This is a genomic window from Halomonas icarae (assembly GCF_009901955.1).
Taxonomy (GTDB): domain Bacteria; phylum Pseudomonadota; class Gammaproteobacteria; order Pseudomonadales; family Halomonadaceae; genus Halomonas; species Halomonas icarae.
The window spans coordinates 3,050,026-3,105,081 of the sequence record NZ_WUTS01000001.1; the positions used below are offsets into that span (position 1 = coordinate 3,050,026).

Genomic DNA, 55,056 nt, shown 5'->3' on the forward strand with positions numbered 1-55,056 from the left:
CAGCAGTCCCTTGTCACCCGAGAGATGGGCCATGATGCGCAGTTCGATCTGTGAGTAGTCGGCGGCGACGATGCGATAGCCGGGCCGGGCGATAAAGGCCTGGCGGATCTTGCGGCCCTCCTCGTTCCGGATCGGGATGTTCTGCAGGTTAGGATCGCTCGAAGAGAGTCGCCCGGTGGCGGTGACCGCCTGGTGATAGCTGGTATGCAGGCGTCCGGTGGTCTTGTTGACCAGGCGCGGCAGCTTGTCGGTGTAGGTGGACTTCAGCTTGGCCAGGCCGCGATGCTCCATGATCACCTTGGGCAGCGGATAGTCCAGGGCCAGCTCCTCGAGCACCGCCTCGGCGGTGGACGGCGCCCCCTTGGGGGTCTTCTTGAGCACCGGGATCTTCTGCTCCTCGAAGAGGATCTGGCCCAGCTGCTTGGGAGAGCCGAGGTTGAACTCACGGCCGGCCAGCTCATGGGCACGGGCCTCCAGCTCGTTGATTCTCGCCTCGAGCTCACGGCTCTGAGCGTGCAGGCGCTGCGGATCCAGGGCCACGCCGGTCAGCTCCATCCGCGACAGCACCGGGATCAGCGGCAGCTCGACCGTCTCGAGCACCTGGCGCAGACGCCCCTGCCGCTCGAGCCTTGGGCGCAGCTCGTGGTGCAGACGCAGGGTGATATCGACATCCTCACAGGCGTAGGGCGCCGCCTGCTCCAGGGCAACCTGGTTGAAGGTGAGCTGCTTGGTCCCCTTGCCGGCAATCTCCTCGAAGGGGATGGTCTTCTCGCCCAGGTACTTGAGTGCCAGGGAGTCCATATCATGACGGGTGGCGGTGGAGTCGAGTACATAGGACTCGAGCATGGTGTCCTCGAGTGGCCCGGCCACCCGAATGCCATAACCGGCCAGCACCGAGATATCGTACTTGAGGTTCTGCCCGATCTTGGTTCTGCCGTTGTCCTCCAGCAGCGGCTTGAGGGCGGCAAGCACGGCGTCACGATCGAGCTGCTCGGGGGCGTCGAGGTAGTCGTGGGCCAGGGGGATATAGGCGGCCTCCCCCGCCTCCAGCGCCAGCCCGATGCCGACGATCTGCGCCTCCATGTAGTTCAGGCTGGTGGTCTCCAGATCGAAGCAGAAGGCCTCGGCGCTCTGTAGCCGCTCGAGCCAGGCGTCCAGCTCGGCCTGCTCGAGAATGACATGATCCTCACGTGGTGCGCCGCCGGCGGCGTGCTCCTCGGCGACCTCCGGAGTGCTGGTGCCACCGGCGACGTCGTCAACGCCCTCGTCCCGGCCCTCCAACAGCTCGGACAGCCAGGCCTTGAACTCGAAACGGCGATAGAGCTCGAGCAGCGTCTCGCGGTCCGGATGGGCGAGTTCCAGATCATCGAGCCCCACCGGCAGTTCGCAGTCGGTCTTGATGGTCGCCAGCCGATAGGAGAGGAAGGCCTTGTCGCGGTGCTCCTCGAGCTTCTTTGGCAGGGTCTTGGCGCCACGGAAATCAAGCGCCTTGACCGCCTCTAGATCGGCATAGATGGTATCGAGCCCGCCCTGCATGCCTTGCAATAGACCCAGCGCCGTCTTCTCGCCCACCCCGGGGACACCGGGAATGTTGTCCACCTTGTCGCCCATCAGGGCCAGGAAGTCGATGATCAGCTCGGGGGGCAGGCCGAACTTCTCCTTGACACCTTCGACGTCCAGGGTCTCGTCCTTCATGGTGTTGACCAGGGTGATGTGGGCATTGACCAGCTGTGCCATGTCCTTGTCACCGGTGGAGATCACCGCATCGCGACCCGCCTCGGTGGCCTGGCGAGCCAGGGTGCCGATGACATCATCGGCCTCGACCCCCTCGATGCACAGCAGCGGCAGGCCCAGTGCCCTCACGCAGTCGTGCAGCGGCTGAACCTGATCGCGCAGCTCATCCGGCATCGGTGGCCGCTGGGCCTTGTATTCCTCGAACAACTCATCGCGAAAGGTCTTGCCCGGGGCATCGAAGACCACCGCCATGGGGCTGCTCGGGTAGTCCTTGATCAGCCGCTTGAGCATGTTGAGCACGCCCTTGATCGCCCCGGTGGGTAAGCCTTCCGAGGTGGTCAGCGGCGGCAGGGCGTGGAAGGCGCGGTACAGGTAGGAGGAACCGTCGACGAGAACGATGGGACTATCGGCCATGGAGGCATCCATTGAAGCTGAGCGGAGAGTGATTCTGATCAACCATGATACGCATAGCGCGGCCGTTTTGCCGCGCCCGGTGGGCGCGAAGGCAACGACCCCTTACACTGGGGACACACACCATCTCACCGCCCCGGCGGACCGGAGATCATCATGAACACATTTCCCTCACTTACCGCCGCGCTGCTGACCATGGGCCTGTCGCTCGCCGCTGCCCTGCCGGCCCTGGCCCAGCCCAATGATGAGCTGGCACCGGATATCACCATCCGCCAGGAGGAGGAGCGCATCATCCGCGAGTACCGGATCAATGGGGAGCTCTATGCCATCGAGATCCGCCCCTCCAGCGGCCCCTCCTACTACCTGGTCGATCGCGACGGTGATGGCAACTTTGAACGCCAGCAGGGCGATCGCATCGCCGTGCCCGAATGGGTTCTGCAGACCTTCTGAATGATGAAAGCCGCTATCGCCGGTAACGCGAGAGGCGCCGGGGACAAGCCTCGAACGGTTCAATCCCCTGGCGGTTCGGCGAAGCGTGCATCACACTCGCAAGTCGCTACAATAGGCGGCTTGGCATACCCGGGTAAGAGACACATGGCCGTATTCACACCGCTGACCGAGTCCCAGATCGAGGCCTTCCTGAGCCGCTTCGACGCCGGCTCACTGGTCTCCCTGGAGGGCGTTCCCGCCGGCACCGAGAACAGTACCTTCTTCGTCACTACCGACCAGCGGGAGCTGGTGCTGACCCTGTTCGAACAGGGTGAGCATGAGGAACTGCCGTTTTTTGTCGAGCTGCTCGATTACCTCGATGAGCATCGCCTGCCGGTGCCCGGCCCCCTGCATGACCGTGAGGGCGTGGCTTTGCATAGCCTGGCCGGCAAGCCGGCACTGCTGTTCCCGAGGCTGCCCGGCAAGCACCCGCTCGATCCGAATCTGGCCCAGTGCCATGAGCTGGGCAGCGTGCTGGGACGCCTGCACGCCATCTCACAGCACTTCACCGGCCATCGCCCCAACCCACGCGATCTCCACTGGCTGGTGGCCCTTCACCCCAAGGTACATGGCTATCTTTCTGCGGCGGATCAGACGCTGATGAAGGATGAAGTGGAGACCTATGAAGATGTCTTCAATGGCGTTATCGAGCTGCCACAGGGGGCACTGCACGGCGATCTGTTCCGCGACAATACCCTGTTCGATGGTGATCGTCTGGGTGGCATCATCGATTTCTACAATGGCTGCACCGGCGACCTGCTGTTCGACCTGGCCATCGTCATCAACGACTGGGCCTGCAACGCGGACGGCAGCCTGAATGCCGAACGCCATGACGCCATCCTCGCCGCCTATCAAGCACACCGTCCGCTGACGGCGGCCGAGCGCGATGTCTGGCCGATGATGCTGCGCATGACCGCGCTGCGCTACTGGCTCTCGCGCCTGCTGGTGGTCTATGTGGACCCGCCGGCCCACGACCTGACGCCTCACGACCCCGAACGCTTTCGCACCATTCTCAAGGCGCGTATCGAGCAGCCTGCCCTGCTCCTACCGGAGGCAAGCCGATGAGCCTCTCCATGGCCAGTGCCAGCGGTCCCGCCCGGCGCGCCCGGCGCGTCTGGAACATCGACCAGTGGGGCAGCGGCTACTTCGATGTGGATGATGCCGGCCATGCCCTGGTGCGCCCCCTGGGCAGCGAGGCCGAGGGCCCGACCCTGCCGCTGAACGACCTGGTGAGCGAGCTCAAGGCTGCCGGCCTGCGCCTGCCGGTGCTGGTACGCTTTATCGATATCCTCCACGACCGGGTCGAGCAACTCTGCCACGCCTTCGATACCGCCATGCAAGAAGAATCCTTTGGCGGCGGCTATACGGCGGTCTACCCGATCAAGGTCAACCAGCAGCGCCGAGTGGTGGAGGAGATACTCGCCACTCCCGAGCGCGGTCGCGATCGGGTGGGGCTGGAGGCCGGCAGCAAACCGGAGCTACTCGCCGTGTTGGCGCTCTCCGGCGACGGTCCCTCTCTGATCGTCTGTAACGGCTACAAGGATCGCGAGTATGTGCGCCTGGCGCTGATGGGCGAGAAACTCGGCCACCGTGTCTATCTGGTGGTGGAGAAGCTTTCGGAACTGCCGCTGATCCTCGAAGAGGCCTCGGCACTCGGCGTCACACCACGCATCGGACTACGCGCCAGGCTAGCCTCCGTAGGACGCGGCCGCTGGCAGAACACTGGCGGTGAAAAGTCCAAGTTCGGCCTCACCGCCAGCCAGATCCTCGAGGTGGTGGAGCGACTGCGCGAGGCCGATGCCCTGGCCAGCCTGCAGCTGGTGCACTTCCACCTGGGCTCGCAGATCGCCAATATTCGTGACATCCAGCGCGGCCTGCGCGAGTGTGCGCGCTTCTACCAGAGCCTGGTGGAGCTGGGCGCCCCGGTGGATACCGTGGATGTGGGCGGCGGCCTCGGCGTCGACTACGAAGGCACCCGCTCGCGCAGCTTCTGCTCGGCCAACTACTCGATGCTCGAGTACGCCCGTAATGTGGTCTACGCCTTCCGCCTGGCCTGCCAGGAGAACGATCTGCCCCAGCCCCACCTGATCAGTGAGTCGGGCCGCGCGTTGACCGCCCACCACGCCGTCCTCATCACCAACGTGATCGGCGAGGAGCGGGTCAGCGATGCCTCTCCCGAACGCCGGGTCGAAGGCGACTCCCAGGTCGACGAGCTGTGGCGAGTCCACGACCTGCTCGGCGCCTCCCCCGACCAGCGCGGCCTGGTCGAGGCCTGGCATGACCTCGCCCAGGCCATGGGTGATCTGCATGAACGCTTCGTCATGGGGCTGACCGATATCACCGCCCGGGCCGAGGGTGAGGCGGTCTACTTCGCGGCCTGTGCCCGACTGCGCGCACGCCTGGACACGCGCAATCGCGTGCATCGCGAGATCGGTGATGAGCTAGCCGAGAAGCTCGCCGACAAGCTGTTCGTCAACTTCTCGCTGTTTCAGTCGGTGCCCGATGTCTGGGGGATCCAGCAGATCTTCCCGGTGATGCCGCTCACCGGACTCGACCAGGAGCCGGTACGCCGCGGGGTCATCCAGGACATTACCTGCGACAGCGACGGCCGCATCGACGGGTATGTGGATGGCCAGGGTGTGGAGACCACCCTGCCGCTGCCGGAGTGGCAGGAGGATGACGAGCGCCTGCTGGGCTTCTTCATGGTGGGCGCCTACCAGGAGATCCTCGGCGACCTGCACAACCTGTTCGGCGACACCGATTCTGTGGATGCCACCCTCAACGAGGATGGCAGCTGGAGCCTGAGCCATATCCAGCAGGGCGACCGTGTGGCCGACGTGCTGAGCTACGTCAACTTCGACGCCGAGGTGCTGCGCCGCCATCTGGCCGAACAGCTCGCCACCAGCGGCCTGGAAGAGGCCGAGCAGCAGCGCTTCCTCGACGATCTGTCCGAGGGGCTCTCCGGCTATACCTACCTAGAGTAGCTCGCCCCCTTCCGGAGACAGAGCAAGAGACAGAGAGAGCGCCCCGTCGTTGGTATCCACGGCGGCGCGCTTATCTCTGCGCTCTCACAACTTCCAACTTCTAACGTGCCCCTACTCCACCCGCGTGGTGACCTCCAGGCCGCCGGTGAGGGTGAAGCGCAGCTCGGCACCGCTGACCAGCGGGCCTACCCCGGCCGGCGTGCCCGTCAGCACCACATCGCCCGGCTGCAGGGTGAAGTGACGGCTCATCTCGGCCAGCAGGGTCGGCACCGGGAAGAGCATATCGGCCCCTTCGCCCTGCTGACGAAGCTCACCATCGATCTCCAGGGTAAAGGAGAGCGCGCTCCAGTTGGGCACCTGAGAAAGCGGCAGAAAGGACGACAGCGGGCAGGCGCCGTCGAAGGCCTTGGCGATCTCCCAGGGGTGACCCTTCTCCTTGAGCCGTGACTGGACATCGCGCAGGGTCAGGTCGAGGGCCAGCCCGATACCCACCACGGCGCGCTCCGCCTCCCCGGCAGTCACGTGGCTGAGCTCCTCACCGATCAGCAGTGCCAGCTCCGTCTCGTAATGGACCTCACCGCGGGAGTGAGACGCCTCGATGGGCGACTCCAGTGGCACGGCGCTGGTGGCCGGCTTGATGAACAGCAGCGGCTCACTGGGCACCGGGTTGTCAAGCTCCCGGGCATGCTCGGCATAGTTGCGACCGACGCAGACGATCTTGCCAAGCCGCTCGGCATAGGCCTGTCCGTCGGTGAAGCGGGGCACAAAGCGCATGGCGCATCTTCTCCTTCTGTGAGTGTGCCGCGAACGCGACAGGCGCACAGTTTAGCGCAGACGGCGGCACACACTACACCGGAGCCGGCAGCGCGGCAGTACGATCGCAGATGGCAGCACCGCTCAAGACTGTTCCGGTGACCACGCCTCGTCGGGCTCATGGGCCAGAAAGCCCGGTCGCCGTCCGGGTGCCGCGAAGGGCGCCACACAACGGTTGTCGCGGCGGTTGTAGACGAAGAAGGCGTTGCTGCGCGGGTCTGGCGCCATATTGGCATTGGAGCCGTGCAGCACGTTGCAGTCGAACAGCAGCAGGCCGCCGGCGGCACCGGTGGGCGCCTCGATACCGTGACGCTCAACCAGCCGGGCGAGCGCCTCGCGGCTCGGCACCCCAAGCTCCTGCTGTTTCAGCGACTGCTGGTGGTTGGCGGCCGGCGTCTCCCCGAGACAGGGAATGAACACCCGGTGGGAGCCAGGAATCAGCATCAGCGGGCCATTGAAGTGGTGGTTGTCGGTCAACACGATGGAGGCGCTGACCGCATGCATGGCCGGCATGCCATCCTCGGCATGCCAGGTCTCGAAATCCGAATGCCAGTTGAAGCCCTTGCCCTCGAAGCCCGGCTTGTAGTTGATGCGCGACTGGTGCACAAAGGGCTCGCCGCCGATGATCTGGCGGGCACGACCCACCAGGCGCTCATCCTGGGCCAGTCGGGCGAAGCGTTCGGACAGGAAGTGCATCGCGAACAGCGAGCGAATCTCCTTGCCGGAGGGCTCGGTGATGCTGAAGTCGCGATGGCGGTAGTTGGGGTTCTCCAGCAGCACCGCCAGCTCTCGACGCAGCTCCTCGAGCTCCTCGCCGGCGATGAAATTGGGTTCGAACAGAAACCCCTTGCGGTCGAACTCGTCGAGCTGCTGCCGGCTCAGGGGACCATCCTCGGCACTGCCCTTCACCACCGCTTCACGGCGATTTAACCAGGGCATGTCCAAGGGCTCGGCGAGGCGCGTGGGATAGGGGTCATCCCCCGGGCGTGGCGCGCTCCTTACGCGGCTCTGCGGGTCCGGTGAATCGACGACCTGATGCGGATTGGCACTCTCCTGCAGAACATGCTCGGATGTCTTGACTGACATTCAATCACCTCCTGTGAATCCGTGATCAATTTCAGCAAAACGCGTTCAGCGGCAAGACAGCCGCGAATGACCTCGGGTAGAGGTCGTGCTTCACCATATCGGGATGGCATCGATAATTTTCAAGGCCTTGCGTCCGCCCCTCTGCGTTCAAAGGGGGGAGGTCGGCAAGCGATACTGTATATGTCGAGTAGCGTAGACACACATGGAGGCCCGGCGCCGAACGCTGCGTGACCTCCGCCGGGAGCGTCGCCATCACGAACGTGAGCGGACAGGATTATACCGAAGCTCAATCCTTGATCGATAGGCCGCGGCAGCCGTCATCCAAGATATCCACGTAATACCTGTGTTCGCCCAGACAGCCACCACGAACAGCAAGGCTATCACGGTAAGCGTGACAGGCACCCTCGCGCTCCCCGTAATGGCGCATCAGGAACGGAGCACCCGCGCCCCCTGCAGACTAACCGCCATTGCGGCTCCTTGCCGAGGTAACACTCGGTGCCTCGCCGAACCGTAGGCGATAGGCCCGCGTGAAGTGCGCCGGCTGGGTAAAGCCGCTCGCCAGCGCCGCCTCCGTGACCAGGCACTGACTATCGGTGAGCAACTGCCGGGCGCGATCCAGACGCATGCCCAGATAACACTGCTGGGGCGTTTCGCCGAAATGGTGCCGGAACAGGCGCCCCAGCTGACGCTGAGACTGCCCCACCAGCCGACAGAGTTCGGGAATCGACAGCGCCTTGCCGAGATTGGCCTCCATGACGGCCAGGGCACGGATCACCCCACGCTGCAGATCACCATAGCGTGGCTGTGGCTTCTCCTCCCCCCCACGAGGCCTCTGGTGGATCAGCTGAAGTCCGACAGCGTCCGCCAGCGCCGGTCCATAGGCCTGCTCGATCCAGGTCAGCATCATGTCGATACCGGCGGCTCCCCCCGAACCGGTGAGGCGCGCGTCATCCATTTCATAGCGGGCCGTGCTGACCTCGAGATCGGGAAACTCCTGACGAAACGCCGCGACACTCTCCCAGTGCAGCGCCACCCGATGCCCAGACAGAACCCCCGCCCGTGCCAGTATAAAGGGGGCCGTATCCAATCCCCCCAACCAGCCGCCATGGACCGCAATACGCCGCAATACGGCACGGTCCTGGAAGCTGACGGTGGCCTCAGCGTCGTATGACGATACCACCATCAGCCTCGTCGTATCGTCCAGGGAGGCGATGGCGCCATCCACGTCGATGCGCACGCCATTACTTGCCACAACCGCCTCTCCATCCGACGACAGCAGCCGCCAGGCAAAGAGGTCGCGACCAAAGCGATTGGCCACCCGAAGCGGTTCAAGCAGGCAGAACAGGGTCAGCATGGAGAAGCGCGGCACCAGCCACACATTGAGCGTATGCTCGGCCTGCTCCGGTGTCAGCAAGGGGGGAGAATCGGGGCGCGGGTAGGGCCACAGGCCTTCGTCAGTCTCGAACATGGCCAATATAGTTAACTTTATGTCCAAAAAAGTCAAGTCGCATGCCACGGAGGAGCTTAGGGTAAAGAACGCCCATTAGCACAGCCCGTGGAGATACCGCCATGACTCACGTCACGCCTCTTGCCAATCGCCGCCATCTGGCGATCGAGCATGACGGCCACCAGCGCCAGTTTGCCGCCCTCTGGCTGCGCGAGCGCTGCCCCGATGCCGACACGCTGGACCCGCGTACCGGCCAGCGCCTGATTGAAGCGGCGGAGCTGCCGCTATCGCTGGCGATCGAGTCCGCAGAGGTAACCGATAATCGGCTTCAGCTGAGCTTCAGCGACGGCCATCGCACCGCCTTCGATCTCGACGCGCTATTCGGGGAGGTGCCCAGCGACCCTCCCAGGAGGCTATGGGATGCCGCCGGCGCCCCACTTCCCCAGGCCGACTTCAGCGCGGCTTGCGAGGATGACTCGGCCCTTCTGGAGATGCTGGAAGCCCTGCACCGCGATGGCTTCGTGGTCGTCTCCGGGGTGCCGGCGCAGGTCGATGGGATGCAGCCCCTGATCGACCGCATCGGCCCGCTGCGCCGTACCAACTGGGGTGGCATCGCCGACGTCAAGTCCGTGGCCAATGCCTATGACCTGACCATGACTCAACGCGGCCTGGAGCCCCATACGGACAACCCCTACCGTGACCCCATTCCCGGCTACATCTGGCTGCACTGTCTGACCAATGCCGCCGACGGTGGCGACAGCACCCTGGCTGATGGCTTCATGGCGGCTCGCCTGCTGCGCGAGCGCGACCCCGAGGCGTACGCCACGCTGACTCGAGTCACGCCCGGCTTCCGTTATCACGATGCCGACACCCACCTTGAGAGCGAGGGGCCGTTGATCGAGCTTGACAGCTACGGCACTCCGGTGCGGGTACGCTACTCCAACCGCACCGAACAGGTGCCCGCCCTTCCCCCCGAGGAGCTCGAGGCCTACTACGCCGCACGCCAGGCCTTCTATCGGCTGATCACCGGCGAGGAGCTGACCCTGCACCTCAAGCTCAACCCCGGCCAGATGCTGATCATGGATAACTACCGCCTGCTCCACGGGCGTAGCGCCTTTCAGCTCGCCGGCGGCGTACGTCATATGCGCCAGGGATACGTGGACCGGGACAGCACAGCCAGCCGCCGCCGCACCCTTCGCCAGCGTTTCGCCACTTCACAGCTCAAGGGAGAGCCCGCATGAAACAAGCGCGTTTCCGAAACTTCGGTGAGGCCCAGCGCGACGACTGGGCCCTGATCGACGCCCGTTTTCGCGACTACATCGACGATGCCCCGCGCCGGGTGCTGGCCCATCTGCACAACCTGGCAGGCGACCACCACGGTTACCCGGTGGATCGCTACGAACACTGCCTGCAGACCGCAACGCGTGCGCTGCGTGACGGTGCCGATGAGGAGATGGTGGTCTGCGCCCTGCTCCACGACATCGGTGACGACCTGGCACCGGCCAACCATGCCGAGGTCGCGGCGGCCATCCTTGAACCCTTTATCGACCCGCTCAATGCATGGATGATCCGCCACCACGAGCTCTTTCAGGGCTACCACTACCGCCATTTCTTCGGGCAGGACCGCCACGCACGTGAGCAGTATCGCGACCACCCGGCCTATGAGCGTACCGTGCGCTTCTGTGACGAGTGGGACCAGGCCAGCTTCGACCCCGACTACGACAGCCTGCCCCTGGAGCACTTCGTCCCGATGGTGGAGAGGGTGCTCGGCCGAGCTCCCCGCGGCGGCCTTCCCGAGCCACTGCCCAAGGAGTCACTGCCCGAGGAGACGCCGTGATGAGCCAGACCTGTGCTCAGCAGCTCTTGAGCCTTCTCGAGGCGTACGGGGTCGATACCGCCTTCGGCATCCCCGGGGTACACACCGTCGAGCTCTACCGTGCGCTGGGCCAAGGCCGGCTCCAGCATGTCACTCCGCGCCATGAGCAGGGGGCCGGTTTCATGGCCGACGGCTATGCCCGGGCCAGCGGCAAGCCGGCGGCCTGCTTCATCATCACCGGCCCGGGCATGACCAATATCGCCACCGCCATGGGCCAGGCCCTGGCCGATTCGGTGCCGATGCTGGTGATCTCCAGCGTCAATCGACGCGACACCCTGGGTCGTGGCCAGGGGCGGCTACACGAGATGCCACACCAGAGCCAGACCCTGGCGGGCGTCAGTCTCTTCAGCCACACCCTCCTCGACCCGGCAGCGCTGCCCGAGGTGCTGAGTCGCGCCTTCGCGATCTTCGCCTCCGCACGGCCGGGCCCGGTGCATATCGAGATTCCGCTGGATGTGATGGCCGCCCCGGCGCCTCAGGCAGTTACTGTTCCTGCGCGTACCTTTCCTCCGGCACCGGCTCCCGCCGCGCTGGAGATGGCCGCCGAGTGGCTGGCTAGCGCGCAGCGTCCGCTGCTGCTGCTCGGGGGCGGCACCGCCGCCTCGCCGAAGGCCGCCCGCCGACTGGTCGAGCACCTCGATGCCCCGGCCCTTACCACCATCAATGCCAAGGGTGTGCTGGGCCTCGACCACCCCCTCGATCTGGGGGCTACCGCGAGCCTGCCCGCCGCGCGCCGACTGGCCTCCCAGGCCGACGTGGTGGTGGCGATCGGTACCGAGCTGGGCGAAACCGATTACGACATGTACACCGATGAGGGCTTCCGGCTCGATGGCCGGCTGATTCGCATCGATATCGACCCCCAGCAGCTGGGCCGCAACCAGGCCGCCGACCTGGCCATCCTGGCCGAGGCCGGTCAGGCGATGAATGGGCTGCTCGAGCACCTGCCGGCAGCCACCCGCCGCGACGGGGCAGCCCGGACCGCCGCCGTGCGCCACGAGCTGGCGCTGGCCGACGACCCTGAACTCGCCCCCTATGTGCCGCTCTACGCCACCCTGCGCGAGGTGCTGCCCGAAGCCATCGTGGTCGGCGACTCCACCGGTCCGGTCTACGCCGGCAACTTCCTGGCCTCGCTGCCGGCCCCGCGGCGCTGGTTCAACGCCGCCACCGGCTTCGGTACTCTCGGCTACGGTCTACCCGCTGCCCTGGGGGCCGCCCTGGCCCAGCCGCAACACCCCGTGGTGGCACTGGTCGGCGACGGCGGGCTGCAGTTCGTGCTCGGCGAGCTCGGCACCGCCCGCGACCTCGGCCGCGCCGTGGCCGTGGTGATCTGGAACAACGACGGCTATGACGAGATTCGGCGCTACATGTCGATGAGCGAGGTGCCCCACCTCGGCGTAGACCTGGCGGCCCCGGACTTCAAGGCGCTGGCCACCAGCTACGCGTGCCGTTATCGGAGCGTGGGTGACCCCAGTTCGCTGGGACAGGCCCTGGCCGAGCTCGGCGCGGATGCCTCCCCCCTGCTGATCGAGGTGGATGCCTCGGCCTGGGTCGCCGCCCTGTAACCCGAGACCACTACCCAATAACATTTCAAGGAGACCTGACATGCGTAAATCGATCCTAGCCACCAGCCTGGCTTTTGCCGGCCTGCTGCCTCTCTCGGCCCAGGCGGCGCAGGATGCCAACGAGGAGTTGCGCCTGGTCGTGCCACCCTGGCCCGGTGTCACGGTCAAGTCAGAAATCTTCGCACAGCTCGCCGAGCCCCTGGGGTACCGGGTCGATGCCCTGGAGGTCAGCTCCACGGTGGGTTACCAGGTCCTGCAGAGTGGCGAGGCCGACGCCTTCCTGGCCGGTTGGTTGCCCGCCCAGCAGGAGAGCTTTGATGCCGCCATGGAGAATGGCGCCATCGTCGACCTGGGCAACAACGTCAATGGCGCCCGCATGGGCTTCGCGGTTCCCGGCTACGTCGCCGATGCCGGTATCACCAATGCCGAGCAGCTGGCCGATCCGGAGGTCGCCGAGCGCTTCGACTACCGTATCTACAGCATCGAGAACGGCTCCACGGTCACCGACATGCTCAATGCTGCCATCGACGCCAACGTTCACGGCCTCGGTGACTGGGAGGGCAAGCCCTCCTCGACGCCCGGCATGCTCAGCGAGGTCAAGGGCGCCGTTCAGGAGGAGCGCTGGATCCTCTTCTACGGCTGGACGCCTCACTGGATGGTGCCGGAATACGACACTCGCATCCTCGACGATCCCGCCGGTGTCTACGGCGACGACAATGGCCGCAGCGACGTCAAGACCATCGTCTCCAAGGCCTACGCGGAGGCCAATCCCAACATGCTGAGGCTGCTCGATCAGTTCGTGCTCTCAGCCGACGAGCAGAGCGAGTTCATTCGCGCCTACAGCCTGGAAAACGGCGATCTCGAAGAGGTGGCTCATGACTGGCTGGTCAACCACCCCGAGCGTGTCGCCACCTTCCTGGAGGGCGTGACCACCCGCGACGGCGACAGCGCCCTGAGTGCCGTGGAGCAGAGCTTGTGAGCGGCCACCAAATGGACGAACTCGCCATCCGTCGCGACCTGGCCGCCGCCTACCGGCTGATCGCGCTGGACGGCATGGACGATGGCATCTCTACCCATATCTCGGCGCGCCTGAGCAACGACCGTTTCCTGCTCAACGCCTTCGGACTGCGCTTCGAGGAGGTGCGAGAGGACAACCTGGTCACGGTGAATGGCGACGGCGAGGTACTCGATGACCCCACCGGGCTAGGCATCAACCCCGCCGGCTTCACCATCCATAGCGCGCTCCACGCTGCCCGACCCGAGGTCGTCTGTGTGCTGCATACGCACACCGTCGCCGGCGTCGCCCTGTCGTGCCTGGAGGAGGGCCTGCTGCCGCTCAACCAGTGGGCGCTGCAGTTCCACGACCGGCTGGCCTATCACGACTACGAGGGCATCGCCCTGGACCTCGACGAGCGCGAGCGCCTGGCCGCCGACCTCGGCCCCCACCGGGCGATGATCCTGCGCCAGCACGGCCTGCTGACCTGCGGGCGCAGCGTCGGCGAAGCCTTCCTCGTGATGCGTGACCTGGAGCGCAGCTGCCAGGCCCAGCTGGCCGCCCAGGCCACCGGCCGACCGCTGCGGACGGCCTCCTCGGCAATGGCCGAACATGTCGCCCGCCAGTACGAGGCCTGGGCCGATAGCCCGGCAGGCATCGGCCGCGCCTGGCAGGCCGAGCGGCGACGCCTGGCCGACCGCACGCCAGATCTGCGGCCCCTCCAGCCCTAACGACCACAACGAGATCGATATGCGCTACTCACAATTGACGGATCGAATCGCCGGCGACGGCGCCGCAGCCTGGGATATCCACTATCGTGCCCTGGCTCGCCAGGCCAATGGCGACGATATCACCATACTCTCGGTGGGCGACCCGGATTTCGATACTCCGGGTGCGATCGTCGAGAGCGCGGTAACAAGCCTGCGCGGTGGCGCCACCCACTACTCGGATGTGCAAGGCAAGCTGGCACTGCGCCAGGCCATCGCCGATGACTACCGCCGTCAGGGGCTCGCGGTCGGCCCCGACAACCTCATCGTCACGGCCGGTGCCCAGTGCGGCCTCTACGCTGCCGCCCAGTGCCTGCTGGATCCCGGCGACGAGGTGCTGGTCCCCGAGCCCTGCTACGTCACCTACGAGGCGGTGCTGCGCGCCACCGGCGCCGAGATGGTACAGGTACCCATGGATGGCGAGGCGGGCTTTCGCCTCGATCCCGCCGCGCTGGAGGCGGCGATCACCCCGCGCACTCGGGCCCTGCTGCTCAACAGCCCCCACAATCCCAGCGGGCAGCTGATCGACGCCGATACCTGGGCCGCCATCGCCGAGCTGTGCCGTCGCCACGACCTGTGGCTGATCTCCGATGAGGTCTACGCCGAGCTGATCTTCGAGGGCGAGCACCTCTGCCCCGCCACTCTTCCCGGCATGGCGGAACGCAGTGTGGTGATCAGCAGCCTGTCCAAGTCCCACGCCATGACCGGCTGGCGCCTGGGCTGGGTGCTGGGGCCCGAAGCACTGATCCAGCATCTGAGTCATCTGGCCCTGTGCATGCTCTACGGCTGCCCCGACTTCATTCAGGACGCCGCCTGCGATGCCCTGAAGACGCCTCCCCATGAGCTGGCGGAGATGCGCGAGACCTACCGGGCTCGCCGCGATGTCGTCTGCGAGGCCCTGGCCGGGTGCCCGGCGGTCACCGCGGTCCGCCCCCCGGCGGGCATGTTCATGATGGTGGATATTCGTGCCACCGGCCTCTCCTCCCAGGCATTTGCCGACCGCCTGCTCGACGAAGAGGGCATCTCGGTGCTTTCCGGCGAGGCGTTCGGCCCCTCGGCGGCCGGCTTCGTGCGCCTCGGCCTGACCGTGGACGCCGAGCGTCTCGCCGCCGCCAGCCAACGGCTGGCCTCCTTCGCGGAGCGCGCCCTGTGCGAGCGCGACCCGCATGCCCTGCCACCGACCCCGGCCTCGGAGGCCGATTGCCTATGACATCATCGCTCAATGCCGCTTTCCCTGACCGCACCACCACCGCGCCGGCGGTGGTGGCTCATCAACTGATCAAGCATTTCGGCGACCTCGAGGTGCTCAAGGGCGTCTCCCTCGAGGTGGCCGAAGGCACCGTCACCTCCATCATCGGCGCCAGCGGCTCGGGCAAGAGCACCCTGCTGCGCTGCATGAACCTGCTCGAGCGCCCCGACCAGGGCGAGCTGACCATCGCCGACGAGGCGATTCGCTTCATCCGCGACCCAGAGGGCAATATCACCGGCCTCGATCGCCACCAGCTCCAGCGGCTGCGGGCCAAGGTCACCATGGTCTTCCAGCAGTTCAATCTCTGGCCACACCTGACCGTGCTGGGCAACGTCATCGAGGCCCCCATGCGGGTCAAGGGTCTCTCTCGCCGGCGAGCCACCGCACTGGGTGAGCACTATCTCGAGCGGGTCGGCATGGCCGATCGTCGCGACGCCTACCCCGCCTTCCTCTCCGGGGGCCAGCAGCAGCGGGTCGCCATCGCGCGGGCCCTGGCCATGGAGCCGCGCCTGTTGCTGTTCGACGAGCCCACCTCGGCACTGGATCCCGAACGGGTCAACGAGGTGCTCGGCGTGATCCGCGGCCTCGCCGACGAGGGCCGCACCATGCTGCTGGTCACCCACGAGATGCACTTCGCCCGCGAAGTCTCCGACCAGCTGGTCTACCTCGACCAGGGCCGTATCGCGGCCTCGGGTACGCCGGAAGCCGTGTTCGAGGATCCGCGTTGTAGTCAGTTCGTCGCCCCCGCCGCATGATGGCTTTCCCCACAATAACGACAGGAGACCCCCATGAAAGTCTCGATGATGATAGCAACCGCCGTGACCGCCTTCGGCCTCGCCCAGGCCACCCAGGCCGCCGATCCGCTCAAGGTCGGCATTTCCGGCGAACCCTACCCGCCCTTCAGCTTTAAGGCCGCCAGCGGCGACTGGACCGGCTTCGAGGTGGAGCTGGCCCGCGAGATTTGTGACGCCATGGAGCGGCAGTGCGAGATCACGCCGACGGGCTGGAGCGGCATCATCCCTTCGCTCAAGGCCGGGCGCATCGACATGATCATGAACTCCATGTCGATCACCGAGAAGCGCCAGCGGGTCATCGACTTCACCCGCCCCTACTACTTCACGCCGGGCGCCTATGTCGCCGCCAGCGACCTCTCGCTGACACCCCCCGATGATCTCGACGGCCTGGTAATGGGCGTGCAGGCTGCCACCACCAACGCCACCTATGCGCGTCGCGCACTGCGCGACAGCGGCGTCGATATCCGCCTCTATGACCAGGCGGAGCAGGTCAACAACGACCTGCTGTCCGGGCGCCTGGATGTGATCCTCGCCGACCAGATCGCCATGGCCCAGTTCCTGGCCCGCGACGAGGCCGAGGGGTTCGAAATAAAAGCCACCGCACCTCACCACGCAGCCTATGGCGAGGGAGTCGGCATCGGCCTGCGCCAGGAAGACGACGCCCTACGCGAGGCACTGAACACGGCCATTACCGCGGTGATAGCGGACGGCACCTGCGCCAGCCTCTCCGAGCAGTACCTGGGAACCGACGTCTGTGTCGACGGCTGAACCATCGTTTGTTGCTGTCTGCCCTCGGCGCCCATGGCATCGAGGGCATCCCGTTTCGTGACCAAGGAAAACATCGACCATGACTTCGATGACACCGGAGGGGCTGGTCGACTGGGCCGGCCCCATCCTGAGCGGTGCCCTGACCACGGTGCAGATCGCCGTACTGGCCTACGCCATCGGCCTGCTGCTGGGCCTGCTGGGTGCCGGCGCCAAACTTAGCCCCTGGCCGCCCCTGCGCGGCCTGGCCACCGCCTACTCCACCCTGATTCGGGCGATTCCCGAACTGCTGCTGATCATTCTGCTCTACTACGCCGGGGCTCAGGCACTGGATAGCCTGCTGGCCCGCCTGGGCATGGAGGGTGCCGTTCAGATCACCGGCTTCGCCACCGCCGTCGGCGTGCTGGCCTTCGTCCAGGGCGCCTACATGACTGAGGTGTTCCGCGGTGCCATTCAGGCCATTCCCCGTGGCCAGCTGGAAGCCGCGGATGCCTTCGGCTTCTCGCGCTGGGACCGCTTCCATCGCATCGTGCTGCCGAGCATGCTGCCCAATGCCCTGCCCGGCATGTCCAATCTGTGGCTCATCCTGATCAAGGACACTGCCCTGATCAGCGTGATCGGCTTCAATGAGCTGTTCTTCACGGTTCAGCAGGCCGCGGCCAGCAGCCGTGCCTACTTCCTCTTCTATGCCGCTGCCGGCGTCATCTATCTATTGATGACGGTAAGCTCCACGGCGCTGTTCGCCCGTCTCGAGCGCCATGTGCGCCGCGGCCAACCCACGGAGGCCTGAACATGGACTTTTCCTGGCTGAGTGATCCCTTCTATCAAGGTTATCTGTGGGAAGGCTTCGTCAATACACTCTGGCTACTGCTGGTGTCGGCGGTAGGTGGCCTGCTCCTCGCCGTGGGGGTCGCTCTGGCCCGCCTGCGTGGACCGCGCCCCCTGGCCTGGTTCACCTGGGCATTTACTACCGTGATCCGCGGCACGCCGCTGCTGGTGCAACTGTTCTTCTTCTATTATGGGGTGGGGCGCCTGCTGGAGGGTGTACCCGGCATCCGCGAGAGCGTTCTATGGCCGCTACTGCGTGATCCCTTCTTCTTCGGCGCGCTGACCTTCATTCTCAGCGTCGGCGCCTACTCCGGCGAGGTCATCCGCGGCGCCATGCAGAGCGTGCCACGGGGTGAGCTGGAGGCTGGCCGCGCCTTCGGGCTGTCATCCTTCCAGGTACTTATCCGGTTGTGGCTCCCGCGCGCTCTTCAGCTCTGTCTGCCCACACTCACCGGCGAGATGATCCTGCTGCTCAAGTCGATCCCGCTGGTCTCCACCATCGCGCTGATGGATCTGCTTCAGGCGGCCAATATCATTCGCGACGAGACCTTCCTGGTCTACGAGCCACTGATGCTGATCGCGGGTATCTATCTCGCCACCACCGTGGTGCTTACGCTGATGCTTCGCCTGGTCGAGCTTAACTTTCCCGGCATGCGGCCGACTCGTCGACGCTGGCTGCCCATCTCAGGATCAGGAGCATGATGATGGACTCACTGCACGAGCAGTTTATCGATAACCAATGGATAACCAGCCGCAGCGATATCCGGCTGGCGATCATCGATCCTTACCGCGAGACACCGCTGGGTGAGATAACTCGTGGCGACCCTTCCGACGTGGAGGCCGCGGTAAGCGCCGCCAGGCGGGCCCTGCCCGGCTGGCGTGCCACGCCGGCGGCCCAGCGCGGTGAGCGGCTCGTAGCCATCGCCGCGGGGCTCGAGCGGCGTCGCGAAACGCTGGCCAGTCTATCGAGCCGCAACAACGGCAAGCCGCTGAACGAGGCACGCCAGGACCTCGACGATGCCATCGACTGCTATCGCTACTACGCCGAAGCGGCGGCGGCCCTGGGCGAGCGCCAGGGCCGCCGCGAGGATGTCGGCCAGCCAGGACTGGCGGCCTATCGCTACTGGGAGCCGGTCGGTGTCGCCGGCCTTATCACGCCCTGGAACTTCCCCATGGTCAGTAGTGCCTGGAAGCTGGCACCGGCGCTCGCTGCCGGCTGCACGGTGGTGTTCAAGCCCTCCGAGGTCGTGCCGCTGCCGGAGCAGGCATTGTGCGAGATCGTGCTGGAGGCCGGCCTGCCCCCCGGCGTGTTCAACCTGCTGAATGGCGATGGCCAGGGGATCGGCGCTCCCCTGAGCCAGCACCCCGGCATCGACAAGCTCTCCTTTACCGGCAGCAACCCGGTGGGTGAAGCCGTGATGCGGGCCGCCGCCAGCGGCGTACGGCCGGTCTCGCTGGAGCTCGGCGGCAAGTCGCCGATCGTGGTCACCGAGGATGCCGACCTGACCCTCGCCCGTGACCTGGTGATCGCCGGCATCTGTTACAACGCCGGCCAGATGTGTTCGGCCACCAGTCGCCTGATCGTCCACGAGCGTCTGGCAGACCGACTCTACGCTGCCGTCGATGACGCCATGGCGGAACTGCTGCCGGGGGATCCCCTCATGGAAGGGATCACCCTGGGGCCCCTCGTCAATACCAGCCAACAGGAACGGGTCAATCGCTATCTGGCCCAGGCCGAAGCGGAGGGGCTGCACAGCGAGACACCCACCCCGCCCATGCCCGAGCGTGGATGCTTCGTATCGCCTCGGCTATATCGGGATGTTCCCACGACCAGTCAGCTGTGGCGGGAGGAGATCTTCGGTCCCGTGCTCTGCGCGCGCCGGGTTACCAGCGACGAGGAGGCGATCTCTCTGGCCAATGACTGTGATTACGGGCTTGCGGCCACCGTGGTATCAGGAGACCTGAACCGCGCCGACGCCATCGCCCGACGGCTGGAGGCGGGCAATGTCTGGTGCAACAGCGACCAGCTGGCGCCCCCTCAGGGCAACTGGGGAGGCATGAAGCGAAGCGGCATCGGCCGGGAGCTGGGCCAGGAGGGCCTGGAGGCATATCTCGAGACCAAGCGCATCACCCGCCCGGTTCCTCGCTGAACCTGGCTGCCCCCGCACTCTCGACGCAGGGGCTGCCCTGGCGAGCGATTCGAAACGCGGGATGCAATGCGACGACAAGTATTCGAGTATATTGAGTTGGACTACAACCGGCAGCGCCGGCACAGTGCAATCGGGATGATCAGCCCGGAGGCCTTCGAAGCCCGAATGATCGCTTAGATCAGTGTCCACAATTGCTGGGTAAGATCATGCGTCTATCTGACGGCGTTTGAGGACGGCGCTCACCTGAAGCGAGCGTTGAGAAACTACTTCGCGTGGTACAACCGGGAGCGCCCCCACCAAGGACTGGACTATGCGACTCCGGATGAGATGTACTTCCCCCAACCAGTGAAACAGGCGGCCTGACGCCGATGATGACCCGATCCGAGCTTAGCTAACCTGTCAGGTGGTCCGAAAGATGGGGACCACTTCAATAAGGTGCTGGTCACAGGGATTCATGAGCGCTTTGCCGACTGGCCCATCGACATTCCCGGGGCAGCTGTACTGTCTCTGCTGCTGATAATGCTGGCCATGGCGGCTTTTTACCTCCAGCACTGGTTGGTGACTCGGCGTTCCTTCGTCAGCCAGACCGGCAAGCCGGCAGCGGCCGAGCTGATCGAACTGGGCTCTTGGCGCTGGCCGGTGCTGGGTTTCTTCAGCCTAGCGGGGCTGGCTGCCGTGGCGTTACCGATTCTCGCCATTCTGGCCACCGCCTCTACCGGCACGCTCTCCGGCGGTATTGCCTGGGATAATCTCTCGCTACGCCACTTCGAGGCACTATTCGCCAATCGCGACGGAGCGCTGCAGGCGCTCTCCACCAGCCTGGGCCTGGCCATCGGCACGGCCCTGCTCACCGGCTTGCTTGGCGCCTTGGTGGGCTATCTGGTGGTACGCGCCCAACTGCGCGGCAAAGGACTGCTGGATCTGCTATCTCTGCTGCCCAATACCATGCCCGGCATCGTCGTCGCGGTGGGGCTAATCCTAGCCTGGAACCAGAGCTGGTGGCCGATTCAGGTCTACAATACCGGCGCTATGCTGTTGCTCGCCTACACCTGCCTGCTGCTGCCTTACCCAGTACGCTACGCCTCAGCTTCCTTCCGTCAGATGGGTGAGAACCTGGAGGCGGCGGCACGGGTCTGCGGCGCGGGCTTTTTCACTGCCTTCCGGCGTATTCTGCTGCCGGCTCTAGCGCCAAGCTTGCTTGTTTCCATGCTGCTGGTGTTCGCCATCGCCTCACGGGAGCTGGTGGCTTCGTTGATGGTCGCGCCCGCCGGCATGCGCACGGTCTCGACCTTCGTGTTCGGGCAGTTCGAGCAGGGCTCCCCCGGCGTCGGCATGGCCATGAGTGCCGTGGCGATCTTTACCACCACGGCACTTCTGGTGGCATTAACCGTGTTCAGCCGCAAGCGACTCCCCATCAACGGATGAAAGAACTCACATGACCGACAACACAGAATCTCTAGACGGCCCCTGTATCGCGCCGCCGAAGCCGTCGGCACGACTCTACGCAAGAGCTACCACGCCGCCAGAGCCATGAAGTTCCCAATACTCTCGAACGCCTGGATTACTCGGGCACCTCCGGCCTGCTACTGTTCGAGTCCTACCCACCCCTTCGGCCCCGGCTCTCGGACGCAGACGCATCGAGAGACCAAGACGAACTTCATAGTGGGTATGCGTTGCATTCGACAGTTTCCTAGTAGATCAACCCGTCGCCGCCGTTTCCGGCGAAGCGCTGCTTGTTGCGGTAGGGGTAGACGTCGATCACTCGACCGGCGGGGATCGCCCCCTTGAGCCCCTGCCAGTAGTCAGCGTCGAACAGCTCCGGGTGCAACTCGGTGAACAGCCGGCGCCGCGCCGGATCGGCGAACAGGAAGGGACCGAACTCCTCGGGGAAAATATCATTCGGCCCCACCGAGTACCGCGGCTCGTCGGCCAGCTCCTGCTCGAGGTAGCGAGCTTCGGGAATGTGGCGGAAGTTGCATTGGGTGAGGTAGCAGGTCTCGTCGTAGTCGTAGAACACCACCCGGCCATGCCGGGTCACGCCGAAATTCTTGAGCAGCATGTCACCGGGGAAAATGTTGGCCGCCGCCTGCTGCTTGATGGCATTGCCGTAGTCCTAGAGCACGGTGCGAAACGACGGCAACACGAATACCGCCATCACCATGCCGCGCACCCCCGGCGCGATGACGAAGCGACCCTCCCGCTTGGCCACCTGGCGGTTGAGGGCGCGAAAGAACTCGGTTTTGCCGTGCCTGAAGAAACCGATGACGGCGTAGAGTTCGCCGGCAGGCTTGTCCGGCATCAGCTCCCCCAGGTAGTAGACGAACTCGCCGGGCACCCGCACCTCGACCTGAAAGTAGGCCCGGGTGAAAGAGAAGATGATCGATACCTCGTCGGACTCGATCAGCACGGTATCGAGCTGCAGGCCACGCGGAGCCGCATGCAGGATCGGCAGTACCAGGGGCACCTGCTCACCGCCGCCGCGAATCCGTCCCACCAATCCGTCCCACCAGATAGGGGCCCTTTTTGCGGTAGAAGACGCTCTCGATCAGCTCCAGCTTGGCGTCGTCGGCGTCGCGAAAGCGCCGGCTGGCTCGGCGGTGATCGCCTTGAAGCGAGAACGGTACTCATAAGCCGTGCAGGATGGTGGCGGCCAGGCAGTAGGCGGGCGACAGCTTCATGGCGGACTCCAGGCAGCATGAGCCCTCATCGGGGCGCGTTTCGCGAGCCGACCATGGTGAAGCGCGACTGTCATCGCGCCATCACGCCGCTGTCGTCACACCGTCACAGCCGCCGGGCACCCTGATCGACACACCGCCCCGCCGACGACGAGGATCGCCATGCGTATCTGCCTGGTCAGCGAGACCTGGCCACCCGACATCAACGGCGTGGCCCATACCCTCAACCAGCTTACCGGCGTGCTGCTGGCCCGCGGCGAAACGCTGCAGCTGGTGCACCCGGCGCTCCGCCTGCCTCGCCATCGCGTCCCCGTGCCCGGCCTGCAACACGAGCTGCAGGTACGCAGTGTGGCGCTGCCCGGCTACCGCGAGGTCCGCCTCGGCCTGCCCGCCGGGCGCCGTCTGCAGCGACTCTGGCAGGCTCAACGGCCCGATGTGATCTACCTCGCCACCCAAGGGCCGCTGGGCTGGTCAGCGCGGCGCACGGCGCGTCGCCTGGGGGTTCCCATGGTGGCCGGCTGGCACACCAACTTCGATCACTACTGCCGCGCCTACGGCCTGCCCTGGCTGGAGTCCGGCGTGCGACGTGGCCTGCGCCGCTTCCATAACGGCTGCGCGGCGACCCTGGTACCCACCCACGCCCAGTGCGCCCAGCTGGAACGGCAGGGCTTCGCCCGGCTGGCGGTGATGGGGCGGGGCATCGACGGCGAGTGCTTCTCCCCCGCCCACCGGGACAGCGCCCTGCGCCGCCACTGGGGGGTCGACGACCACCAGCCGGTGGCGCTCTACGTGGGCCGCCCTGCAACGCGCGCTGCCCGAGGCGCACTTCACCGGCTTTCTGCCCCGCGAGGCACTTGCTCGGCACTACGCCAGCGCCGACCTGTTCCTGTTCCCCTCGCTGTCCGAAACCTGGGGCAACGTGGTGCTGGAGGCCATGGCCAGCGGGCTGGCGGTGGTGGCGTTCCGGCACGCCGCGGCGGCCGAGCTGATCGACCACGATCGTTCGGGCCTGGTGCTGCCGCCGGGTGACGAGGCGGCCTTCTGCGCCGCCGCGACGGAACTCAGCCAGCAACCGGTGCGCTACGCCCGCCTGGGCCGTGCCGCCCGCCAGCGCGCTCTGGAGTGGCGCTGGCCCGCCATCGCCGACACCTTTCTCGCCATTCTCGAGCATGCCCGGGAGAGCTTCGATGAAACCACGCGCTCCTGCCGCCTTTGAGCGCCTCGACCTGCTGGAGTGGCAGCTGTGTCAGCGCATCGCCCGCCTGAGCCTGTATCGTCCCTGGCTGGCCACGCTACGTCTGGCCAGCAAACTGGGCGACTGGCCCGCCTGGGTAGCGCTGATCGCCGCCCAACCGTGGCTGCATGAGGCCGGTCATGGCTACCTGCTGCAGTACAGCCTGACCGCACTGGCGGCCATCGTTGTCTACCGGCTGATCAAGACCCGCCTGTGTCGCGAACGGCCATTCATCACCTTCGGCACCATCCCCTGCCGCGAGCCGGCCCGCGACCGCTACAGCTTTCCCAGCGGGCACACCCTGCACGCGGTGCTGTTCTGCACGCTCAGCGCCGCCCACACCCCCGCCCTGCTGCCGCTGCTGCTGCCGCTGGCCACACTGATCGCCCTCTCCCGGATCGGACTGGGGCTGCACTACCTCAGCGACGTCATCGCCGGCGGCCTGATCGGCTACGCCTTCGCCCTGGCCAGCCTGGCGCTGCTGGGCTGAGCGACGCCGACATATTCCCGCATCGCCGCCTTGCGCCGATGGATCGACGCCCGGCCCAGTGCAAAACAGCCTAGTGAGCACAGCGCCAAACCCGTGCCAAACCCGCCAGACGCAACAGCAAAAAGGCCGGCAATCGCTGCCGGCCAAAGGATCGAAGTCAGGTCCAGTCATGCATTGCCACGGCGCCTAGAAGTGGTAGCGCGCCCCGGCGATGTAGTACAGGTCATCGCTCTCATTCGGTTGATTGTCGAAGTCGTTGTCGGCGTCGTTGAGCTCGACGAAGAAGTCCAGGCTGCTGGACAGCTTGTAGTGCGCCGCCGCGGCCCAGGTGGTGCGATCGCTGGAAACACCGTCGATATCCTGGTTGTACAGGTCGGCGTGGAACTTCCAGGCGCCGGTCTTGAAGGTCATACCCAGGCCCAGAGTGTCGAAGTTCTTGTCCTGGGTTTCATACCCCAGGCGGGCCGAGATGGCGTCGGTGATCGCATAGGCGACCGTGGCGCCGTAGATCATCTCGCCCCGGCCACCGGCACGCCCGTCCTCGTCGTCGACATAGCCCAGTGCCAGGAACAGCGGCCCGGATTCGAACCTCACCCCACCCTGGGTGACGATCTCGGACGAGGCGGCGTTCTGCGCCTCACCGCGCTTGTCGTAGTGCTTGGCCGACAGGAAGGCCGTGAAGCCCGCCAGGTTCGGGGTGATGTAGCCCAGCGAGTCGCCCCTCGCCTGCAGACCACCGCCGCCAAGCTCATAGCCATCCTGGACATAGACATCGAACGGCTCGGTCACGTAGCTGTTGTAAAAGCTGTCGTAGTTGCCGGCCATCAGGGTACCCAGCCCCTCGCTCTCCAGGCCGATATAGCTGTTGCGCACTTCCTGGAAGCCCGAGCTTCTGTCGCGCTCATCGCCGGTAAAACGCCACTGCACCCGGGCGAAGGCGCGCAGGTCATCGCTGATCTGGTGGCTGCCGGTCAGCTGCAGACGCGAGCCTACGTTGACGAATTCGGCGCCATTGTCGCTCATGGGAGTTTCCAGACCGCCGCCTTCGATCCCCATGGCAATCCGGGCGTACAGGTCGAGCTTGGTGCCGTCCTGATCGTACACGGTGGCCGCGCCGGCCAGGGTGGATGCGGCCATGGCCGACGCCACGCCGCTTGCGAGAATCGCCTTCTTCAACATGTGATAGTCCCTTGAATGATTGCGTATCTAGTGGGCAGGCTGCGTGCCCTTTATCGACCATCGCCGGCCGGTTCATCCGACGCACAATGGCTCTATCCATTGCCTTCATGTTGTTGTTTTGCCGCAGAGGCTAGCCAGGCCGCATGTCAAATGCGTGACGATTTCTTGACGCATTCCGGATTCGTTCACCGCGCATCAGATCCAAAAAACTGTCGCCAAACTTTCACATGACCTCGCCACACTGACCGGCATTCATTCCGATCAAGAGGCCATTGCCATGCTTCCATTTCCGCACCGTTCACTGATCACCGCCCTGGCCGGCGGCCTGCTGCTGGGTGGCGTGATGACGGCTCAGGCCGAAGACTTCACGCTCAGCGATCGCTATACCGATGCCGATGGTGATCTGGTCGCCGATATTCCCGCCGACCCCGACGCCTGGATCGACCCCGACACCCTGGTCTTCGCCTATACGCCGGTCGAAGATCCGGCGGTATATGCCGAGGTATGGTCCGACTTTTTGGCCCATCTGGAGGCGGTGACCGGCAAGCGGGTGATGTTCTTCCCGGTGCAGTCCAACGCGGCGCAGATCGAGGCCATGCGGGCCGGGCGCCTGCACGTGGCCGGCTTCAATACCGGCTCCAACCCCCTGGCCGTGGCCTGCGCCGGCTATCGCCCGTTCGCCATGATGGCCGCCGCCGATGGCAGCTTCGGCTATGAGATGGAGATCATCACCTATCCGGGTTCCGCGGTGCGCAGCGTGGACGACCTGCGCGGGCGCACCCTCACCCACACCTCGGAGACCTCCAACTCCGGCTTCAAGGCACCCACCGCGCTGCTGGCGGCGGAGTTCGGGCTGATCTCCGGCGAGGACTACCAGGTCGACTTCTCCGGCAAACACGACAACTCGATTCTCGGCGTCGCCAATCAGGACTACGAGGCGGCCACCATCGCCAATTCGGTCAAGGGACGGATGCTCGACCGCGGCGTGATCGCGGCCGATCAGCTCGAGGTGCTCTATCAGTCCGACACCTTCCCGACCACCAGCTACGGCACCGCCCACAACCTGGCGCCCGAGCTGCAGGCGGCCATTCAGGAGGCGTTCTTCAGCTACGACTGGGAGGGCTCGGCGCTGGCCGAGGAGTTTGGTCGCAACGGCGAGGCGCAGTTCATCCCCATCACCTTCCAGGAGCACTGGGCGGTGATTCGCCAGATCGACCGCGCCAACGACGTCACCTACGACTGCGGCTAAGCGCCACCGTCGCGTTGTTGCGTCCGCCGGTCGATCCTCGCCCTGCGCCCGGCTCACCGTGCGCAGGGCGCCTGCTGTAAAGAGCGTTGTGATAAACAGTGTGAAAAACGTTGTGAAGAAGGGTGCCCCGTGCTGGAAATCACACAACTGTGCAAGACCTACGCCACCGGCGACACCGCCCTGCGCGAGGTGACGTTTCGCGTTCCCCGCGGCCAGATGGTGGGACTGATCGGCCCCTCGGGGGCAGGCAAGTCGACGCTGATTCGCTGCATCAATCGCCTGGTCGAACCCAGCGCCGGGCGGGTGCGGCTGGGCGACACCGAGCTGACCCGCCTGCACGGCCGGGGGCTGCGCCAGGCCCGCCGGCGCATCGGCATGATCTTCCAGGAGTACGCCCTGGTGGAGCGACTCACGGTGATGGAGAACGTGCTCTCCGGGCGTCTGGGCTACGTGTCGTTCTGGCGCAGCTTCACCCGGCGCTTTCCCGGCCGGGACATCGAGAACGCTTACCGCCTGCTCGACCGGGTCGGCCTGCTCGACCACGCCGACAAGCGCGCCGATGCCCTCTCCGGCGGCCAGCGCCAGCGCGTGGGCATCGCTCGGGCGCTGGCCCAGGAGCCGGAGCTGCTGCTGGTGGACGAACCCACCGCCAGTCTCGACCCGCGCACCAGCCGCCAGATCATGCGCCTGCTGCGCGAGGTGTGCGCCGAGCGTGACCTGCCGGCCATCGTCAATATCCACGATGTGCCGCTGGCGCGGCGCTTCGTGGACCGCCTGGTGGGGTTGCGCGCCGGGCGCCAGGTGTTCGACAACGCCCCGGACGCCCTCGACGAGGCCGCGCTCACCGCCATCTACGGCACCGAGGAGTGGCACACCCTGCACGCGGACGCGGACGGCGTTGAGGACGCCCCCGCGCGCCCCGCCCGCGCCCGCCCGGTCGAGGTGGCGTCATGAGTGCTCCCACCGCCTATCCCAGCCGCTGGCGCCGGCCGCCGACGCTGATCCGCGACCCACGCTGGCGCTGGGCGCTGCGGGTCGGAGCGCTCGGCTATCTGGTGCTGGCGCTGGGCGCCCTCGAACTGGATGCGGCGCGCATCGCCGAGGGGCTGGAGCGCGGCGCCCACTTCCTGCGCGGCTTCCTGCAGCCCGATTTCACTAGCCGTTGGCGCGATATCCAGCAGGGGCTGATCGAAAGCCTGACCATGACCCTGACCGCCACCGTGGCCGGCATCCTGCTGTCGGTGCCGATCGGCATCGGCGCGGCGCGCAACTTGGTAGCGCGGCCGATCTACCTGGCGTGCCGGGCCATCGTCGCCCTCAGTCGCGCGCTGCAGGAGATCATCATCGCCATCTTTCTGGTGGCGATGTTCGGCTTTGGCCCCTTCGCTGGCTTCATGACCCTGACCTTCGCTTCCATCGGCTTTCTGGCCAAGCTGCTGGCCGACGCCATCGAAGAGATCGACGCCAGCCAGAGCGAGGCGATTCGCGCCACCGGCGCCAGCTGGTGGCAGCTGATCCACTACGCCGTGCAGCCCCAGGTGATGCCACGCCTGATCGGGCTCTCGCTGTATCGACTCGACATCAACTTCCGCGAAAGCGCGGTGATCGGCATCGTCGGCGCCGGCGGCATCGGCGCCACCCTCAACACCGCCATCGAGCGCTACGAGTACGACAGCGCCGGCGCCATTCTGCTGATCATCATCGTCATCGTTCTGCTGGTCGAGTACAGCTCCAGCCATGTAAGGAAGTACCTGCAATGACCACCCGCTCCACCGCGCCACCGCGCTACCCCCAGGTCTGGACCTTTCGCCCGCCCCGCACCCGCCTCGCGCTGTGGGTCGGCTGGCTGCTGCTGGCGGTGCTGTTTCTGATCTGCTGGCGGCTGATGAACGCCAACACCCTATGGTGGTTCGTCGCCGACGCGCCAAGCCAGGCCATCGACATCGGTCAGCGCATGCTGCCACCGCGACTGGCCTATCTGCCCGAGCTGCTCGTGCCGCTGTGGGACACCCTCAACATGGCCACCCTGGGCACCCTGGGCGGGGTCCTGCTGGCGGTGCCGGTGGCCTTTCTCGCCGCGCGCAACACCACACCCTCGATGCGGCTGGTACGGCCGGCGGCGCTGCTGGTGATCGTCGCCTCGCGCTCGATCAACTCGCTGATCTGGGCGCTGCTGCTGGTGGCGATCATCGGCCCGGGACTGCTGGCCGGCATTCTGGCCATCGCCCTGCGTTCGGTGGGCTTCGTGGGCAAGCTGCTCTACGAGGCCATCGAGGAGAGTGACCCGCGCCCGGTCGAGGCCATCGCCGCCACCGGTGCCGCTCGCGCCCAGGTGGTGCACTACGGCATCGTGCCCCAGGTACTGCCGGCGTTCTGGGGCATCAGCGCCTTTCGCTGGGATATCAACATCCGCGAGAGCACCATCCTTGGGTTGGTGGGCGCCGGCGGCATCGGCATGAAGCTGCAGGCCTCCATCGACACCCTAGCCTGGTCTCAGGTGGCCACTCTGCTGCTGGTGATCCTGGCCACCGTGGTGGTCAGCGAGTGGCTGGCGGCACGCATCCGCCGAGCGTTGATCTAGCCCCGCGCTCGGCTTGCCCCGGTGGCCCGCGGCGGGCATCCTGCCGATTCGTCCCCTGGTCCAGGAGCCCGCCGTGGTGTCGCTGCAGCAGGATATCCGGCGCTGTCCTCGCGTGGCCGTCTACGGCACTCTCAAGCGGGGGCAGCACAACCACCATTGGCTGGAAGCCGCCAGGCTGCTCGGCCACGACCGCCTGGGCGAGCTGACCCTGTACGACCTGGGTGCCTACCTGGGGGCCAAGCGCCGCGCCTCCAGCGGCGTGCTCGTCGAGGTCTACGTCATCGGCGTCCGGCAGCTGGCGAGCCTGGATCGTCTGGATCGCCTGGAGGATCATCGCGCCCACGTCCCGGTCACGCCCCAGCAGATCGCCGTCGACTGCGTCGAGGCCAGCGCCAGCGTCTCTCACATCCACGTGCGCGACCCCGAGACCGGCGGCATCAGCCACTCCCTGGATCACTTAGCGAGGTGATGGCGCGGGTGCGCGAGGCCGACGTCGATATCGTCATGAACATCACCGCCTGCGGCGGCGACTGGATCCCCGATGTCGAGGACCCGACCCGCGGCGGCCCAAGGAGGGCCAGCTCGACGGCGACCCATTGTTCCAGCTCTGCCTGGGCATTCCCTGGGGCGCCGAGGCCGACCCGGAGACCATGCAGGCCATGTGCAACAAGCTGCCGGAGAATGCCAACTGGGCCGCCTTCGGCATCGGCCGCCACCAGCTACCAATAGTCGCCCAGGCAATGCTGCTCGGTGGCCACGACCAGGCGTCACCCTGCACCTTGCTCAGCTGCACCGTCTGCAGCCAGCTCGACAATGACGGCTCAGGCACCACTATCCTGCCCTCGCGGCCATGGTGCCTCCAGCATCAGCACCTCGCCGTTGATGGAGTGGACTACCCGCTCATCCAGCACCATCTGGCCGAAGATCTCCGCCTCGATGCTGGGCTTCTTGGGCAGCCCCATCATCTTCATCACCGAGCGGACGTAGCGGCGGGTGAAGCTGGGGTAGTGGCGATAAGTGCAAGAAGTCATGGTTGCATAGTCGCTGCTTCAGCCGGCTGGCCTGCCACCACCTGCATCAAGCTGTCCAGGTAGTTGGAATCTGACATAAACAGCACGTGCTTGGTGCGTAGCTCTTCCGCGGTCATGCCCCAGTGGCTGATGATCCACTCACGCGTAGTGCTGGAAGGTGCGAGGATGACGCTTTCCAGCTCGACGTGCTCACTTTTCAGGCGCCGCTCCACCTCCTTGATGCGCTCTCCGAATTCAATCTTCTCGTCCTTTGGCCCTGTATGGCGCAGACCATGAGGGTCTACGAAGACGATGCGCTGGCGGTCATCCTGCACTTGCCAAAGGATAAAGTCGGGATAGAAGCCACCAGCTTCAAAGAAGCCAATACCCTGCTTCACCAGGTTACGCAGCAGGTAGAGCTGTTCACCTCGTTCAGCGAGCGCCTGCTGGTTTCGCTCCAACCATCCCTTAAGGTCCTCGACGAAACGGAACTCGCTATCGTTGAGGGCAACGGGCTCAACACGGATACGGCTGTCCTTGCCCAGATGCAGCAGCGGACTGTAGAGGTGGGCATCAATTTGAATTGCGCTGACACCGTTGGCCTTGGATGAACGATAGATAGCCTGACGCTGCTGCTCGATGGCCTCCTTCATCTGCCTGATGTCGTCGATCAGTGCCGTTTCGCTGCCATCAACAATCAGCTGATACTCCTTGGTATCGGGCAGGTTGCCACGGGCATCCTCGAGCGCCACCAGTTCCAGGCGCGGCTCCAGGTAGGCGCGGCGGTGGTAGTTGAAGACTCGATCCATCAGCAGCGACAGGAGCTCCAGCGCCATGCTTTGGTAGCGCTGGAAGTTGTCGGCGTGCAGCTTCCACTGATTGTCGGGGACCAGCAGCGTGTACCACACCTGGCTCTTTAGCAGCGCCGGGAATCGGCTGGCATCGATCAGCAGGTTAGCGTAGCCCCTGGAGCGCCGATAGCGCTCCAGGTCGCGCTCCAGGTCGCGCTCCAGGGCAGCCATATCCAGGAACAGGAGACGATTGTCATCGAAGAAGCGCTCGTGCTGCTTGGCCTGGCTGAAGTGGTCCCCAGCCTTCGGACCACCTGACAGGTCATCTAAGCTCGGATCGGATCATCATCGGCGTCAGGCCGCCTGTTTCACTAGTTGTGGGAAGTACACCTCATCAGGTGTCGCATCGTCCAGTCCTTGGTGAGGCCGCTCCTGGTTGTACCAGGCGAAGTAGCGGCCCAGTTCCTGCTTCAGGTGTGCCCCGTCCTTGAAGGCCTTCAGGTAGACGCACTCGTACTTCACGCTGCGCCAGAGCCGCTCCACGAAGATGTTATCCCGGTAACAGCCCTTGCCGTCCATGCTGATGGTGACGCCGTGAGCCTCTAGGACGCCGGTGAAAGCCTGGCTGGTAAACTGGCACCCCTGATCCGTATTGAAGAACTCAGGCGGTCCGTGACGTGCCAGTGCCTCCTCCAGCGCATCGACACAGAAGTCCGTGTCCAAGGTGTTGGAGACCCGCCACGACAGGACACGGCGGCTGTGCCAGTCCATCACCGCCACCAGGTACATGAATCCGCGGACCAGCGGAACGTAGCTGATGTCGGTCGCCCACACCTGGTTCGGCCGGTCGATCGTCAGGCCACGTAGCCGGTAGGGATAGATCCGATGCCCCTTGCCCGGCAGGCTGGTCCGTGGGCGCGGATAGATCGCCTGAAGCCCCATCTGACGCATCAGGCGCCTTACCCGCTTGCGGTTGACCCGGTGGCCCAGCCGGTTGAGATGGACGGTCATCCTGCGCGAGCCGTAGACCGGCGTCAGCAGGTGCTGCTCATCGATCAGGCGCATCAGCACCAGATCCTCGGCGAGCCACTCTCGCTGCTGGTAATACAGCGAGGAACGGCTGATGCCGAGTAGCTGACACTGCCGTCTCAGACTCGGAGTGGCGGAAGATGGCGGCTCGATCATGGCCAGGCGCTGCGCCCGGCTCAACGATCGAGCCTGCGTGATAAAAAATCCCGTTCTACCGTCAACTTACCGATCTCGCGGTAGAGGATATCGATCTCCTCTTGGCCCTTCTGAGCGGCCTTACCGCTGCTGCTGTCGAAGATGCCAGCGGCGTTGTCCAGCAGTTCACGCTTCCACTGGCTCACCATGGACGGGTGCACCTCGAAGCGAGCCGCCAGCGCCGAGGTGGTCTCATCGCCCTTCAGCGCAGCCAAGGCCACCTTGGCCTTGAACTCGTTGCTGTACTGCCGACGTTTCTTGCTCATGATCAGGATCTCCTGGTCGGTCTGATCAGAGCTTAGCGCCTGGTCCGAATTTCGGGGACCACTTCAGCAGTCGCTCCAACCAGTCCTGCTCGACCTGATGCCGGTCATGCAGTGCCTCGAGTCGCTCCTTGAGGGTCTCCAACGTCTGGATAATGGCAGTGGTGGAGGAAGCCAGCAGCTTGCGTATGACCAGTGACACCAGGTGGCGTTGGCGAGTGGGCACGCCATAGCTGTCTTCGCGCTCCAGGTAGCCCGAGACAAGATGGTAGAGCCGCTGTTCATCCTGGGAGGGGGTGAAGGGGATCGTCAGCGCCTTGCGCTCGGTGTACTGCACATACTCCAGCACCTGGCGGCGGAGGGTGCGTTTGGCGAATTCATCAAGCCGGCGTCGCAGCCCCTCTATATCGTTGCCGCCACGCATAAACTGTCGGCGAAAGCTGATGGCATCACCGAACAGCTGGTCATCAATCACAGTCGACAGACCGTAGAGTTCGAGCAGCGAGTTCTGCAGTGGTGTAGCGGTGAGCAGCAGCTTGCGACTGCCGGCAAAGGTGCGTTTGATGGCCTGCCCGGTGCGATGGCTCTCACGGTGAGCATTACGCAGTTTGTGAGCCTCGTCGATCACCACCAGGTCCCAGGGGATGGTGCGCAGCTGGGGCTCCAGCTTGGCCGCGAAGTGGTAGGACATCACGCTGATGACATCCTGATCCAACGGGTCGTAGATTCCCTGATCACGCTGCTGTTTGTAGGTGCGAGCATCCAGCACCTGAGTGGGCAGGTGGAATTTCTCAGTCAACTCAGTCGCCCACTGCTTACGCAAGGCTGCTGGAGCAATCACCACCAGCCGACGCCGACGCTCTGCCCAGTACTGGCAGATGACCAGCGCAGCTTCGATGGTCTTGCCCAGCCCCACCTCGTCGGCCAGCAGCACGCCTTTGGTCAGCGGGTTCTGCAGGGCGAACAAGGCGGCATCGATCTGGTGGGGGTTGAGATCGACCGAAGCGTCGAACAACGAAGTGGCCAGACGGTCCACGTCTCCACCCCGTCGCTGGCGAGTGAGCTCATAGGCGAAATACTTGGCGTGGTAGTCCGTGATGTGCTCTGTGGTCATCCCTGAAGCCTGTCCGGTTGCGATAGGAGCAGCTACCCACTCTCTCCCGCGCCGGCACGATGATCAAGGCGACTTAGGGTGGTGACTACACCAGCTTGAACGGCTCGATATGGCCGAAGGTGCCGGTCTTGGTCATCGCGGCGCAGGGGTGCTACATCGCGCGTCCTCACCGCCACGAGGGCATCGCCCACCCCCGCTCACGCGCAATGCCGGCAAGCACCGGGTCCGGATGGATGGCGTGCGGTCTCTCCACCGCCTCGAGAAGCGGAAGATCGTTGCGGGAATCAGAGTAGCCCCAGGTCTCCGCTGGCTGCGCCTCTCCCAGCCATTCCCGGAGTGCGTGAAGCTTCCCTTCCTTGAAGGTGCGGATACCGCGCGCCTGGCCGGTATAGCGACCGGCTTGCTCCTCGAGCTCCGTCGCCAGTGCCGCATCGCAGCCCAAGCGCCTGGCGAGTGGCGCCACCAGCTGGGCGGTCGAGGCGGAGATGACGACGGTGGTATGCCCCTGCTCGCGATGCCATGCCACCTGCGCAAGGCCTCCCGGGAATAGCCGCGGCATGATACGACTATCCAGGAAGACCTCGACCTGCTCGGCCACTTCCTGGACCTTGCGTCCCGCCAAGGGGGCGAGCAGAAAGGCCAGATGTGCCTCCATATCCAGGGTGCCTGCCGCGTAGTCGGCCATATGGCTCTCCCAGGTGCGGCGATACTCGGCGGTATCCGGGATCCAGCCCTGTTCGATCAGCCACTCGTTCCAGTACCCGGTTATGTCCCCGTCGAGCAGGGTGTCATCCAGATCGAACAGCGCCAGGCGCATTGCCCTGCAAGACATACTCACTCCTCAATATCCTGAACCTCATCGAGGTCGACAAACACCAGCACCTCGCTCTCTTCCGCCAGCAGATGGCGACTGCCTCGATTGAGGGCATCGACAGAGAGCTCAATCCCGGAACACTCCACCGCATAGCGTACGACGTTGCCCAGCAGCTGACGACGGCGGATCACGCCACGACACCCGGGACCCGCGTGAGTCGGCAACTCGCCACCTGGCGTGGTATCCGACACCGGCTGCAGGTAGATGGCCTCGGGACGCAACGCCACGCGTGCCGCCCTGCTCACCTCGCCAAGCAGCGCATGCGCCTGCTCCCCCGACAGCACGTTGTAGTGCCCCATGAAGCCAGCGGCCTGATGGCTGCGGGGCCGTGTGTACAGTGCTTCGGCATCCCCTTGCTGCAGGATACGTCCGTCATGCATCAGGAAGATGCGGTCGGACATCAGCAGCGCCTCTTCCTGATCGTGGGTCACGAACAGCGTCGTCAGGCCAAGCGTTTTCTGAATGTCGCGCAGCTGCTGACGCAGATGACGGCGGATGCGTGCATCCAGCGCCGACAGCGGCTCATCCATCAGCAGGATACGGGGCTCCACGACCAGCGCACGTGCCAGCGCCACTCGCTGGCACTGCCCTCCGGAGAGTTGATGCGGAAACTTGTCGGCATGCTCGCGCAACTCGACCAGGCGCAGCACCTCGTCCACGCGGCGGCGGCGCTCCTCCTGGGGCACCTTCTGCATGGCAAGCCCGAAGGCGACGTTATCGGTGACCCGCATGTTGGGGAACAGCGCATAGTGCTGGAACACCATGCCGACGCCGCGCTGCTGGGGAGGGAGTGCTGTGATCTCCTCGCCATCCACCACGATGCGACCTTCATCGATCGAGTTCAGCCCGGCGATGGCCCTCAGCAGGGTCGATTTCCCGCAGCCGGAGGGGCCCAGCAGCGTGACGAACTCGCCCTTGGCGATCAAGGCATCGATCTGGGAAAACACCTGAGTCTCGCCGAAACGCTTGGCCAGGCTCTCGAGACGCAGGTAGTCGGGGGATGCAGGGGCTGTGGCACCATGTTGCCTTGCCGGTAAATCAGCCACGGTATCGCGGCGATCGAGCGTCGAGAGGTGGTCGCGGGCATAGGGAGCGGCGGTCAAGGTTGTCATGCGTTGGCATCCTTGGCGATGGCGTGGCCGGCCTGGCGATTCCCCAGCCAGGTCAGCAACAGGGTGAACAGGAAGAGCGTGATCACCAAGGCGCTGGTGAAATGGCCGCTGGTCCCACGCATGTTGTTGAGATAGACCTGCAGGGTCTCGAAGCGGGTACCCACCAACATGTTGGCGAAGACAAACTCACCCACCAGGAAGGAGAAGGAGAGGAAGACGGCGACCTGAACGCCGATGCGGATATTGGGCAGGATCACCAGGAAGAAGGCCCTGAACGGCGTCGCGCCAAGCAGCTGAGCGGCATCCATCAGCGATTTCATATCGATGGCCCGCAGGCTGTTGGCGACGGACCGATAGACGAAGGGAAGCGCGATCGTCACGTAGGTGAAGATCAGGATCCAGGGGGAGCCCACCAACGGCAGCGGGCCACCGGCATAGAGCTGCAGCAGCCCCACCGAAGAGACCACCGGCGGCACGGCAAAGGGCACCAACACCAGCCCGCTCATCCAGGCATCCAGCCGCGGGTAGCGGGTATGGGCCAGGAAGGCCACCGGCACGACCAGTACCAGGCTCAGCACAAGGGCTCCCAGGGTCACCAGCATGGAGCGAGCGAACGCCAGCTGGAAGCGCGGCGTGCTCCACAGCTCCAGGAACCACTTGAGTGTCAGCCCGTCCGGCAACAGCGTGGCACCCCAGCTGGTCGCCAGCGCATACCCCAGGGTCGCCACCAGAGGCAGTGCCAGCAGGGTAAAGACGCCCCCCACCACCAGGGCATGAATAGATAGACGCGGTAAGCGAAGCGTCGGCAGGGCCGGTGCCTTGGGCCGCGACAGGGTGAGATCAGCGTTCTGCGACATGATGGCTCCTGCGTAACAGCCACTGCTGAATCAGGGTGACCAGGGCCAGCAGGCCCACCAGGGTCAGCGCCAGGGCGCTGGCCAGGTTGGGCTGCAGGAACAGGTCGCCCGACACCAGGTTGGCGATACGGATGGTCATGAGGTTGTAGCTGGTGTTGACCAGGGCGTAGACGGTGGCATAAGCGCCCATGGCATTGGCAATCAGGATCGTGAAGGTCCCCGCCAACGCCGGACGGAGCACCGGTAGGCCGATGTGGTACCAGTAGGCGACTCGCCCGGCGCCCAGCAGGCTGGCGGCGTCACGCCAGTCGGCGCGCAGCCCCGCGAAGGCGGGAAACAACAGCAGCATGCCCAGCGGGATCTGGAACCAGGTGTAGATGACGATCAGGCCGGTGCGTGAGTAGAGCGAGAAGTCATCGATCAGCCCGACACGCTGCAGGGCCAGGGTCAGCACTCCGTTGGCTCCCATCAGGATGATGAACGCGAAGGCCAGCGGCACCCCGGCAAAGTTGCTGGTCATGTTGGTGAAGGCGATCATCCAGCGACGCAGCGGGCCACTGGTACGGGTCAGGCTATGGCACGTCAGAACGGCGATGATAAGCCCCAGCAGACTGGAGACCAGCGAGATCTCGAGGCTGCGCCAGATCGCCTGGCGAAAAAAGGGCGACGTGGCGATCTCCTGAAAGTGCCCCAGCCCCCAGCTTCCCTCGACCTGAAAGGCGCTGACGGCGATCCAGCCCAGAGGCGCCATCTGGAAGGCGACGAAGACCAGCGCGAATGGCATCAGCCACAGCCAGGCAGGCAGCAGGCGCTTCACGAAGCGTCCCTCCCCTTGACCAGCAGTTCAGGGTGAGATGGCTTGTCGTGCTGCAGGCCCAGCAAGCTGGCAAGCGTGCCGCACAGCCGGGGCTGCTGGACGGTGGTTGCTGCGTCATGGGCAAACGCCTCGCCGAACAGCCACAGAGGCACCCGACGCTCCTCTTCCAGCAGGCCCGAGTGGGAGCCGTCGGCATTCATCCCATGGTCGGCGGTGACCATGACGTGGTAACCCTCAGCCAGCCAGGTCGGCAGGTAATCGGCTAGGGCGATATCGGCTCGCCGCGCGGCGTTGCGGTACTGGGGCGACTCCCCGCCATGACGGTGGCCGGCATCATCAACATTCATGCTATGCACCAGCAGAAAGTCAGGGTCGCTCAGGCGGCGCAGCGCCTCGGCATCGCTGAACAGGTGATCGTCGGGGTAGTGATCCTGCCAATAGAACAACCCGGCCTGAATGGCGCTCTCGGGATCCTGATGGAAACGATGGCGTGCCGGCACGAAGGGGGCTTCCAGATAGAGCTCGCTGACCCAGTGATAGGCCGCCGCGGCGGTACGCCGCCCCTGGCGAACCGCCAGATCGAACAGGCTGGTGCCGGTGGAGCGGCGCACCACCTGGTTGTGCACCACACCGGAGTCCACCGGGCGATCCCCCGTCAGCAGACACTCGTAGAGCGGACGCGACATGGCGGGCAGTTCACAATCCAGCGTGTGATAGCTGCCACGGCCCGCCTCACACAGCGCATGCAGGTGGCCCATGGCGTGCTGACCCACGGCATGGTTAAGGCCATCAAGCACCACGAGGATGACGCGATGAGACATTCAAACCTCCTTGCCGCCTCACGGGGAGGCGGCAATCGATGAGAGAGCGGAAGGGTTACTGCTGGTGCATCAGTACCTGGGACTGCCACTGGCGCGGCAGCTGGCGGGCACTCTGTTCCCAGGCGTCGAAATCTTCCACCGGCCGGGCATTGGCGTATTGCTCGTTGGGCAGCAGCTTGGCGGCGATCTCCTCGGGGAGGGTCAGGTGCTGGGCGCGGATCGGCCGGGCATAGCCCTCTGCCAGATTGAACTGACCCTCATCGGAAAGGATAAACTCGCGTGCCAGCTTGGCGGCGTTGGGGTGCGGGGCATGCTTGTTGATGATGGTGGCATAGCCAGAGGTGACCGAGGCATCGGAGGGGATCACCACCTCGAAGGCGTCACGATCGATCTGGTCGCGATAGTTGAGGGCGTTGAAGTCCCACAGCAGGGCCACCTCGACCTCACCCTTCTCGAGGTTGGCGATGCTGGGGTCCGCCAGCGAAAGACGCCCCTGGCGAGCCAGCTCGGCAAACAGCTCCAGCCCCGGGGCCAAGTCACTTTCATCCCCACCGTTAGCGAAGGCCGCCGCCAGCACGGAGCTGTTGGCCTGAGCCGCCTGGCCCACGGCGCCTAATGACACGCTGTACTCCCCCTCGGCCAGATCGGCGAAGCTACGCGGACGCTCCTCTTCCGGCACCAGCTGCTTGTTGGTCATGAAAGCGATGGTGCCGGTATAGCCGAGCACCCAGTGGCCCTCGCCGTCCTTGGCCCAGTCCGGAATCTCGTCCCAGGTGGCCGGCTTGTAGGGCTGGGTGACGCCCTCCGCCACGGCGATCGGGCCGAAGCTGATGCCCACGTCACCGATGTCGGCGGTCGCGTTCTCGCCTTCCGCCTTGAACTTGGCGATCTCCTCGGCGGAGCTCATGTCCGTATCCATGTGCTCCAGGCCGTAATGCTCCTGGAGGTCCGCCCAGGTGTCCTTCCAGTTGGCCCAGGTATCCGGCATGCCGACGCTGTCGACACGGCCCTCCTCCTGGGCGGCAGCGATCAGATCTGACAGCTCGGTGGAGGCCTGTGCCTGGCCGGCAAACAGCGTGGTACCCAGTGCGGCGGTCAAGGTGAGGCGAAGCAGCGTCGAACGTGTCGGATTCACGGTGTGGCTCCATGCAGGTGGTCAGGGTGAAACCGCCATCTGGTCTAGTTCAGAAGCGGCTGACAGGAGGCACACTAGGCCAACAAGGTGACAGTGGCGTGTCGGTAACATGGCAATTGGATTGCCTGCCGCCGTCCTCGACAAACATTGGCATCATTGGTATTCCATGGAACTGCTGTCATCGTGACGACATGGAAGTTTCGATAGGCTGACACGCAGCATGCCGTTTATAACGGAACGACAACTGAACTAGACCAGAAACGAGACACCCTTGACCACGATGCCACCGCCTTCTCCGACGTCAGCACCCAGCCACCACCCATCCAGCCTGACGCCACCGGCGAATCGACTGCGCCATGCGCTGCTCGACATGTTGGCCGACAAGGCCGTCGGTCACGGAGCGCGGCTACCCTCGGAACGGCAGATGATGGCGAGCTTCGGCACAACACGCATTACCCTGCGAGAAGCGCTAACGCAGCTGGAAGCCGAAGGGCGTATCTATCGGGAGAATCGTCGTGGCTGGTTCGTCTCCCCCCCGCGCCTGCGCTATGACCTGCTGGCCTGCCTGCCTTTCCGGGAGATGGTGGAGTCTCAGCAGCGCCGGGCAGAGACCTACGTACTGGAGGCAACTCATCGCCCAGCGTCTGCCAGAATCGCTGCCCGCCTGGGGATCATGGAGGGCACACCGGTCTACCATATCGTCAGAGCCCGTCACGTCGATGGTCGCCCCGTGCTGTATGTGGAGCACCACCTGCGCACGGACTGCTTCCCGGGGATTCTCGAGCACGACCTCGAAACCCGCTCGCTGACCGAGCTCTATCGCAGTCACTACAGCATCCGCGTCAGTCGCGTGAGCTTCGAGCTCTGCTCCACGGTGCTGGATGAGCGAGCCGCTGATGCACTTCGTGCCGCCTCGGGAGGACCTGCTCAGCGAGTCACTCGCATCAACTTCGACCAGAATGGACGAGCCATCGATTACGACGATGAGCTATGGCGCCACGATGCGATTGCGCTGACCCTCTCAGCGGCACCTCAGAATGGTGCTTAGTCATACTTCTCTTTACGGCGGGGCGAGATCAACAAGCTCCAATACTGGCTTAACATCACTCGGGCCTTGGTGGTATCGGTAGGAGCACACGCCCCGAAGCGCAGATCATGCCGACTCGAGATGGAGATGAAGCACAAAAAACCGCCTCATGGGCGGTTGGGGGAATCGCGCTGGGCGATTGATATATCATGTCTTGAAATGGTGCCGACACCAGGAGTCGAACCCGGGACCTACTGATTACAAGTCAGTTGCTCTACCAACTGAGCTATGTCGGCAATAGCCGCACTGAAGGCGACATGGAGGACCACTCCTCCTGGCGAGAAAAACCGTGAACTCGGGTCCACGGTCTTTCGAAAACAAGGTTGGCGATGGCTGGGGTACCAGGATTCGAACCTGGGAATGCCGATACCAAAAACCGGTGCCTTACCACTTGGCTATACCCCAGCAGCTTGGTGGCCAGAGAGGGAATCGAACCCCCGACACGGGGATTTTCAATCCCCTGCTCTACCGACTGAGCTATCTGGCCCCTTGCCAACGGTGCGTATTAAACCCCAACCGGCTTTTCGCGTCAACCCCTTTCTTATCATCAAGATGAGGGCGGCACGTAACCTTCGGCCTGATCGGTCTCCTGGTTGTCGAAGAAGCGCTCCATCTGCTCCATCAAGTACTCGCGGGAGGAGGGTTCGAGCATATTGAGGTGCTTCTCGTTGATCAGGCGGGTCTGCAGGGCCTGCCACTCTTCCCATGCCCGGCGCGAGACATTGGCCTGGATCTCCTGGCCCTTCTTTCCAGGCAGCGGGGGAAATGGCAGGGCATCGAGCTCCTGCTGATACTTGCGGCAGAACACGGTCTGACTCATGAGACGTCTCCTAGGCAGATGGAAGCTCAGGGCCCCGGCGGCATGTCCAGGGTGAAGGTCGCCAGGCTCGCCAGCAGGGCCTTCACCGGGGCCGCCAGGCCCACGGCATCGGGATTATCGGGATCGTACCAGCGGCGCGCCTCCCCGATCGAATCGAGGCTCCCGATCCGCGCCGGCTGGGGCGTGATCTCCAGACGGAAATGACTGAAGACATGGGTGAAGGAGGCGCCCGGCGCATCGAGCCGGCTGTCTGGGGCATGGATGTCGAGCCAGGCCTGCAGGGCCAGCGCGTCATCGAACTGTGGCAGGCTCCAGAGCCCACCCCACAGGCCGCTGGAAGGGCGTTGTTCCAGCAACACCCTTCCCCGCGCATCGCGCAACAGCAGCATGCGAGTGGTTCGTGTGGGCAGCGCCTTCTTCGGTTTGGATTCCGGGAAGCGGCGCTCCTCACCGCGCGCATGAGCCACACAGACATCGCTGAAGGGGCAGCGACCACACTCGGGGGTGCCGCGCCGACACAGGGTGGCGCCCAGGTCCATCATCGCCTGGGTGTAGTCGGCCAGGCGATGGTTTGGCGTATAGTGATCGGCCAGCGCCCATAGCCTGCGCTCCACCGCCGGACGCCTCGGCCACCCCGCCACGGCATGCAGCCGGGTGAGGCTGCGCTTGACGTTGCCATCGAGGATCACCGCCCGCCGCCCCTGGCTCTGCGCGATGATGGCGCCGGCGGTGGAGCGGCCGATACCGGGCAGGGCCGCCATCTCGTCGAGGCTGTGGAGTGGAAACGCCCCGCCATGCTCCTCGACCACCACCCGGGCGGCCTTGTGCAGGTTGCGTCCTCGGGCGTAATAGCCGAGCCCCGTCCACAAGTGCAGCACTTCATCCTGCTCCGCCGCCGCCAGGCGGCGCAGGTTGGGAAAGCGCGCCATGAAGCGCTCGAAGTAGGGGATCACGGTGGTCACCTGGGTCTGCTGCAGCATGATCTCCGAGACCCACACCCGGTAGGGCGTGCGGTCTTGCTGCCAGGGCAGATCATGGCGGCCATGCTGATCGAACCAGTCGAGCAGACGCTGCTGAAAGGTGGCGGGCGCGAGTACGGGTGTCGGTGTATCGGTCATTGAAGCTCAAAAAAAGGCGCCGGCACGAGGCCGACGCAGAGACTGACTTTGCTCACTTGAAGAGCCCCCTCAAGGAGTCACGAAGTTCCTTGCCGGCACCCTCGCCGAGGCGCTCCTCGAGCTTGTCGAGGGCCCCCTCCAGCTGCTGCTCCACGGCATCGCCGGCACGCTCGCCAAGCTCATCGCCCAGAGCCTCACCGATGGCCGCCTGGAAGCCGGTGCTGTCGAAGCGGCACCACTCGGCGCTATCGCCGTCGAGGCTGCCCTCGCAGCGTACTGGAAGGGGCAGGCGCTCGAGGCGACGATTGACCTTGCAGGCCATATCGGCGGTATCCACCACACGTGCCGCGGCACGTAGGTCGAAGCGTTCGCTGGTCAGGTCGAGCCAGCCCTCGCCGCCTACGTCGATCCCCGGCAAGGTGACGATGATGTCATCGCTCTCCACGACGCCATCGCGCACCTCGAGGGTAGCCTCGGCGCGCTCGAAGCGTGTATCCGACGCCCACTCCCGCTGGGTCGTCTCTCCCTGCAGGGTCGCCACGGCGCTGCACAGCTCCTTGGACACGTTGACGTCGAGGATGGCACCATCGTCCAGTCGTATGGCGAGGCGCCCATTGAGGCCGCGTTTCATCACCGGCCAGGCATTGCCATGGGTGGTCAGCGAGCCATCGACAAAGGCTCGACCCCGCAGCGGCGCCCGCTCATCACCCTCGCCCAGTGCCTCCAGCAGAGTGTCGACACGCACACGCTCCAGGCGATGCGCTAAACGCCAGGCGATGGGGTCGCGGGTCAGATCCAGCTCGCCCGTGGCGGCCAGGCTTCCTTCATAGAAGGCCGATTCCAGCGACGACAGTCGCAGTCGGCCATCCTCACCCTCTAGCGCCAGCGAGGCGTCCTGAAAATCCAGGCCACCTAACCGCAGTTGGCTCAGGGTCAGGCTGGCGTCCAGCGACAGTTCACGCAGCCAGTCGACGGGCAGCATCTCGCCCTCCTGGGCATAGGCGCGACCGATGCCGGGCGACCAAAGACCCGCGCCGTCCGGGGCGGTCCCCGAAGCGGCCGGCAGATAGGCGTCAAGGTTCAGGCTATCGCCCTGCAGCTCGGCCTCCAGGCTTTGCCCGTCGAGGCCCGCCGTCAACCTCCCGGTGAAGGTGCTGTCATCGAGCACCAGGGTCATGCCGCTAAGAGCCACCTGCTGGAGGTCGCCCTCCAGGGGGGTCGTCAACGCCACATCGGAGAACGCTTCGAGATCGGCCGTGGTCGGCAGGCTGCCGAAGCGTTCAAGCCATGGCCGCAGCGAGGTCGGCGCCAGGCGCAGCTGACCGTCGTAGCGTGGTTCATCGTAGAGGGCGGCAAGATTGAGATTGCCGCTCAGGCGCAGGCCATCATTACCACTCAGCGTCAGATCATGCAGTTGGGCGCTGCCGTCGGCAATATCTGACTCCAGGGCGAACTCCATGACCAACGAGAGCGGAGCCTCCCCGAGCACGGCATGCTCGAGTGTCGCATTCAGCGTGCCGCGCTCCAGGCGCAGCTGGCGCTCCCTCGCATCGATCACCAGTCGCTGGCCACTCAGCTCCAGCTGCTGTGGGCTCTTCACACCGGCCAGCTGGTTGCGGGTGACCAGGGAGAGGTCCTCGAGACTATAGCGGCGTTCGGCCAGGGCCAGGGCGAGGCGCCCCTGCAGGGTGACGTCACTGGCCAGCTTCGGCACGGTATCACCGGCACCCGTCGGGGTATCGTGGCCAAATAGCTGGAAGCTGGTCGTGAAGGGGAAGGGACGCCGCGGGTTGACGTTGCGCCCGGTGACCGAGAGCCCCTTGAGGTGCAGCGAGCGGCCGATGGCCTGGTCGGTGTAGTTCACCTCGCCGTCCTTGACCTCCACCCGGGCGATATTGAAGGCCACGGAGGGCCCACTGCCACTCGGTGTCGGTGCCGTGGAGGCACTGGCAGGTGTCGGCAGCTCCTCATCGTCATCGGCCAGGCGCTCGAGCAGCGTCTCCCAGTTGCCCCGTCCGCGCTCGTCGCGCGACAGGTTGAGGCGCAGGCCATCCAGGGCCATGCCGTCGATGGCCATCTCTCCGCGCAGCAGCGATGTGAAGGCCAGGCTCACCTCCGCGCGTCGAAAGGCCATGAAGGCCATGTCCTGCTCGATGGACTGCTCCGGCAGCCAGGCCTCGGCCTGCTCAACGCCGACCCCCAGTCGTGGATAGAATGACCAGGAGAGGGGGCCCTTGAGGTCCAGGGTCAGGCCGGTGCGCTCCTTTACCACCTCCTCCAGTTCCGGCTTGAGGTCTTCAGGGTCGAGGAAGGTGGTAACGTAGATCACCGCCCCCACGGCCAGCACCGCGAGAATGCCGATGGCGGCCAGCAAGGTGCTCAACAAACGCTTCATCGTGGCAACTCCTTGGAATGACGGCCCGAAAGAGCGAGTTCGTAGTGATCGCCACTGCGATCGAGACGATAACCGAGCCGCGAGAGCATCAGCTGATCGGCCATCTGCAACTGGGCCACCTCGACACGCAGCGGCTTGCCCTCAGCACTGGCGGCCTGGGCAACCAGTGTCAGCAGGCGCGAACCGACGCCTCTGCGGCGCGTCGGCTTGCGAACGCAGAAGTGCGACAGCCACCAGGCCTCACCGTCATCCCGCAGCGCTATGGCGCCAATCAGGCGGTCATTGAAGCGTGCACACAGGAAATTCCCCCCAGAGTCCAGGTGCGCTTCGATGAAAGCATCAGGCGCTGACGGCAGACGCTCGGCGGGCGCATCAGCATAGATACGAACAAGGTCGGTTCGGGCCTGAGCGTCCATGTCACAGGCGCCCCGGTCGACGGGGTGCAGTGTCACCGGCATAGCTGATCTCCTGGGCCGGGGCAGCGAGGTTCGCCACCGCGGAGGGGGCATTGTAGCGGATGGGGTCGGCGATTCTCTATAATGGCAGTTTTACGGTGACGGGCGAGCCCTGCCACCATCCTGTTTCCGCGGGCCGCCTCCATCGGTAGTCCGCATCGACATGCGCCCAGGCGCTGGAGTTGCCTCAATGTCCGAGCGTATTGCCACGGTCAGCCGTGACACCCAGGAGACCCGCATCAGCGTCACCATCAACCTTGATGGAAGCGGCAAGCTGAGCTGCGAGACCGGTGTGCCCTTCCTCGATCACATGCTCGACCAGGTGGCCCGTCATGGCCTGGTCGACCTCGATATCAAGGCCGATGGTGACCGCCATATCGACGACCACCACACCGTCGAGGACCTGGGTATCAGCCTCGGCCAGGCCTTCGCCAGGGCCATCGGTGACAAGCGCGGCATTCGCCGCTACGGCCACGCCTATGTGCCACTCGACGAGTCGCTATCCCGGGTAGTCATCGACTTCTCGGGGCGCGCCGGTCTGTTTATGGACGTGGAGTTCACTCGCGCCGCCGTGGGCAGCCTGGATACCCAGCTGTTCTGGGAGTTCTTCCAGGGCTTCGTCAATCACGCCATGGTCACCCTGCATATCGATAACCTGAAGGGGTTCAACGCCCACCATCAGGCGGAGACCATCTTCAAGGCCTTCGGTCGTGCCCTGCGCATGGCCCTGGAGCCCGATCCGCGCATGGCCGGACAGATGCCTTCCACCAAGGGCAGCCTGTGAGCCCCACGCACCACCCCACGAGGAGCGCCCCATGACCATTGCCGTCATCGATTACGGGATGGGCAACCTGCATTCCGTCGCCAAGGCACTGGAACACGTCACCCACGAGAACGTGGTGGTCACCCGCGACCCGCGCCGCATCCTCGGCGCCACACGCCTGGTGCTGCCCGGCCAGGGTGCCATTCGCGACTGCCTCGGCGAGCTGGAGAAGACCGAACTGCGTGGTCTGGTGGAGGAACTACTGGCCAGCCAGGAGAAGCCGCTACTGGGCATCTGCGTGGGCCAGCAGATGCTGCTCGACCATAGCGAGGAGAACGGTGGCATCGACTGCCTGGGCTTCCTCGGCGGTGAGGTGAAACGCTTTCCCGCCGATATGCGCGACGACCTGGACCAGCGCCTCAAGGTCCCCCATATGGGCTGGAACCTGGTTCACCAGCAGCGCGATCACCCACTGTGGAAGGGCATCGATCAGGATGAGCACTTCTACTTCGTGCATAGCTACTATGTAGCGGCCAGTGACGATGCCACGGTGTTCGGCACTACCGACTACGGCCGCACCCAGGCCCATGTGGCCATCGGCCGCGACGCCACCTTTGCCGTGCAGTTCCATCCCGAGAAGAGCTCACGCGCAGGCCTCAGGCTGCTCGAGAACTTTATCAACTGGGCGCCCTAAGCCGCGCCGGGATCAACTGGGCGCCCTAAGCCGCGCCGGGATCAACTGGGCGCCTTATCCGCGCCGGGATCAACTGGGCGCCTTATCCGCGCCAGGATTAACTGGGCGCCTTATCCGCGCCAGGATCAACCGGGCGCCTCGGGCGGTGCCCGGCCCCGAATCCATAGGAGTCTGACATGCTGGTAATTCCCGCTATCGATCTCAAGGATGGTCAGTGCGTGCGCCTCAAGCAGGGCCGCATGGACGATTCCACCACCTATGGCGATGATCCGGTGGCCATGGCCGAACGCTGGGTCGCCGCCGGCGCTCGTCGCCTGCATCTGGTGGACCTCAACGGCGCCTTCGAGGGCAAGCCGGTCAACGGCGAGGCAGTCACCGCCATCGCCCGACGCTACCCCGACCTGCCGATCCAGATCGGCGGCGGCATCCGCTCCGCCGAGACCATCGAGCACTATCTTACGGCCGGGGTCAGCTACGTGATCATCGGTACCAAGGCCGTCAAGGAGCCCGAGTTCGTCGGCGAGATGTGTCGCGCCTTCCCGGGCCACGTGATCGTCGGCCTCGACGCTCGTGACGGCTTCGTGGCCACCGACGGCTGGGCCGAGGTCTCCGAGGTCAAGGCCGTTGACCTGGCGAAACGCTTTGCCGACGACGGCGTCTCGAGCATCGTCTACACCGATATCGCCCGGGATGGCATGCTGAATGGCGTCAACGTCGAGGCGACCGCGGCGCTTGCCCGCGACGGCGGGCTGCCGGTGATCGCCTCGGGCGGAGTGACCAACCTCGATGACCTGCGCGCCCTGGCAGACGCCCGGGAACCGGGCATTCTGGGCGCCATCACCGGGCGCGCCATTTACGAGGACACCCTGGACCTGGCCGAGGGCCAGCGGCTGTGCGATGAACTCGCCGAAAAAGGTAACTGAACATGGGACTCGCTAAGCGCATCATCCCCTGCCTCGACGTCGACGCCGGCCGCGTGGTCAAGGGCGTCAACTTCATCGGCATCCGCGACGCAGGCGATCCGGTGGAGATCGCCCAGCGCTACAACCAGCAGGGCGCCGATGAGATCACCTTCCTCGACATCACCGCCAGCCACGAGGACCGCGATACCACCGTGGAGATGGTCGAGCGCATCGCCGGCGAGGTGTTTATACCGCTGACCGTGGGCGGTGGCATTCGCAGCTGTGATGATATACGCACCATGCTCAACGCCGGTGCCGACAAGGTCTCCATCAACACCGCCGCGGTCACCAATCCCGAGTTCGTTCGCGAGGCCAGCGAGCGCTTCGGCAGTCAGTGCATCGTGGTGGCCATCGATGCCAAGCGGGTTTCCGCTGAGGGCGAGGCGCCGCGCTGGGAGATCTTCACCCATGGCGGGCGTCGCCCCACCGGCCTGGATGCCGTGGAGTGGGCGAAGAAGATGGTGGAGTACGGCGCCGGCGAGCTGCTGCTGACCAGCATGGATCGCGACGGCACCAAGGCCGGCTTCGACCTGGGGGTGACCCGTGCCATCGCCGATGCCGTCAGCGTACCGGTGATCGCCTCCGGCGGGGTCGGCACCCTCGACCACCTGGTGGAGGGCGTACGCGAAGGAGGAGCCGATGCGGTGCTCGCCGCCAGCATCTTCCACTTCGGCGAGTACACCATCCCGGAGGCCAAGCGCTATATGGCCGAGCGCGGAATAGAAATGCGCCTCTGAGCCAGCCGGCGTCAGTCGGCCGACAGGCCGAGATTGCTGACGCCCTCGTTGTGCCCCAGGCGGCGCAGGGCCTTGAGGGCGTCGCGGCCCAGTACGCCCTCTTCCACGGCTTCCAGGGCTGCATCCTGGAAGTCATTCTCGTCCTCCATCAGCGGATGCTCGCGCACCAGCGCCGCAAGGCGCTCGCCATCCTCCTCGCCCTCGGTCAGCTCGATAAAGGCCCGCACGCCGCCCCGCGAGGCGCGGCTCACCTCCAGCACCGCCTCCGGCGCCTCGCCCTGCAGGGTATCGAGCAGCGCCGAGAGAGCCGCCACGGCCTCGGTGGCACGCCGGGCCCCGAAGCTGTCATCACCCTCCGGCGGCGCCAGCTCGGCCAGCTTCTCGGCCTGTCGCTCGAAGTCGATCTTGGCCCCGGCAATCGCCAGGCGCTCCCACACCAGATCGAGAATGGCTCGCAGCCCCGCCGGGTTGCCCTGGCCGGCCGTCTGGGCATAGAGCGCATAGTTGGGCAGCAGTCGCTCACACAGCGCCGCCATAAAGGCCTGCTGGCGGCGCGGCTCGAGGCCCTGCAGACGCTGAAAGAAACCGCTCATGGACTCTCCTTGGGCTTACATTATCAAAATCTCGCTGAACCACGAGGGGCGTCGGTGACAGGTCGCAGGGACGGGTTCACAGCGCCTCCCCGATGGTCCGACACTTCGGGGCCTGTCCCCGAGAAAGCCCCGTTTGAGCGATATAACTCACGGCCACATCCGCTCTGCCGGGGCGCGGCCGCGGGCATCCAGCAGCACTCCCTCGGCGGCCAGGCGCTCGCGCTGTTCCGCGGCACCGGGGTGATCGGCCAGCCGACGCGAGGCGGTGATGATGCGATACCAGGGCAGCCCGTGCCCCTCGGGCAGGTCGCGCAGGGCGCGGGCCACCAGCCGTGGCGTGGCACCCTCGGCCATGGCGGCGATGCGCCCATAGGTGGTCACACGGCCGTGGGGAATCTCGGCGATCACGGTCAGGACCTGCTCCCTCCAGCTAGCCTGCATGTTACCTCCGTCCGACGCCTCATCACCCTCTGCTGGACAGGACTCCCCATGCCCTGTTCCCGCTCTACCTTTCCCGTCCTGCCTTGCCCTCTCCGCTACTGCGCCGACCACTCCCTCGCGAACGCAAGGCAGCTCTCCCAGTCACCCACATGCAGAAAGTCGCCCGGGTCGCGCTTCTCCAGCTGGTGACGATACATGGGGTCATAGTATTCGGTCAGCAGTGGCGCCAGCCACGCCTCGTGGGCCTGGGAGTTGCCCCGCTCATGCTCGCGAAAGGCCAGCTCCTGGAGCCGTTGCAGCCGAGCCAGGCGCGCGCTGCCGAGACGCTTGCGCAGCTTGGCCAGAGACTCCTCCAGCTGCTTGCGCATCAGGGCCCAGCCCAGCCACTCGCCGAACTGTCGGTGATAGACCGTCCACAGCTCCTCGATATAGTCACGGTGGATCTGCGCCAGGCGCCAGTCCAGGGACATCTCCACGCGTATCCGCGGGGCGCGCTGCATCCCCTCCCAGAAGGCCTGGGGCAGGTTGGAGCCACCGATATGGCGAGACTCATCCTCCACCACCAGCGGGCCCGGCAGCGCCAGCAGGCGCAGGCCCATGGCGTGCTCGAAGTCGATCTGGCTGGGGGCCTGAAGTGGGTGGCGGCCGAAGGCGGACCCCTTGTGACGCGCGCACCCCTCCAGGTCCAGGCCGTTGTCCAGCGCCAGCACCAGATCGGTCTTGGCGCAGCCGGTGAGCCCGCCCACCACCAGCAGCGGCTGCTCGGCGGCGGCATCGATGCGGGCACAGAGCGCCTGGCGCATCGCCTTCCAGCCGCCGCGGATACGTGGCCGGGTGATACCCGCCTCACGGATCCACTGCTGGGCGATCTGCGAGCGCAGACCGCCGCGAAAGCAGTAGACGATGGCATCGGGGTGCCGCTCGAGCTCCGCCTTCCAGGCCGCGACCCGGGCCGCCTTGACCTCACCGCGGACCAGTCGCTCACCCAGGGCGATGGCCGCCGCCTGGCCACGCTGCTTGTATTCGATACCGACGAGTCGCCGCTCCTCGTTATCCATCAACGGCAGGTTGACCGCCCCGGGCAGAGCCCCCTGAATGAACTCCACGGGGGCACGCACATCGATAAGCCGTCGCCCCTCGCTCAGCAGCCCCGGGTCGGGGTCGACCAGCGGCAGCTCACTCATCCACGCACCTCGATACGCGCCGGCCCGCTGGCCTCGACGATCTCGCCGAAGGGCTGGAGGGTCAGGCCATGCTCACGGCCGATGCGCTCGACGTCATCTTCCCAGGCCGGGTCCACGGCCAGCAGCAGGCCGCCGGAGGTCTGGGGATCGCACAGCCACTGCCAGTGGGCCTCGTCCATCTCGGGCAGGCTAGCACCCAAGGCCTGGCGATTGCGCAGGGTCCCCCCCGGCATCGCGCCCCGGCGGCGATAGGCCTCGGCCTCGGCCAGCCGCGGCAGGCGACGGAAGTCAATGCGCGCGGCCACCTCACTGGCCGCGCACACCTCGGCCAGGTGGCCGCCGAGCCCAAAGCCGGTGACATCGGTCATGGCATGCACTCCCGCTATCCGGGCCAGGTCTACGCCGATGCGGTTGGAGCGCAGCATGGTCTCCCGGGCCAGGCCCTGGTGGCCGGGCTCGATCAGCCCCTTCTTCTCCGCCGTGGTTAGCATGCCGACCCCCAGCGGTTTGGTCAGGAACAGCAGATCACCGGGCCTGGCGCCCTTGTTGAGCTTGAGGTGATCGAGCTCGACGAGCCCGTTCACCGCCAGGCCGAAGATAGGCTCCGGGGCATCGATGGAGTGGCCACCGGCCAGGGCCAGCCCCAGCTCGCGACACACTGCCTGGGCACCGGCCATCACGTCGCCGGCCACCTCGGCGGGTAGCTTGTCCAGCGGCCAGCCGAGGATACCGAGCGCCATGACCGGGGTGCCGCCCATGGCGTAGATATCGCTGATGGCATTGGTGGCGGCGATGCGCCCGAAGTCGAAGGGGTCGTCGACGATGGGCATGAAGAAATCGGTGGTTGCGATCATGCCGCGGCCATCGCCCAGATCGTAGACGGCGGCGTCCTCGCGGCCCTGATTGCCGACGATCAGGCGCGAATGGCTCGCGCCGGGACCGGCCTTGGCCAGGATGCCGTCGAGTACATCGGGGGCGATCTTGCAGCCGCAGCCGGCGCCGTGGCTGTACTGTGTCAGGCGGATGGCGCTCATCGGATTCTCCTCGCAATCAGTGATGGGCATTCTAACACCAAGGACCCCGCTCACAGGGCCTCAAGGGCATCGGCAAGCTTGTCCACCGCGACGACCTCCATGCCTTCCGGGGCATGCTTGGGGGCATTGGCACGCGGGACGATGGCACGGGTGAAGCCATGCTTGGCGGCCTCGACGATACGCTCCTGACCGCTCGGCACCGGGCGGATCTCGCCGGAAAGCCCCACCTCGCCGAACACCACCAGCTCGCGCGGCAGCGGACGGCTCTGCAGGCTGGAGACCACCGCCAACAGCACTGCCAGGTCGGCGCTGGTCTCCAGCACCTTGACCCCGCCAACCACGTTGAGGAAGACATCCTGGTCACCGGTGAACAGGCCACCGTGGCGGTGCAGCACGGCGAGCAGCATCGCCAGGCGGTTGGCGTCGAGACCCACGGCGACCCGACGCGGATTGCCCAGTGGCGAATCATCGAGTAGCGCCTGTACCTCAACAAGGATCGGCCGAGTGCCCTCCCATACCACCATCACCAGGCTGCCCGGCGCCTGCTCCTCGGTGCGCGACAGGAAGATGGCACTGGGGTTCTTCACCTCCTTGAGACCGTGCTCGAGCATGGCGAAGACCCCCAGTTCGTTGACCGCGCCGAAGCGGTTCTTCTGACCGCGCAGGGTACGAAAACGCGAGTCGGCGCCCCCTTCCAGCAACAGCGAGGCATCGATCATGTGCTCCAGCACCTTGGGGCCGGCCAGGCTGCCATCCTTGGTCACATGCCCCACCAGCAGCAGCACGGTGTTGCTCTGCTTGGCGAAGCGCGTCAGCGCCGCCGCGGATTCGCGCACCTGGGCCACGCCGCCCGGGGCCGAGGCGATATCCTCCAGATGCATGGTCTGGATGGAGTCGATGATCAGGATGTCGGGCCGCTCGCGCTCGGCCACCGCCAACACGGTCTCGACACTGGTCTCGGCCAGCATCTTCAGCCCCTGGGTGGGCAGCTGCAGTCGGTGGGCGCGCATCGCCACCTGGGAGAGCGACTCCTCGCCGGTGACATAGAGAACCCCCTGCTGCTGGGCCAGCTTGCAGGCGGTCTGCAGCAGCAGGGTCGACTTACCCGCCCCGGGGTGGCCGCCCAGCAGCACCGCCGAACCGGGCACCAGGCCCCCGCCCAGCACCCGGTCGAACTCGGCGAAAGTGGAAGAGAGGCGCGGCACCTCGCTGAGATCGACACTGCCCAGGTCGACCACTTCGCGAGTCAGGGCACCGGCATAGCCGCCACGACCGCCGCCCGCCGCTGCCGCGGCGCTCCCGCCGCCGGGCCGTGCCGGAGCGAGACGCACCTCGCTGAGGGTGTTCCATTCGCGACAGCTTCCACACTGTCCCTGCCACTTGCGGTACTCGGCGCCGCATTCGGTACAGACGAAGGCGCTCTTTACCTTGGCCATGGCATGTCTCATCGGTGGTTAAATCGTAGAAAACCGCTTGGGCGAGGCCCCAGACCCCGCAGGGGAGGCGCGGCATCTGCCTCAACGGCAGGGGGCGGCCAAAAGGCCGCCCCACTGGATCACTCAGCATCATTCGCCGGCGATTACTGACGCTTGAGCTGGAGCATCTCGCTGTTCTGGAAGCGGCGACGCTCGGGGTCGATCAGCTCCAGGGTCTGAGGATCGAGGCGCAGGAAGTAGTAGATCTGCCCCTCGCCGTCAGGAGTGAGCTCGTAGACAGTGGCATCGGGCTCGTTGGCGGTGCCGGAGAGCACCTCCCAGTTGCCGGCGTAGGTCTCGTCCGGGGGGCTCTGGGGGTGGCCACGGTAGGAGGCATTGAGCTCGAAGGTACGCTCCGCGGCAGCGGCCTGCTCATCGCCACGCATCAGCACATCGAGGTCGATACCGTCACAGTTGCGACACGGCAGAGTTCCCTGGTAGCGCTCTTCATCGGGCTCCACGGCGGCGCCACCCGGGCCACCGCTGGGGCCGGTGGCACACCCGGCCAGCAGCGCGAGCAGGGCCGATCCGGCGAGCAAGGTCCTGATTTGCATATATATCCTCCTGGACAGTGGTCGTTGCTTCGTTTGGCACGGCGGCCTGACTCACAGCATAACCGCTGACAGGGCCGGCGCACAGTTTCTCAGCACCTCAGCCGCCGATACCAGCATGCACATAGGCAAAGACCAGCGCCAGCACCACCGGCATCACCACCAGCGAACCGAGGTTACCGATCAGCACCAGCGAGGCGACCTTGTGGGGCTCCTGGCGATACTGTTCGGCCACCAGATAGTTGAGTACCGCCGGCGGCAGGGCGCCAAACACCCATAGTGCCGCGGCCTGCAGACCGGTCAACCCCAGCAGCCAGATCAGCGGCGCGGCAAGCACCAGCCCTGAAAGGGGGCATAGCAAGGCGCCCAGCAGACCGGTCTTCCAGTCCGAGAAGTCGATATCGAGCATGCGCACGCCCAGCGCGAAGAGCAGCAGCGGAATGCACACCCCGCCGAGCATGTGCAGCGCCTCCAGCAGCCAGCCCGGCAGCGTCACGCCGAACAGGTTGACCGCCAGGCCGGCAAGGGTGGCCAACACGATGGGCAGGCGCAGGAGCCGCAGCAGCGATGAGCCGGGGCGCAACATCCACAGCCCCACCGTGAAGTGCAGCAGCATCTCGACGATAAACAGCACCACCGCGGCGGGCAGCGCCGCCTTGCCGAAAGCCAGCAGCAGCAGAGGGATGCCCATGTTGCCGGAGTTGTTGAACATCATCGGTGGCAGGAAGGTCTTCACCTCCAGGCCAAGGTGCCTGGCCAGAGGCCACAGCAGCAGCCCGGAGCCCAGCACCACCACGGCTCCACCCAGCGCCAGCCCCAGGTACTCCTCAAGTGGCGACTGGCCATCGGCCAGCACGGCGAACACCAGCATGGGCACGAACAGCTCCATGTTGAGCGTATTGAGGGTAGCGATATCGGGGTTGCGCAGGCGGCCGTAGAGGGTTCCGCATCCGGCGATCAGAAATACCGGCAGCAGGGTGGCAAGAATCTGGGCGGTCATCGCGACGTCATTGTCATCAGGGAACAGGAGCCCCAGCCTAGCACGGCTTGCGCGGCCCGGCCGGGCGGGTCACCATGCTGGTATCCCCTCCATGACCCGAGCGAGAGCGATGAGCAAGTTCTGGAGCCCCGAGGTGCGCGAGCTGACCCCCTATATTCCGGGTGAGCAGCCCCGCGAGCAGCTGATCAAGCTGAACACCAACGAGAATCCCTATCCGCCGGCCCCCGGGGTCGGCGCCGTGCTGCGTGACTTCCCCAGCGACCATCTACGCCGCTACCCGGACCCCGAATCCCGTGCCCTGCGTGAGGCGCTGGCCGAGGAGCTAGGCGTCGAGCCACAGCAGGTGTTTGTGGGCAACGGCTCCGACGAGGT

Annotated in this window: 57 protein-coding genes, 3 tRNA genes and 4 pseudogenes (2 of these 64 cut by a window edge); 32 read left to right on the plus strand and 32 right to left on the minus strand. The window is 65.4% G+C overall.

The window, feature by feature from the left end; genetic code table 11:
- A protein-coding gene (gene polA / locus GRB80_RS13950) for a DNA polymerase I (RefSeq protein ID WP_161423970.1) crosses the window boundary here: on the minus strand, window positions 1-2,148 show its 5' portion. 615 nt of this gene lie to the left of the window's left edge; 2,148 of the gene's 2,763 nt are visible here — the first part of the coding sequence; its start codon is at window positions 2,146-2,148; its stop codon lies beyond the left edge, outside the window.
- A 153-nt stretch (window positions 2,149-2,301) separates the two neighbouring features.
- Between polA and GRB80_RS13955 the strand changes: the two genes are divergently transcribed.
- The 3 genes from GRB80_RS13955 to speA all read left to right on the plus strand — a co-directional run bounded on the left by GRB80_RS13955 (window position 2,302) and on the right by speA (window position 5,618).
- A complete protein-coding gene (locus GRB80_RS13955; protein ID WP_161423971.1) occupies window positions 2,302-2,595 on the plus strand; it encodes a DUF2782 domain-containing protein in 294 nt (97 codons plus the stop codon).
- A 144-nt stretch (window positions 2,596-2,739) separates the two neighbouring features.
- On the plus strand, window positions 2,740-3,699 hold the full coding sequence (locus GRB80_RS13960) for a homoserine kinase (RefSeq protein ID WP_161423972.1): 960 nt from the start codon (window positions 2,740-2,742) through the stop codon (window positions 3,697-3,699).
- A gap of 8 nt (window positions 3,700-3,707) precedes the next feature.
- Window positions 3,708-5,618, plus strand: coding sequence for a biosynthetic arginine decarboxylase (speA, locus tag GRB80_RS13965; RefSeq protein ID WP_132043741.1), 1,911 nt, complete (start codon window positions 3,708-3,710; stop codon window positions 5,616-5,618).
- Between the two features lie 111 nt (window positions 5,619-5,729).
- Here speA and GRB80_RS13970 read toward each other — a convergent pair whose 3' ends face one another.
- The 3 genes from GRB80_RS13970 to GRB80_RS13980 all read right to left on the minus strand — a co-directional run bounded on the left by GRB80_RS13970 (window position 5,730) and on the right by GRB80_RS13980 (window position 8,985).
- A complete protein-coding gene (locus tag GRB80_RS13970) occupies window positions 5,730-6,392 on the minus strand; it encodes a fumarylacetoacetate hydrolase family protein (protein ID WP_161423973.1) in 663 nt (220 codons plus the stop codon).
- A gap of 123 nt (window positions 6,393-6,515) precedes the next feature.
- The gene (gene thpD, locus GRB80_RS13975; RefSeq protein ID WP_161423974.1) at window positions 6,516-7,517 is read right to left on the minus strand and encodes an ectoine hydroxylase; all 1,002 of its coding nucleotides are present in this window, start codon (window positions 7,515-7,517) and stop codon (window positions 6,516-6,518) included.
- 457 nt (window positions 7,518-7,974) lie between these two features.
- A complete protein-coding gene (locus tag GRB80_RS13980) occupies window positions 7,975-8,985 on the minus strand; it encodes a GlxA family transcriptional regulator (protein ID WP_161423975.1) in 1,011 nt (336 codons plus the stop codon).
- A gap of 101 nt (window positions 8,986-9,086) precedes the next feature.
- On the opposite strand from GRB80_RS13980, the gene tmpA reads away from it, so the two are divergent.
- The 14 genes and pseudogenes from tmpA to GRB80_RS14050 all read left to right on the plus strand — a co-directional run bounded on the left by tmpA (window position 9,087) and on the right by GRB80_RS14050 (window position 21,374).
- Window positions 9,087-10,205, plus strand: coding sequence for a 2-trimethylaminoethylphosphonate dioxygenase (tmpA, locus tag GRB80_RS13985; protein ID WP_161423976.1), 1,119 nt, complete (start codon window positions 9,087-9,089; stop codon window positions 10,203-10,205).
- Window positions 10,202-10,801: an HD domain-containing protein gene (locus tag GRB80_RS13990; protein ID WP_161423977.1), complete on the plus strand. Its 600-nt coding sequence runs from the start codon at window positions 10,202-10,204 to the stop codon at window positions 10,799-10,801. Before tmpA ends, GRB80_RS13990 begins: the two co-directional genes overlap by 4 nt.
- Window positions 10,801-12,402: a 5-guanidino-2-oxopentanoate decarboxylase gene (locus GRB80_RS13995; RefSeq protein WP_161423978.1), complete on the plus strand. Its 1,602-nt coding sequence runs from the start codon at window positions 10,801-10,803 to the stop codon at window positions 12,400-12,402. The genes GRB80_RS13990 and GRB80_RS13995 overlap by 1 nt, the downstream gene beginning before the upstream one ends.
- 40 nt (window positions 12,403-12,442) lie before the next feature.
- Window positions 12,443-13,381, plus strand: coding sequence for a glycine betaine ABC transporter substrate-binding protein (locus GRB80_RS14000; protein ID WP_161423979.1), 939 nt, complete (start codon window positions 12,443-12,445; stop codon window positions 13,379-13,381).
- Window positions 13,382-13,392: 11 nt separating this feature from the next.
- On the plus strand, window positions 13,393-14,127 hold the full coding sequence (locus GRB80_RS14005; protein WP_161424363.1) for a class II aldolase/adducin family protein: 735 nt from the start codon (window positions 13,393-13,395) through the stop codon (window positions 14,125-14,127).
- Window positions 14,128-14,146: 19 nt separating this feature from the next.
- Complete coding sequence (locus GRB80_RS14010) at window positions 14,147-15,373, plus strand: pyridoxal phosphate-dependent aminotransferase (RefSeq protein WP_161423980.1); 1,227 nt, start codon at window positions 14,147-14,149, stop codon at window positions 15,371-15,373.
- Window positions 15,370-16,167 (plus strand): ATP-binding cassette domain-containing protein, encoded by a 798-nt coding sequence (locus GRB80_RS14015; protein ID WP_161423981.1) that lies wholly within the window; start codon window positions 15,370-15,372, stop codon window positions 16,165-16,167. The genes GRB80_RS14010 and GRB80_RS14015 overlap by 4 nt, the downstream gene beginning before the upstream one ends.
- A gap of 33 nt (window positions 16,168-16,200) precedes the next feature.
- Window positions 16,201-16,974, plus strand: a complete 774-nt coding sequence (locus tag GRB80_RS14020) for a transporter substrate-binding domain-containing protein (RefSeq protein WP_202597234.1) — start codon at window positions 16,201-16,203, stop codon at window positions 16,972-16,974.
- 79 nt (window positions 16,975-17,053) lie between these two features.
- Window positions 17,054-17,761: an ABC transporter permease gene (locus GRB80_RS14025; protein WP_161423982.1), complete on the plus strand. Its 708-nt coding sequence runs from the start codon at window positions 17,054-17,056 to the stop codon at window positions 17,759-17,761.
- Window positions 17,762-17,763: 2 nt separating this feature from the next.
- Complete coding sequence (locus GRB80_RS14030; RefSeq protein ID WP_161423983.1) at window positions 17,764-18,501, plus strand: ABC transporter permease; 738 nt, start codon at window positions 17,764-17,766, stop codon at window positions 18,499-18,501.
- A gap of 2 nt (window positions 18,502-18,503) precedes the next feature.
- Complete coding sequence (locus GRB80_RS14035; protein WP_161423984.1) at window positions 18,504-19,949, plus strand: aldehyde dehydrogenase family protein; 1,446 nt, start codon at window positions 18,504-18,506, stop codon at window positions 19,947-19,949.
- 15 nt (window positions 19,950-19,964) lie between these two features.
- Window positions 19,965-20,126: pseudogene (locus GRB80_RS14040) on the plus strand (IS3 family transposase); the annotation flags it as partial.
- Entirely contained in the window at window positions 20,127-20,312 is a 186-nt protein-coding gene (locus GRB80_RS16625) for an integrase core domain-containing protein (protein ID WP_161424365.1), read from the plus strand. It abuts the pseudogene before it with no gap.
- A 72-nt stretch (window positions 20,313-20,384) separates the two neighbouring features.
- On the plus strand, window positions 20,385-21,374 hold the full coding sequence (locus GRB80_RS14050; protein WP_309663435.1) for an ABC transporter permease: 990 nt from the start codon (window positions 20,385-20,387) through the stop codon (window positions 21,372-21,374).
- Between the two features lie 265 nt (window positions 21,375-21,639).
- Here GRB80_RS14050 and GRB80_RS16405 read toward each other — a convergent pair whose 3' ends face one another.
- From GRB80_RS16405 to GRB80_RS16630, 3 genes are read right to left on the minus strand one after another with little or no spacing between them, the layout of a single operon-like run.
- On the minus strand, window positions 21,640-22,008 hold the full coding sequence (locus GRB80_RS16405) for an isocitrate dehydrogenase kinase/phosphatase-domain containing protein (RefSeq protein ID WP_237561998.1): 369 nt from the start codon (window positions 22,006-22,008) through the stop codon (window positions 21,640-21,642).
- Window positions 22,009-22,062: 54 nt separating this feature from the next.
- Window positions 22,063-22,443: an isocitrate dehydrogenase kinase/phosphatase AceK regulatory subunit gene (locus tag GRB80_RS16410; protein WP_309663433.1), complete on the minus strand. Its 381-nt coding sequence runs from the start codon at window positions 22,441-22,443 to the stop codon at window positions 22,063-22,065.
- Entirely contained in the window at window positions 22,418-22,504 is an 87-nt protein-coding gene (locus tag GRB80_RS16630) for a hypothetical protein (protein WP_309663458.1), read from the minus strand. The genes GRB80_RS16410 and GRB80_RS16630 overlap by 26 nt, the downstream gene beginning before the upstream one ends.
- A 282-nt stretch (window positions 22,505-22,786) precedes the next feature.
- On the opposite strand from GRB80_RS16630, the pseudogene GRB80_RS16560 reads away from it, so the two are divergent.
- From GRB80_RS16560 to GRB80_RS14065, 3 genes and pseudogenes are all read left to right on the plus strand, one after another.
- Window positions 22,787-23,269 (plus strand): annotated as a pseudogene (locus tag GRB80_RS16560) (glycosyltransferase); the annotation flags it as partial.
- 166 nt (window positions 23,270-23,435) lie between these two features.
- A complete protein-coding gene (locus GRB80_RS16565; RefSeq protein WP_419880025.1) occupies window positions 23,436-23,840 on the plus strand; it encodes a glycosyltransferase in 405 nt (134 codons plus the stop codon).
- Window positions 23,812-24,348 (plus strand): phosphatase PAP2 family protein, encoded by a 537-nt coding sequence (locus GRB80_RS14065; protein ID WP_161423985.1) that lies wholly within the window; start codon window positions 23,812-23,814, stop codon window positions 24,346-24,348. The genes GRB80_RS16565 and GRB80_RS14065 overlap by 29 nt, the downstream gene beginning before the upstream one ends.
- 186 nt (window positions 24,349-24,534) lie before the next feature.
- Here GRB80_RS14065 and GRB80_RS14070 read toward each other — a convergent pair whose 3' ends face one another.
- A complete protein-coding gene (locus GRB80_RS14070) occupies window positions 24,535-25,527 on the minus strand; it encodes a porin (protein WP_161423986.1) in 993 nt (330 codons plus the stop codon).
- Window positions 25,528-25,870: 343 nt separating this feature from the next.
- Between GRB80_RS14070 and phnD the strand changes: the two genes are divergently transcribed.
- From phnD to GRB80_RS16280, 6 genes and pseudogenes are all read left to right on the plus strand, one after another.
- Window positions 25,871-26,776, plus strand: coding sequence for a phosphate/phosphite/phosphonate ABC transporter substrate-binding protein (phnD, locus tag GRB80_RS14075; RefSeq protein ID WP_237562116.1), 906 nt, complete (start codon window positions 25,871-25,873; stop codon window positions 26,774-26,776).
- A 129-nt stretch (window positions 26,777-26,905) separates the two neighbouring features.
- Entirely contained in the window at window positions 26,906-27,730 is an 825-nt protein-coding gene (gene phnC, locus GRB80_RS14080) for a phosphonate ABC transporter ATP-binding protein (protein WP_161423988.1), read from the plus strand.
- Window positions 27,727-28,536: a phosphonate ABC transporter, permease protein PhnE gene (gene phnE / locus GRB80_RS14085; protein ID WP_161423989.1), complete on the plus strand. Its 810-nt coding sequence runs from the start codon at window positions 27,727-27,729 to the stop codon at window positions 28,534-28,536. The genes phnC and phnE (GRB80_RS14085) overlap by 4 nt, the downstream gene beginning before the upstream one ends.
- On the plus strand, window positions 28,533-29,357 hold the full coding sequence (gene phnE, locus GRB80_RS14090; RefSeq protein WP_161423990.1) for a phosphonate ABC transporter, permease protein PhnE: 825 nt from the start codon (window positions 28,533-28,535) through the stop codon (window positions 29,355-29,357). Before phnE (GRB80_RS14085) ends, phnE (GRB80_RS14090) begins: the two co-directional genes overlap by 4 nt.
- Before the next feature lie 112 nt (window positions 29,358-29,469).
- Window positions 29,470-29,670: pseudogene (locus GRB80_RS16570) on the plus strand (gamma-glutamylcyclotransferase family protein); the annotation flags it as partial.
- A 27-nt stretch (window positions 29,671-29,697) separates the two neighbouring features.
- A pseudogene (locus GRB80_RS16280) lies at window positions 29,698-30,115 on the plus strand (3-keto-5-aminohexanoate cleavage protein); the annotation flags it as partial.
- Between the two features lie 63 nt (window positions 30,116-30,178).
- On the opposite strand, the gene GRB80_RS16285 reads toward GRB80_RS16280, so the two are convergent.
- From GRB80_RS16285 to GRB80_RS14140, 10 genes are all read right to left on the minus strand, one after another.
- Complete coding sequence (locus GRB80_RS16285) at window positions 30,179-30,388, minus strand: hypothetical protein (protein ID WP_202597373.1); 210 nt, start codon at window positions 30,386-30,388, stop codon at window positions 30,179-30,181.
- Window positions 30,385-31,389 carry a hypothetical protein gene (locus GRB80_RS14100; RefSeq protein ID WP_161423991.1) on the minus strand — a complete coding sequence of 335 codons (1,005 nt, stop codon included), beginning with the start codon at window positions 31,387-31,389 and terminating at the stop codon, window positions 30,385-30,387. The genes GRB80_RS16285 and GRB80_RS14100 overlap by 4 nt, the downstream gene beginning before the upstream one ends.
- A 123-nt stretch (window positions 31,390-31,512) precedes the next feature.
- Window positions 31,513-32,648, minus strand: a protein-coding gene (locus tag GRB80_RS14105; protein WP_419880023.1) for an IS3 family transposase whose coding sequence is annotated in 2 segments (ribosomal slippage) — window positions 31,513-32,366 and window positions 32,366-32,648 — 1,137 coding nt in all. Because the reading frame shifts where the segments join, the coding sequence is not laid out codon by codon here.
- Between the two features lie 25 nt (window positions 32,649-32,673).
- Window positions 32,674-33,759, minus strand: a complete 1,086-nt coding sequence (locus GRB80_RS14110) for a DEAD/DEAH box helicase (RefSeq protein ID WP_237562000.1) — start codon at window positions 33,757-33,759, stop codon at window positions 32,674-32,676.
- Window positions 33,760-33,925: 166 nt separating this feature from the next.
- Window positions 33,926-34,591 (minus strand): HAD family hydrolase, encoded by a 666-nt coding sequence (locus GRB80_RS14115; RefSeq protein WP_202597235.1) that lies wholly within the window; start codon window positions 34,589-34,591, stop codon window positions 33,926-33,928.
- A 2-nt stretch (window positions 34,592-34,593) separates the two neighbouring features.
- Window positions 34,594-35,745 (minus strand): ABC transporter ATP-binding protein, encoded by a 1,152-nt coding sequence (locus GRB80_RS14120; RefSeq protein WP_161423993.1) that lies wholly within the window; start codon window positions 35,743-35,745, stop codon window positions 34,594-34,596.
- A complete protein-coding gene (locus GRB80_RS14125; protein ID WP_161423994.1) occupies window positions 35,742-36,602 on the minus strand; it encodes an ABC transporter permease in 861 nt (286 codons plus the stop codon). Before GRB80_RS14125 ends, GRB80_RS14120 begins: the two co-directional genes overlap by 4 nt.
- Window positions 36,586-37,419, minus strand: a complete 834-nt coding sequence (locus GRB80_RS14130) for an ABC transporter permease (RefSeq protein WP_161423995.1) — start codon at window positions 37,417-37,419, stop codon at window positions 36,586-36,588. Before GRB80_RS14130 ends, GRB80_RS14125 begins: the two co-directional genes overlap by 17 nt.
- Window positions 37,416-38,240, minus strand: coding sequence for an alkaline phosphatase family protein (locus GRB80_RS14135; protein ID WP_161423996.1), 825 nt, complete (start codon window positions 38,238-38,240; stop codon window positions 37,416-37,418). The genes GRB80_RS14130 and GRB80_RS14135 overlap by 4 nt, the downstream gene beginning before the upstream one ends.
- Before the next feature lie 55 nt (window positions 38,241-38,295).
- Window positions 38,296-39,375, minus strand: coding sequence for an ABC transporter substrate-binding protein (locus tag GRB80_RS14140; RefSeq protein WP_309663428.1), 1,080 nt, complete (start codon window positions 39,373-39,375; stop codon window positions 38,296-38,298).
- 280 nt (window positions 39,376-39,655) lie between these two features.
- On the opposite strand from GRB80_RS14140, the gene GRB80_RS14145 reads away from it, so the two are divergent.
- Complete coding sequence (locus GRB80_RS14145; RefSeq protein WP_161424368.1) at window positions 39,656-40,423, plus strand: UTRA domain-containing protein; 768 nt, start codon at window positions 39,656-39,658, stop codon at window positions 40,421-40,423.
- Between the two features lie 199 nt (window positions 40,424-40,622).
- On the opposite strand, the gene GRB80_RS14150 is transcribed toward GRB80_RS14145, so the two are convergent.
- The 7 genes from GRB80_RS14150 to GRB80_RS14180 all read right to left on the minus strand — a co-directional run bounded on the left by GRB80_RS14150 (window position 40,623) and on the right by GRB80_RS14180 (window position 45,253).
- Window positions 40,623-40,698 (minus strand) — tRNA-Thr (locus GRB80_RS14150).
- A gap of 94 nt (window positions 40,699-40,792) precedes the next feature.
- A tRNA-Gln gene (locus GRB80_RS14155) sits at window positions 40,793-40,867 on the minus strand.
- 6 nt (window positions 40,868-40,873) lie between these two features.
- Window positions 40,874-40,949: transfer RNA gene (locus GRB80_RS14160), tRNA-Phe, on the minus strand.
- 60 nt (window positions 40,950-41,009) lie between these two features.
- Window positions 41,010-41,282: an oxidative damage protection protein gene (locus GRB80_RS14165; protein ID WP_132043675.1), complete on the minus strand. Its 273-nt coding sequence runs from the start codon at window positions 41,280-41,282 to the stop codon at window positions 41,010-41,012.
- 26 nt (window positions 41,283-41,308) lie between these two features.
- Window positions 41,309-42,400 carry an A/G-specific adenine glycosylase gene (mutY, locus tag GRB80_RS14170; RefSeq protein WP_161423997.1) on the minus strand — a complete coding sequence of 364 codons (1,092 nt, stop codon included), beginning with the start codon at window positions 42,398-42,400 and terminating at the stop codon, window positions 41,309-41,311.
- 52 nt (window positions 42,401-42,452) lie between these two features.
- The gene (locus GRB80_RS14175; RefSeq protein ID WP_161423998.1) at window positions 42,453-44,795 is read right to left on the minus strand and encodes an AsmA family protein; all 2,343 of its coding nucleotides are present in this window, start codon (window positions 44,793-44,795) and stop codon (window positions 42,453-42,455) included.
- Window positions 44,792-45,253 carry an acetyl-CoA sensor PanZ family protein gene (locus GRB80_RS14180; protein WP_132043669.1) on the minus strand — a complete coding sequence of 154 codons (462 nt, stop codon included), beginning with the start codon at window positions 45,251-45,253 and terminating at the stop codon, window positions 44,792-44,794. The genes GRB80_RS14175 and GRB80_RS14180 overlap by 4 nt, the downstream gene beginning before the upstream one ends.
- 187 nt (window positions 45,254-45,440) lie before the next feature.
- Between GRB80_RS14180 and hisB the strand changes: the two genes are divergently transcribed.
- The 4 genes from hisB (at window position 45,441) to hisF (ending at window position 48,406) form a co-directional block, all read left to right on the plus strand.
- Complete coding sequence (gene hisB / locus GRB80_RS14185; RefSeq protein WP_161423999.1) at window positions 45,441-46,034, plus strand: imidazoleglycerol-phosphate dehydratase HisB; 594 nt, start codon at window positions 45,441-45,443, stop codon at window positions 46,032-46,034.
- Window positions 46,035-46,065: 31 nt separating this feature from the next.
- Window positions 46,066-46,707, plus strand: coding sequence for an imidazole glycerol phosphate synthase subunit HisH (gene hisH, locus GRB80_RS14190; RefSeq protein ID WP_132043665.1), 642 nt, complete (start codon window positions 46,066-46,068; stop codon window positions 46,705-46,707).
- Window positions 46,708-46,883: 176 nt separating this feature from the next.
- The gene (gene hisA, locus GRB80_RS14195; protein ID WP_161424000.1) at window positions 46,884-47,630 is read left to right on the plus strand and encodes a 1-(5-phosphoribosyl)-5-[(5-phosphoribosylamino)methylideneamino]imidazole-4-carboxamide isomerase; all 747 of its coding nucleotides are present in this window, start codon (window positions 46,884-46,886) and stop codon (window positions 47,628-47,630) included.
- Between the two features lie 2 nt (window positions 47,631-47,632).
- Window positions 47,633-48,406, plus strand: coding sequence for an imidazole glycerol phosphate synthase subunit HisF (hisF, locus tag GRB80_RS14200; protein ID WP_132043661.1), 774 nt, complete (start codon window positions 47,633-47,635; stop codon window positions 48,404-48,406).
- 11 nt (window positions 48,407-48,417) lie between these two features.
- On the opposite strand, the gene GRB80_RS14205 is transcribed toward hisF, so the two are convergent.
- The 7 genes from GRB80_RS14205 to GRB80_RS14235 form a co-directional block, all read right to left on the minus strand.
- Entirely contained in the window at window positions 48,418-48,999 is a 582-nt protein-coding gene (locus tag GRB80_RS14205) for a YjaG family protein (RefSeq protein ID WP_161424001.1), read from the minus strand.
- 147 nt (window positions 49,000-49,146) lie between these two features.
- Window positions 49,147-49,440, minus strand: a complete 294-nt coding sequence (locus tag GRB80_RS14210; protein WP_161424002.1) for an MGMT family protein — start codon at window positions 49,438-49,440, stop codon at window positions 49,147-49,149.
- A 95-nt stretch (window positions 49,441-49,535) separates the two neighbouring features.
- Entirely contained in the window at window positions 49,536-50,624 is a 1,089-nt protein-coding gene (mnmH, locus tag GRB80_RS14215; RefSeq protein WP_161424003.1) for a tRNA 2-selenouridine(34) synthase MnmH, read from the minus strand.
- On the minus strand, window positions 50,621-51,658 hold the full coding sequence (gene selD / locus GRB80_RS14220; protein WP_161424004.1) for a selenide, water dikinase SelD: 1,038 nt from the start codon (window positions 51,656-51,658) through the stop codon (window positions 50,621-50,623). The genes mnmH and selD overlap by 4 nt, the downstream gene beginning before the upstream one ends.
- A gap of 50 nt (window positions 51,659-51,708) precedes the next feature.
- Window positions 51,709-53,094 carry a DNA repair protein RadA gene (radA, locus tag GRB80_RS14225; RefSeq protein WP_161424005.1) on the minus strand — a complete coding sequence of 462 codons (1,386 nt, stop codon included), beginning with the start codon at window positions 53,092-53,094 and terminating at the stop codon, window positions 51,709-51,711.
- Window positions 53,095-53,237: 143 nt separating this feature from the next.
- Window positions 53,238-53,687 (minus strand): copper resistance protein NlpE N-terminal domain-containing protein, encoded by a 450-nt coding sequence (locus GRB80_RS14230; RefSeq protein WP_132043649.1) that lies wholly within the window; start codon window positions 53,685-53,687, stop codon window positions 53,238-53,240.
- A gap of 97 nt (window positions 53,688-53,784) precedes the next feature.
- Window positions 53,785-54,684, minus strand: coding sequence for an AEC family transporter (locus GRB80_RS14235; RefSeq protein WP_161424006.1), 900 nt, complete (start codon window positions 54,682-54,684; stop codon window positions 53,785-53,787).
- A gap of 109 nt (window positions 54,685-54,793) precedes the next feature.
- On the opposite strand from GRB80_RS14235, the gene hisC reads away from it, so the two are divergent.
- Window positions 54,794-55,056, plus strand: the 5' portion of a protein-coding gene (gene hisC / locus GRB80_RS14240; protein ID WP_161424007.1) for a histidinol-phosphate transaminase. The gene runs 802 nt beyond the window's last position; 263 of the gene's 1,065 nt are visible here — the first part of the coding sequence; it begins with the start codon at window positions 54,794-54,796; its stop codon lies off the right edge, out of view.

Bases quoted from the DNA above. Each gene is read 5' to 3' on its own strand.
- GRB80_RS13955 (WP_161423971.1), top strand. From the start codon at position 2,302: ATGAACACATTTCCCTCACTTACCGCCGCGCTGCTGACCATGGGCCTG.
- GRB80_RS13960 (WP_161423972.1), top strand. From the start codon at position 2,740: ATGGCCGTATTCACACCGCTGACCGAGTCCCAGATCGAGGCCTTCCTG.
- speA (WP_132043741.1), top strand. From the start codon at position 3,708: ATGGCCAGTGCCAGCGGTCCCGCCCGGCGCGCCCGGCGCGTCTGGAAC.
- GRB80_RS13970 (WP_161423973.1), bottom strand. From the start codon at position 6,392: ATGCGCTTTGTGCCCCGCTTCACCGACGGACAGGCCTATGCCGAGCGG.
- thpD (WP_161423974.1), bottom strand. From the start codon at position 7,517: ATGTCAGTCAAGACATCCGAGCATGTTCTGCAGGAGAGTGCCAATCCG.
- GRB80_RS13980 (WP_161423975.1), bottom strand. From the start codon at position 8,985: ATGTTCGAGACTGACGAAGGCCTGTGGCCCTACCCGCGCCCCGATTCT.
- tmpA (WP_161423976.1), top strand. From the start codon at position 9,087: ATGACTCACGTCACGCCTCTTGCCAATCGCCGCCATCTGGCGATCGAG.
- GRB80_RS13990 (WP_161423977.1), top strand. From the start codon at position 10,202: ATGAAACAAGCGCGTTTCCGAAACTTCGGTGAGGCCCAGCGCGACGAC.
- GRB80_RS13995 (WP_161423978.1), top strand. From the start codon at position 10,801: ATGAGCCAGACCTGTGCTCAGCAGCTCTTGAGCCTTCTCGAGGCGTAC.
- GRB80_RS14000 (WP_161423979.1), top strand. From the start codon at position 12,443: ATGCGTAAATCGATCCTAGCCACCAGCCTGGCTTTTGCCGGCCTGCTG.
- GRB80_RS14005 (WP_161424363.1), top strand. From the start codon at position 13,393: ATGGACGAACTCGCCATCCGTCGCGACCTGGCCGCCGCCTACCGGCTG.
- GRB80_RS14010 (WP_161423980.1), top strand. From the start codon at position 14,147: ATGCGCTACTCACAATTGACGGATCGAATCGCCGGCGACGGCGCCGCA.
- GRB80_RS14015 (WP_161423981.1), top strand. From the start codon at position 15,370: ATGACATCATCGCTCAATGCCGCTTTCCCTGACCGCACCACCACCGCG.
- GRB80_RS14020 (WP_202597234.1), top strand. From the start codon at position 16,201: ATGAAAGTCTCGATGATGATAGCAACCGCCGTGACCGCCTTCGGCCTC.
- GRB80_RS14025 (WP_161423982.1), top strand. From the start codon at position 17,054: ATGACTTCGATGACACCGGAGGGGCTGGTCGACTGGGCCGGCCCCATC.
- GRB80_RS14030 (WP_161423983.1), top strand. From the start codon at position 17,764: ATGGACTTTTCCTGGCTGAGTGATCCCTTCTATCAAGGTTATCTGTGG.
- GRB80_RS14035 (WP_161423984.1), top strand. From the start codon at position 18,504: ATGGACTCACTGCACGAGCAGTTTATCGATAACCAATGGATAACCAGC.
- GRB80_RS16405 (WP_237561998.1), bottom strand. From the start codon at position 22,008: ATGCTGCTCAAGAATTTCGGCGTGACCCGGCATGGCCGGGTGGTGTTC.
- GRB80_RS14065 (WP_161423985.1), top strand. From the start codon at position 23,812: ATGAAACCACGCGCTCCTGCCGCCTTTGAGCGCCTCGACCTGCTGGAG.
- GRB80_RS14070 (WP_161423986.1), bottom strand. From the start codon at position 25,527: ATGTTGAAGAAGGCGATTCTCGCAAGCGGCGTGGCGTCGGCCATGGCC.
- phnD (WP_237562116.1), top strand. From the start codon at position 25,871: ATGACGGCTCAGGCCGAAGACTTCACGCTCAGCGATCGCTATACCGAT.
- phnE (WP_161423989.1), top strand. From the start codon at position 27,727: ATGAGTGCTCCCACCGCCTATCCCAGCCGCTGGCGCCGGCCGCCGACG.
- phnE (WP_161423990.1), top strand. From the start codon at position 28,533: ATGACCACCCGCTCCACCGCGCCACCGCGCTACCCCCAGGTCTGGACC.
- GRB80_RS16285 (WP_202597373.1), bottom strand. From the start codon at position 30,388: ATGACTTCTTGCACTTATCGCCACTACCCCAGCTTCACCCGCCGCTAC.
- GRB80_RS14100 (WP_161423991.1), bottom strand. From the start codon at position 31,389: ATGGCTGCCCTGGAGCGCGACCTGGAGCGCGACCTGGAGCGCTATCGG.
- GRB80_RS14110 (WP_237562000.1), bottom strand. From the start codon at position 33,759: ATGACCACAGAGCACATCACGGACTACCACGCCAAGTATTTCGCCTAT.
- GRB80_RS14115 (WP_202597235.1), bottom strand. From the start codon at position 34,591: ATGTCTTGCAGGGCAATGCGCCTGGCGCTGTTCGATCTGGATGACACC.
- GRB80_RS14120 (WP_161423993.1), bottom strand. From the start codon at position 35,745: ATGACAACCTTGACCGCCGCTCCCTATGCCCGCGACCACCTCTCGACG.
- GRB80_RS14125 (WP_161423994.1), bottom strand. From the start codon at position 36,602: ATGTCGCAGAACGCTGATCTCACCCTGTCGCGGCCCAAGGCACCGGCC.
- GRB80_RS14135 (WP_161423996.1), bottom strand. From the start codon at position 38,240: ATGTCTCATCGCGTCATCCTCGTGGTGCTTGATGGCCTTAACCATGCC.
- GRB80_RS14145 (WP_161424368.1), top strand. From the start codon at position 39,656: ATGCCACCGCCTTCTCCGACGTCAGCACCCAGCCACCACCCATCCAGC.
- GRB80_RS14165 (WP_132043675.1), bottom strand. From the start codon at position 41,282: ATGAGTCAGACCGTGTTCTGCCGCAAGTATCAGCAGGAGCTCGATGCC.
- mutY (WP_161423997.1), bottom strand. From the start codon at position 42,400: ATGACCGATACACCGACACCCGTACTCGCGCCCGCCACCTTTCAGCAG.
- GRB80_RS14175 (WP_161423998.1), bottom strand. From the start codon at position 44,795: ATGAAGCGTTTGTTGAGCACCTTGCTGGCCGCCATCGGCATTCTCGCG.
- GRB80_RS14180 (WP_132043669.1), bottom strand. From the start codon at position 45,253: ATGCCGGTGACACTGCACCCCGTCGACCGGGGCGCCTGTGACATGGAC.
- hisB (WP_161423999.1), top strand. From the start codon at position 45,441: ATGTCCGAGCGTATTGCCACGGTCAGCCGTGACACCCAGGAGACCCGC.
- hisH (WP_132043665.1), top strand. From the start codon at position 46,066: ATGACCATTGCCGTCATCGATTACGGGATGGGCAACCTGCATTCCGTC.
- hisA (WP_161424000.1), top strand. From the start codon at position 46,884: ATGCTGGTAATTCCCGCTATCGATCTCAAGGATGGTCAGTGCGTGCGC.
- hisF (WP_132043661.1), top strand. From the start codon at position 47,633: ATGGGACTCGCTAAGCGCATCATCCCCTGCCTCGACGTCGACGCCGGC.
- GRB80_RS14205 (WP_161424001.1), bottom strand. From the start codon at position 48,999: ATGAGCGGTTTCTTTCAGCGTCTGCAGGGCCTCGAGCCGCGCCGCCAG.
- GRB80_RS14210 (WP_161424002.1), bottom strand. From the start codon at position 49,440: ATGCAGGCTAGCTGGAGGGAGCAGGTCCTGACCGTGATCGCCGAGATT.
- mnmH (WP_161424003.1), bottom strand. From the start codon at position 50,624: ATGAGTGAGCTGCCGCTGGTCGACCCCGACCCGGGGCTGCTGAGCGAG.
- selD (WP_161424004.1), bottom strand. From the start codon at position 51,658: ATGAGCGCCATCCGCCTGACACAGTACAGCCACGGCGCCGGCTGCGGC.
- radA (WP_161424005.1), bottom strand. From the start codon at position 53,094: ATGGCCAAGGTAAAGAGCGCCTTCGTCTGTACCGAATGCGGCGCCGAG.
- GRB80_RS14230 (WP_132043649.1), bottom strand. From the start codon at position 53,687: ATGCAAATCAGGACCTTGCTCGCCGGATCGGCCCTGCTCGCGCTGCTG.
- GRB80_RS14235 (WP_161424006.1), bottom strand. From the start codon at position 54,684: ATGACCGCCCAGATTCTTGCCACCCTGCTGCCGGTATTTCTGATCGCC.